The organism is Corynebacterium sp. 212_CJEI (assembly GCF_001055915.1).
GTDB lineage: Bacteria > Actinomycetota > Actinomycetes > Mycobacteriales > Mycobacteriaceae > Corynebacterium > Corynebacterium jeikeium_D.
On the sequence record NZ_JVPT01000054.1, the window covers coordinates 1 to 57,671 of the forward strand.

Consider the following 57,671-nt stretch of genomic DNA (forward strand, 5'->3'; position numbering starts at 1 on the left):
TCGAGTGTGGTGATACGGGTCAGTTTCAACGCCAGGGCGTAGATGGCTTTGCCGGCGTCGGTGCGTGGTCGTGATGTGGTGTAGCGGCGGATGACGCGTTGCGCATGGACGAGGCATCGTTGGATTATCGCGTTCGGCCAGCAGGCTTTAATCGCAGTAAGTGCGCCTTGTCCGCCGTCGAGGACGACGCAGAGCGGCTCAGCGATTTTGCGGAGTAGCTGCGTGTAGGCGTGGGCGGTTTCGTGTTTGGTCCAGTGCCATGCGATGACGTGGTCGTGGCTGGCTGCGACGAGCAAGCATCCGGCGGCGGTGTAGGTACCGTCGATGAAGATCTGGTCGTAGATGCGCTGTGGGTCACCGTCGTTGGGGATGTCGATGAGCCAGAACGGTTTGAATCGGCGGTCAAGTGTCCAACGGCTTACCCCTTGTTGCTGGGCGAGTTCAGACAACGTTGCTGTGGAGGTGGCATAAGAGACGAAGGCTTTAAAGTCGCGGGTCTGCGTGCGGTCGGTGCGGGTTCGTGTCGTGGAACTGCCGCAGTTCGGGTCCTTGCATCGCCACCTGGTTGTGCCTTTAGAAGTGGTTCCGTTTTTCTTCATTTGCCCAGCGCATATCGGGCATCGTGGTCTGTTTTTACTCACCCGGAAAGCACACCAACCCCCGATTAGCACATGCGGGTGCCATTCCGGTGGATTGAACACTAATCGGGCGGATATAAGGTCTTGATGCTTATATCCGCCCGATTTACCCAGCCTAATCAGCAGTAATGCTGAAAGTCAGACACACTTTTTGCTACTTAACCCCCAGACACCGCAGCCACAAAAGCAGACGCCCCCTTCCCGGCACCGAAACTACCGGGGAGGGGGCGTCGCTGTGATCGTCGTAAAGCGAAGGCCTACTTCGGAGTCACGCCCAGGCCGAGCGACTTGCCTGCGAGCGACTCGCGACGAACAACCAGCTTGTCAGCGATGGCGTTCAGGGCCTCGCCCGCGCCCGAATCCGGCTTGGACAGGACAATCGGGGTGCCCTTGTCGCCGCCTTCGCGTAGCTCTGTGTCCAGCGGCACCTGGCCGAGCAGCTCGACCTTTCCGCCGGTGATCTGGGTAAGACGACGGGCAACGGTCTCGCCGCCGCCTGTGCCGAAGACCTCCATCTTGGAGCCGTCGGGCATTTCCATCCAGCTCATGTTCTCGATGACACCGGCGATGCGCTGGCGGGTCTGCAGCGAAATGGTGCCGGCGCGCTCTGCGACCTCGGCGGCGGCCATCTGCGGGGTAGTAACAATCAGCAGCTCAGCGTTCGGCACGAGCTGCGCCACGGAGATGGCGATGTCGCCGGTTCCCGGGGGCAGGTCGAAAAGCAGGACGTCCAGGTCGCCCCAGAACACGTCCGCGAGGAACTGCTGGATAGCGCGGTGCAGCATTGGCCCACGCCAGACAACCGGTGCGTTGTCGTCGACGAAGTGTCCGATAGAAATCAGTGACACGCCGTGCGCCTGCGGAGGCATGATCATGTCGTCGACCTGGTGTGGCTTTTCCTCGGAGCCCATCATGTGCGGAATGGAGTGTCCGTAGACGTCGGCATCGAGGACACCGACAGACAGGCCCTTCGCGGCCAGCGCGGCGGCGAGGTTCACGGTCACGGAGGACTTACCGACGCCACCCTTACCGGAGGCGACGGCGAACACGCGGGTGCGGGAGTCCGGCTGGGCGAATGGGATCACCGGCTCGGAGGCGGTGCCGCGGACGGCGTTGCGGAACTCGCGGCGCTGCTCGTCATTCATCACATCGGTGGTGACGGTGACGTTGCCAACGCCCTCGATACCGTTCAGCGCCTCTTCGGTGCGCTCGATGATGGTGTTTTTCATGGGGCAACCGGCGATGGTGAGGTAAATCTCCACGGCCACGTCATTGTTGTCCGCCACCGAGATGGACTTGACCATGCCAATCTCGGTAATCGGGCGACGTACCTCAGGATCTTCGACCTGCGCCAGGGCGGTGCGAACTTCAGCTTCAGTAATCGTAGACATTATGTAGTGAATCTTATCGTGAGACCCCGCAAGACAAAGAACTACTGACAAAATCAGTAGTTTGCCGCTTTACGACGGTCACAGCGACCAACCCTTCCGGCAAGAGCGGTGGCGGTGGAATGGGCGGCGGACCAGTCGGTGGAACAATTGCCAATCGTCTGACGTTGTCCTTGATAGAACGCCTTTTGGCGATAGTTTTAGCAATATTTTCAGCAACTGAGTCACCTTTTACTGTGACAACAACTGCAAGGGAACGGTGAGAGTACCGATGGCAAATGGGGAAGCGGGCAGCGGTTGGGGGAGCGGCCGGGAACAGAGCATGAAGTCCCGGTTGCCTCAGCGCCAGGTACCCGAGGGGTGGCCGGTGGGCAGTTTCACCAACTACTCCGACGCGCAGGCGGCGGTGGATTCGCTCAGTGATCGCGATGAGTTCCCGGTTTCCGACCTCACCATCGTCGGTGTTGACCTGATGCAGGTGGAGCGCGTGGTTGGCAGGCTGACCTGGCCGAAGGTGCTCGGCGGCGGCGCGCTGTACGGGCTGTGGATGGGCCTGTTCTTCGGCCTGATTCTGGGGCTTTTCCAGGAGGATTGGGTTAGTCCGCTGATTGTTGGCCTCGGTATGGGCGCCATCTTCGGCATCGTGCTGGCCGCAGTTCCGTACGCAATGCAAAACGGCAAGCGGGATTTCTCGAGCACAACGGAGATTGTTGCCCGTCGCTACGACGTCCTGTGCAATCCCCGCAATGCCGAGCGGGCCCGTGACCTGTTGGCGCAGCGGGCGCTCGGTGGGAATCGCGGGTAGGTTGCTGTATCCGTCGTAAAGCGATGCCTGCCAGAAGCAGTACCTACAGCCACTTGTTGCGGCGCAGGACCCACACCAAAAACGCCACGATGGCAAACATGATGGCGAGGACGATGAAGTAGCCGTACTCCCAGTGCAGCTCGGGCATGTGGTCAAAGTTCATGCCGTAGATGCCGGCCAGGGCGGTCGGGACGGCGAGAATAGCCGCGTACGCCGAGATGGTACGCATATCCTGGTTCTGCTGCAGCTGGATTTTCACGGCGGCGGCGTCGATGAGGGCGGAGAGTCGTTCGTCGAGTCCGGAGACGAGGTCCGCGGCGGCGAGCTGGTGGTCGAGCACATCGGAAAGGTAACGGCTGACGTCCTTAGGCATGATGTCTTCCCGCAGATTCATCAGGGAGCGCAGTGCCGGTGTCAGCGGATCGATCGCGTGGCGCATTTCCAGAATCTCTCGTTTGAGGATGTAAATGTCCTCAATATCCGAATCCAAGTTCGGCTCGAAGACTTCGTCTTCCATGATCTCCACGCGATCTTCCAGCTGCATAGCGATGCGCAGGTACGCATCGACGAGGTTGTCCGTCAGTGCCCACAGCACGCCCGCGGGGCCGTAGTCGATGGCGTCGGTGGTGTTCTCCACGCGTGCGCTAATGCGCTGCATATCCGAGCTAGGCATGCCCATGCGAATGGTGATGACGTACTCCGGGCCGATAACAATCATCAGCTGGCCGGAGCGAATAATCTCATTTTCGTCATCCGCGAGACCTTCCGGGGAGTAGTGAATCGAGCGAATAACAAAAACAACGTGATCATCGTGGATCTCAATCTTGGGGCGCTGGCGGTTAGTCAGTGCGTCCTCCACCGTCAGCTCATCCAGCCCGTAAAGCTCAGCGATGGCATCCATCTGTGTCGCGTTGGGGCGCGACAACGACAGCCACGTGAAGCCCTCGCCAAAATTCCGTACCTCGGACAGCCCGGAGAAGTGGTCGTAGGTGCCGGGCAACCGCTTGCCGCCGATGTAGACGCCGCAATCGCGCAGGGCATCGCGCACCGCCCTCGACTGTCCTGTTCCTGTGCTTGACGACGAGCCGTTGGTGCGCGTCACCTTCGAGACAGCCGACTTCGCTGCGGATTTAGCCGCATTCGTCGCCCGAGCGGTTTTACCGGGTTTTCCTGTGGCCGACGGTTTTTGGCTTTGACTGGCCGAGCTAGTTCGCGGATTGCGAGCCTTCGCCGAAGCGCTGATGTTGCGGCTTTTCTCTTCGCCCATTCTGGGTGACCTCACAATCCGTTCGTAGGTTACGCTGGTGTCGATGATTGATTTTAGACGTGCGAACGCCGGGTTCCACTTTCGCATCCGCTCAATGGGGTGCAAGGGTAGCTCCACGGCTACTGCGTGCACTTTTACCGCCCTGGCATTGGTCACTGGGGCGACGGGGTTCGGTCTTGCCGCATGTTCTGATTTGGATCCGCAGAAGCCCGTTCCTCCCGAGCAGGAGGCGGTGGTGACTGTCGGGGCAGACCTACGCAACCCTGAGCAAGCAGCTCTTGCGTACGTGTATGCGCAGAGCTTTGAGAGGATAGGGCGGCAAGCGGAGGTCGTCGGCATTCGCGATGCTGACGACCGGTTGCGGGCCGTACGCAATGAAGCGGTCCTGGTCTCCTTCGGATGCACAGGTGAGCTACTCGGCCTGAGCGACCCTGCGTCGGCGGCTTCACTGGCGGAGGAATACGCGGACGACTCCACCCCGGACAAGCAGTTCAGCGGCGAGTGGCGCGACCGTGTGTACGACGCATTTTCGCGGTCGCTGCCGGGTGAAGTTATGGCCACCGACGCGGGCATGGCACAGGGCTGCGCGGATGTGTCAGCTGACAATGCTGGGGCTGACTTGCCGCAATGGCTTGTGCCTTTCTACGTCAAGCCAGCGTTGGACCGAGATGATCGAGTCCGCGTGCTCAATGAGATTGCGGGTTCGCTGAGCACTGAGGACTTGAAGCTGATGACCCGGGCTGTGGCTGGTGGCGCCAGCCCTGAGTTGGTCGCTCAGGAGTGGCTGGACAAGGCGTAGTCGGGGCGGCGGGGGCTAGTTGTGGCGGTATCTGACGCGTATCTGCTGTTGGCTGCCGCCAAGTTTGTTGAATAACCCATGAATGCGGGCTGCAAATGTGAAACTGTGCGAGTTTATGACACTTTCATGCCATTTTTCGGGCCGTTTCTGTCATAAACGTAGTCAGTAACTCGCATTGAGGACTAAGTAGTAAATGGTGCCGACCCGGTGGCACGCCGACCGGACACGCTTTTTGCCTATTCGCCCTTGATGCCTGGCAACGATCGCCCAAGCAACAAGAAAGGGGCTCCAACCGAACGGTTGGAGCCCCTTAGCGTTTACATGCCAACTGGCGAAGACCAGTCAATGAGACCTACTTGAGAGCCTCTTCCAGCAGAGCCTTCTCCTCAATCTGGTGGACCTTAGCCACACCAGTTGCGGTGGAGGACTGTGCACGGCGGGAAACGCGGGTCAGCTTCGGCATATCCGGCAGAACCTCTGGGAGGTTCAGTGCCAGGAACGGCCATGGACCCTGGTTAGCCGGCTCATCCTGAACCCAGCGGACTTCCTCAAGATCCGGGTAGGACTCGAAGAGGTCGCGGAGGCGGTTGTGCGGCAGCGGGTGCAGCATCTCCAGGCGAGCGATTGCAAGATCGTCGCGCTTGTCCTTCTTGCGCTTCTTCTCCAGCTCCCAGTAGATCTTGCCGGAGCAGAGCAGCAGGGTCTTGATGCCGGACTTGTCCTTGGACTCGAAGCTCGGGTCATCGATGACCGAGCGGAACTTGTTCGGGTTGGTGAAGTCCTCGACAGCAGACGCTGCCATCTTGTTGCGCAGCATCGACTTCGGCGAGAACACAACCAGCGGACGGTGCAGGTCAGACAGGACGTGGCGACGCAGCAGGTGGAAGTAGTTAGCCGGCTCGGACGGCTGAGCAACGGTGTAGGAGCCCTCGGCTGCGAGCTGCAGGAAGCGCTCGATACGTGCCGAAGAGTGGTCCGGGCCCATGCCCTCGTAGCCATGCGGCAGCAGCAGGATCAGCTTGGAGGTCTGACCCCACTTGGCCTCGCCGGAGGAAACGTACTGGTCAATGGTGGTCTGAGCGCCGTTGGCGAAGTCACCGAACTGTGCTTCCCAGAACACTGCTGCGTCCGGGTTACCCAGGGTGTAGCCGTACTCGAAGCCCATGCCTGCGTACTCGGTCAGAGCCGAGTTGTAAATCATGAAGCGACCACCGTTCTTGGACTTACCGTAGGCGTCGATCGGGTTGTATTCCGAACCGTCCTCGGAGTCAATCAGAACTGCGTGGCGAGAGGTAAAGGTACCGCGGCGGACATCCTCACCTGCGAAGCGGACGTCGATGCCAGCACCGGTGAAGGAGCCGATTGCCAGCAGCTCGGCCATACCCCAGTCGATGCCACCTTCCTGAGTCATCTCCGCGCGCTTCTTAGCGACCGGCGCAACACGCGGGTGAATCTTGAAGCCCTCAGGGAGGTTGACGTAAGACTGACCAATCTCGACGATTTCAGCCTTCTCGATGCCGGTCTTCAGACCATGCGGCAGCGGCTGAGAGCCTGCAATACCGGACTGTTCGCCCGGCTTTGCGTCCTGTGCTGCGCGGACCTCGTTGAAGACAGCTTCCATCTGGTCGTGGAAGTCTCGGCGAACTGCCTCGTACTCTTCCTCGGAAATGTCACCGCGACCAATCAGGTCCTCGGTGTACTGAGCGCGGACGCTTTCCTTTTCGTCGATGACCTTGTACATCAGCGGCTGAGTCATGGACGGGTCATCGGCCTCGTTGTGGCCGCGCTTGCGGTAGCAAACCAGGTCGATGAAGACGTCCTTGCCGTAGCGGTTACGGTACTCAACAGCCAGCTGGCCGACCCAGACGACAGCCTCCGGGTCGTCACCGTTGACGTGGAAGACCGGGCAGCCGTATGCCTTGGCGATGTCGGTTGCGTAGTAGGAGGAGCGACCGGAGTCCGGCGAAGTGGTGAAGCCAATCTGATTGTTCACCACGATGTGGACGGTACCGCCGACCTTGTAACCACGCAGGGACATGAGGTTCAGGGTCTCCTGGACAATGCCCAGGCCGGCGAAGGATGCGTCACCGTGCAGCAGCAGCGGCATGACGGAGTAGCCCTCTTCGCCCTTGTTGATCTTGTCCTGGCGTGCACGAGCAAGACCCTCAACGACCGGGTTGACGGCCTCGAGGTGGGACGGGTTCGCAGTCAGGGTGACGTCAATCTCGCCCTCGCCGAACATCTGGATGTGACGGCCAGTAGTACCCAGGTGGTACTTGACGTCACCAGAACCGCCGACCTGTGCCGGGTCGATGTTGCCTTCGAACTCGGTGAAGATCTGGCGCAGTGGCTTGCCGACGATGTTTGCGAGCACATTCAGTCGACCGCGGTGTGGCATACCGATGACGACCTCATCCAGGCCAGCACCAGCAGCGGTGTCAATGGCGGAGTCCATCAGCGGAATCAGCGACTCTGCGCCCTCAAGGGAGAAGCGCTTCTGGCCGACGTACTTGGTCTGCAGGAAGTTCTCGAATGCCTCAGCGGCGTTCAGCTTCTGCAGAATGTACTTCTGCTCAGCGTGGGACGGCTTTGGCTGGCCGCCCTCAATGCGCTCTTCCAGCCACTCGCGCTCTTCGCGGTCGAGGATGTGAGCGTACTCGGAACCGACCTTGAGGCAGTATGCGTTCTGCAGGCGCGAGAGAACTTCGCGCAGCGTCATCGTCTCCTTGCCGCCGAAACCACCGACGTTGAAGGTACGGTCCAGATCCCACAGGGTCAGACCGTGCTCCTCAATATCGAGGTCAGCGTGGTTCGGAGCGGAATCATTCGGCTGGTCAGAACGCAGCGGGTCGATATCAGCCAGCAAGTGACCGCGGGAGCGGTAGGCCTCAATCAGACGCATAACGCGGGTGTTCTTGTCGATACCCGTGTTCGGCAGATCCTGTGCCCAACGGATTGGGGTGTAGGGGACGCGCATGGTCTGGAAGATGTGGTCCCAGAACTTGTCGTCGACGAGCAGGTTGCTCATCGTGCGCAGGAACTCACCGGACTCTGCACCCTGGATGATGCGGTGATCGTAAGTAGAGGTGATGGTCACCAGCTTGCCGATGCCCATCTCTGCCAGACGGTCCGCGGAAGCACCGGCGAACTCAGCCGGGTAATCCATGGAGCCGACACCGATAATCGCGCCCTGCCCCTTGGTAAGGCGCGGGACGGAGTGGCGAGTACCGATACCGCCCGGGTTGGTCAGGGAAATGGTGACGCCCTGGAAGTCCTTACCGGTCAGCTTGCCGTGGCGAGCACGAACGACGATGTCCTCGTAGGCGTCGACGAACTGCTTGAAGGTCAGGGTTTCACACTCGCGGATAGCAGCAACTACGAGCGAACGAGAGCCGTCCTTAGCTGGCATATCAATGGCCAGGCCGAGGTTAATGTGCTCCGGGGTAACCAGAACTGGCTTGCCGTCAACCACCTTGTAGTTGTTGTTCATGTCCGGGTGGAGCATGACAGCCTTCACCATGGCGTAACCAATGATGTGGGTGAAGGAGATCTTGCCGCCGCGGGCGCGTGCCAGATGATTGTTAACCAGGGTGCGGTTTTCAAACATCAGACGTGCCGGCATATCGCGAACCGACGTAGCGGTCGGCATCTCCAGGGAGACATCCATGTTCTTAGCGATAGCCCGTGCGACGCCCTTCAGAGGCTCCTCGCCGGATTCAACAGCCGAAACCTTGGCTGCTGCATCCATTGGGGACTTCTTTGGCTTCGGGGACGCCGGCTTGTTCGGGGTCTTAGTGGGTTCGACCCCCTTGGATTCACGACGTCCGGTTGCCTTAGCTTCCTCCTTCGTGGCTGCTGCTGGCTTTGCCATATTGGAAAGGTCCTCGCCCTTTTGGGACGGGGTGTGGGTTGCGAAGAATTCGCGCCATTCCTGACCCACAGACTGTGGATCCTTCTGGAATTGCTGGTACATCTCGTCGACCAGCCATTCGTTCTGGCCGAAGCTCATGTCGCTGCTCACGGCAGGTACTCGCCTCTTTTCGTCTTAGTTTTACTAACTCACGTTTATTCTAATTAGCGCAAGCGTCAAAGTGTCATTCAAGGATAACGAAAATTCTGAATTACTACACCGTCGCGCTCCCCATATGGTACTTGCTCCAGAGCTCTGCGTATTGGCCACCCGCCGCTAGAAGCTCATCATGGGAGCCGTCTTCGACAATACGCCCGTGGTCAAGTACCAAAATCCGGTTGGCCCGAGCCGCTGTAGCCAGGCGGTGGGCCACAATAATTGCCGAGCGTTGACGCGACGCACGGTCAGTGGCTTCAAGGATTGCCGACTCTGTTGCAGGGTCGAGTGTCGCGGTGGCTTCGTCGAGAAGCAGCAGTTCAGGACGCATCATTTCGGCACGAGCGAGTGCGATGAGCTGACGCTGTCCGGAGGAGAGCCCTCGGCCATCTGGGCCGACGGGGTGGTGGAAGCCACCGGGCAGGCTGGCAATGGTGCTGAGGGCACCGACGTTTTTCGCGGCCTGCTGAATTTCAGCATGACTGCTGTCCGGTAGACCGTAGGAAATATTTGTTGCTACTGTCCCCGAAAACAGGTGTGATTCTTGGGGGACATAGCCGAGGGTGCGTCGCCAATCGTTAAGAGGGAAGTCGCGGATGTCAGTTTCGGAGGCTCGCACCACACCGTCAACTGGATCGTAGAAACGGGCAAACAACTTAATGATTGTCGATTTTCCGGCGCCGGTGGATCCGACAATTGCGACTGTTTCTCCGGCAGGAATCTGCAAATCGAGAGCATCGAGAACCTGCGGGCGTTCGTGCTCAGAGTTCGAGGCAGGGTAGGAGAAAGCTACCTTGTCTAAGCGGAGGTCGCCAGCAGCTGCGCGGGACGCGCCGTCAGTAGTGCCGTGATCTGGCATGGGGGCGGTCTGTAGGAGATCACCAATGCGATTGAGGCCGACCTTCGCCTGCTGGTAGCCGTCGAAAACATGGGACAGCTGCTGAATCGGGCCAAAGAGCATTCCCAGGTACAGCGTGAAGGCGACAAGTACGCCGGGCGTCGTGGTTCCCGAAGCAACCTGTTGGGCACCGACAGCCAATACCGCGGCTGTTGCCAACTCAGAGACGAAGTTGATGCCGGGGAAGAATAGAGCCACGGCCAGCTGTGCTCGCTGACGAATTGCGCGGTACTTGTTGGATTCCTCGGCAAAGGAAGATTCGATATCGGCGACGCGGTGGTACATCTGAATCTCGCGAAGCCCACCAATAGTCTCCTGAAAATCAGCGTTGACCAAGGAGAGTTGCTCGCGTGCAGCCTTGTATAGGCGCGAGGAGATCCGGCGGAATACCAGAGTGGACACCACAATGATGGGAAGCGATGCCAACGCCACCGCGGCGAGTGACACCTGTGTGGCAAGCAACAGCGCCGTGACACCGAGCAGAGTAAACGCGGCGATTGCCCCCTCTGCCAGTCCCGTTTGCAGGAAAGAGGAGAGCGCATCGATGTCGGTTGTCATCCTCGTCATGATGGCGCCCGAGCGATTGGCCTCGAAGTAGTTAATGCCAAGCGACTGCAGGTGACGGTAGCAGCGCACACGCAGGGCATAGAGCAGCCGCTCACCAGTGCGCGCAGTAATAACAGCATTTGTGGCTACGGCAATCCAACTGATGAGGACTGTCGCCAAGCCACCTGCGGCGCAGCCCCACAGCACGGCCTCATTGTGCTCACTGATGCCGTGGTCAATGGCGTAGCGCACGAGCATGGGGAACGCCAGATCGGCAACGGCAATGAGGGCGAGCAGCGCAATGACACTTATAAATAGGCCGCGGACATAGGAGAGCAGTCGGCGCAGAGAGAAAGTCTCGGAGTTGTCGAGTGCCGCAGCGGGCACACGCGGTTTTTCGGTAGCGGGTGGGAGGTTTCGCACGCGCTCGAGTAGCTCCGGCGTCGCAGGCGCATTGGCGAGAGCCGCCCCCATGCCACCACGACCGCCGCCGCGGCCGCCTGGACCGCCTCCGGCTCGGCCGACCCCGCGGCTCATTTGAGAAGTTGCACCTCCGGGAAGCCGCGCAGCGGTGTCTGACGTGGAGTCGTCGGCGGTTGGAGCGGTTTCGTCGGGCCAGAGTTCCTCGGGGCTGGGGTCTTCGCTGTCGATGGGGTCGAGAACAAGGTTTTCGATTTCGGGGTAGGCGCTCTGGTCGATGTCCATCAGCTCGGTGAAGCGCGGATGAGAAGTAATCAGTTCGGCCTTGGTGCCAATGCCGGTGATGGCACCGTCTTCGAAAATGGCGATGTGGTCCGCCTGCTCGAGAGTGGAAGATCGATGCGCCACGATGACGATAGTCGTATCCGCCAGCTGTGAGGTCAGCGCGTTGAAGATTTCCAACTCTGTCGCGGCATCGATTGCTGAGGTCGCGTCATCGAGAACCAAAACCCGAGGACGGGCGAGGAATGCCCGTGCTAACGCCACGCGTTGAGCTTGTCCGCCGGAGAGATTATGCCCGCGCTCACCGATGGCTGTGTCCCACCCCTGAGGCAGGTCGTCGACGAAGTTGACCTGGGCGGCGGTCGCTGCGGCGTTAATCTCTTCCTGGGACGCCGCGGGATTGGCGAATGCGATGTTCTCACGCAACGTGCCCGCAAATAGATAAGGAGTGTCCGGAACGACAGTTATAGCGTCATATACGTCGCTGGAGAGAATGCGCGCCGTATCTGTGGATGTGCTGTGGCTGGGCGCATCGATAGTGATAGTTCCCGAATCCGGCAGATAGTGACGGCCGAGTAACTCCGTGGCGATAGTCTTTCCGGACCCCGGTGGGCCAATCAACGCTAAGGTCGCCCCTGGCGCGACGGAGAATGAGACATCGTCGATAAGCGTGCGTCCGCCACGGCTGTGGGTGACGTGGTTGAAGCTGATGCCAACAGGACCGTTGGGGAGGGGGAGCGCGTCGGTGGGTTCGGGGTTGTCTGGTCGGGCGTCGATGACATCGGAAATGCGGTCGATGCTTGCCGACGTCAGCTGTATCGAGATGACCATGTTGGAGACCAGACGCGACAGGGCAGTCAGGCTGGTGAGATACGTGGCAAACGCCACGAACGTGCCTAGGGTGATGTGTCCGTTAATCGCGAGCCAGCCACCGACTGCGATATTTCCGACGAGGGACAGTTGCGGCAACGACTGCAGCGCCGGTTGGAATCGAGCGCTGAGTTTTGCCGCTCGCAGGCGTAGGGAATAGAGCAGCGACGAGTTACGCTCCATCCTCGCAACTTCGTTGTCACCCTGCGCAAACGCCTTGACAACGCGAATGCCGGAAACGGTTTCCTCGACTTGTCCGGCGATCTCGCCTGCTTGCTGTTGGGCAGCCCAGGTTGCGGCATGGAGTTTGTCACGCGAATTCACCGCAATGTAGACAATCGCTGGCACGACGGCGAGGCCGACCAGTGTCAGGGGCAGCGAGAGGGCGAGCATGATGCCGATAGTGATGAACAGCTTGACGACGGATCCCAGTGTCAACGGCAACATCGCCAGTAGTCCGGACACTGCCTGGAGGTCGGAAATTGACCGTGACACGACCTGGCCGGTGTTGACTCGGTCTTGTGCTGGACCATCGAGGTTTTGTAGGGAGCGAAGGATCTTTAGTCGCAGGTCGTGCTGAACATCAATGGAGAGTTTGCCGGAGAAGAATCTGCGCCCCACCTGGGCGACGAAGCGTACTAACGCGATGGCCAGAAAGACGGAAATGACTGCCTGCAGGGGAGTTAGGGAAGGCAGTAGGCGCGCGGGGACACCGCCATCGGAAGAGCCCGTTGCCACATCAATGGCATCTCTAGTGAGAAGCGGAAGTACGGACTCTAGCCCGACAACGATTAGCGCTACAACAATGACACCATAGAGCGGTAGTGGCCTGTGAAGAGACTGTTTCCACAAGAACTTCATGGGAGAGGTTCTGAGGGGTTTGCTCTGGGCCATGGTGGGTACCGCTCTTCCATTGAAAAACGTTGCTGAAGGGTAATCGGGGTAAGAGGAACTACTTATTCTTCTTTTTCTTCGGCCACTTCAGCGCCGAGGGAATAGAGAACCTCGATGACTTTGAGTCCTTCTTCGAGTCCTCCGAGGTGTTGGATTTAGCCGGTAGCTTTCGTTCAAAGTCCGACCAATCCTGGGGAAGCGGGCCCAGAGATGCGCGAGTGGAGCTGATAAGAATGCCACCGAGCTTGCGGTTGGCGGAGGCCCCAACCACGGCGCCAATTCCAAATGGCAAAATCTTACCGATGATGGCCAGGCGAGCGTTCTTCATCAAGCGCTTGCGTGCCTCGCGAATCAGCAGGCGGTTTGCTGCACCCAGCTGCGGAACGCCAAGCCGTGGCAGTAGAGAATTTACGGAAGTTTTGGTCTGCTTCCGCAGCGATTCCTCGCCAAGCAGAGAGGCCATAATAGCTGTCCCCTCAGAACCACTCATGGCCGCAAGAATCAGCGTGCGACGGCGTTGCGGATCGGTGATGTCAATATTGCGCAGGGTTGCTGAGGCCAGTGTGTACCAGGCTGATGCTTCCAGGAACAGCAGCGATTCACCGGTAACCGCAGCCAAGCCCGTAATCATGCCGACGCCGGGAAGAACCGCACTGCCGCCAGCGGCACCACCGGTGCCGGTGACCAGGTTGAGGTAGTGGGAATCAATACGTTCCTGTACCTGCGCCGGAGTTTCATCTTTTTTGCGCTTGTGTAGGGAACTGACGTACCCGGTGATGGCAGACGACTGCCAGCTCATGGTCTTATCCAGGGTTTGGATAAGAAGGGTTCCCAGTTTTCCGGCATCACGTTCGATCGCTTCGGGGGTTGAGTTCACCGCATCAGTTACTGTGCGAGTTGAATCCTTCTTCGTCTTTTGGAACAAAGTAGTAGACCTCCTAAACGGGTCCGTTGAGAGCCATATGCCCATATAAACACTACTGAGCTGTGGGGAAATTCCGTAGTCGGTGGAAAAATAGACAGGTGTACGGCGATTAACACAGTCGATAGAAGGATGAGACTGGTGAACGATGTCACGCGGGGTGCCGCATTGCCTCCCGAGTACTCCCAGCTTTTGGCGGACTTTCCTCGGTTTTCCGCAGATGTCACGCCTCACGACGGCGCTGCGGAGTGGCACCTTTCTACCGAAGCTGTAGCCGCCGGAATTGAGGCTGGGAGAAAGCTGTTTCCCATGCCCGAGGTTGAGGTGGATACCCGTTTCCAGGCCCAGTTGTGGTGGTGGTCCATGTGCGGAGCATTGGTAGGGCCATCGCTGGCATGCGTGTTGGTGTCCAATCGAGTTCCGGTGTGGCAGTGGTCTTCTTGGCTCACATTTCTTCGAGATGACTATTGGGTTGGGTTCCAAGCTCAACAGTTTGAAAGCATTTCCGCTGAGGATGCGGATGAGCTGAAGGATTCCGGCGAAGCACTGGCTCATTTCTTGGAGCCGTTGGCTCAGGTTGTTGGAGAAGTCGGGGAAATCAAGCCTGCCCCTCTTTGGGCCGTGGCTGCCGATGCCGTAGCTAACGCCGCAATATCCGCCGGTAATGAGCTGATGGAGCCCTGGCGTGGAGCGCTTATTGGCAAACATGTCGTTGAGGGAATACAGCGAGTACATCGGGTCCCTCTTCCTCGTTTCATGGATTCCTGCGGAGGCGAGGTGCGCCCCTGGGATGAAGCCGCTGCTGAATCGGGAGAAGAACCGGACTTCGATGTAGTTACTCACCTGGAGAGAGCTACTTGCTGCATGATTTATCACAGCCCAGATGCCGATCTGTGTGTCTCCTGTCCAAAACGTTCTCGTGAGGAACGCCATCAACTCTGGGCACGCTACTGAGCGCTCTGTTTTCGAGAATCGACAGCTGGTGGCCTGCTCCTCAACCGACCGCGTTGGCGGCTTTGCAGCAGCACGGACGCTGCCGGCGTGATCTTTCGCAGCAATTGCCGGGGGCATGAGCCACCCCATGATTGCGCGTTTGTCGCTACGATTGGCTGCGGGTAGAGGCCAATTATCTTTCAAGGGAGGATTCCACCCATGAGCTTTTTCGAGCAGATTGCTGCGGCACTGGACCGCGAGGGCATTGAAAGCCGTGTCAACGATGACACCCTCTTCGTTCCCATTACCTCTGACCTGGAGGTTCAGTTCGTCACCATTGATGAGGACATCCCGGCTGCCGAAGTTTACGTAGCCGCTGCCGATGTGGATGATGAGGACGACGAGTTCGAAGCTGTTCTGGTCTCCGCTGTATTCTCCGTCGAAGACGCCGTCGCGGCAGTCGCCCACCATGTAGCTACTGACCAGGTTGTTGGCCTGCTGCGCACTCTGCTCGATGGTGATGATGACCGCATTGCTGACCTGGAGTTTGAACAGGACCCCGAAGAGGCAACCTTGGTCACCTCCGAAGTTGGTACCTCCTCGTTGGTTCAGGTTTTGGTAACTGCCCACAACAACGAGCCCAGCGCACACGTCCGCTTCATCTCTCAGGACGCGAACTTGGACGACATTGTCGACCAGGCCATCGCAGAGTTTTGGGACTCGGACACCGAAACGGTTCTCACCGATGATGACCGTCGCAAGATGTTCGCTGACCTCTACTCTGACATCCAGACCTTGCGCAATGAGGTTCTGACGCTGGGCACCTTCAAGGACTTTGACAAGCTGATGGATGTCCTTGCGCTCGTGGTAGACCGCGCAGAGGAATGGGAAGATCAGCTGGCACCCGTCGATGACGGGTACGCGGAGTATATCTACTCTGATCACGTTGCCTCCTTGGACGGGGATGATGATGACGATGACGACGATGATGACCTCTATGACGATGGCGACTATGACGACGAGGACGACGAAGAAGGCGACGACAGCGAGTAGCCGTACTGTGGCAGCACTGTGAACAGTGCTAAGCCGCTGATGGGCGAGAAGAAAAGAGCTCGTTAGGACACGGCAGTGGCCGCGCGTCCCTGGTGCCAATCCAGCTATAACGGCGCCCGGGGAGTGCGAGGTCAGTGCCGTTTTCGTGTATCTTGCTGCAGTCCTGCGCACGATGGAGTGCCTCAGCCACAGCCCGAGTACGTCGGCGGTTTTCTTCCCGCGTCCGATTCGAACCGCCAATTCCGCGGAGGACTACCTCCGATGAGGATTCCACCTTGACGGAAACGGAGTACATGAACATGGGCTCATCCTTCAGGATGAAGTATTCCGCGTGCACGTCGGCAAGCTGAGAGACCAGTGCGCGAGGAAGCGCTATCCGTGACGCGCGGACGGTGACCACAGGCCCGTCGGGAAGCGAGAAGGTGTGATCTAGCGCGCCGGGCGAATGCCTACGGCCGATGGTGGGGTGGCAGAGGATTGTGCGGATGAGGTCGAGGTCTTCGAAACATTCTGCACGGTAGGTAGCGGATAGTGGGGGAAGAGCTAGGCGGCGATGAATGGGAAACTCGTCTGCTGTGTTCATGGCTCACAAGTTATCGAACAACCCGGACTCGCATTTTCGAACATATAGAACTAATGTTCGAGATATGTTTAGCATCAATTGGCTACCCAAGTGGGGGTAGTCAATTGGCTAGGTGCCTGGTGTTATTGCAGGGACATGTGGGGTTGTGGAAACGATTCGATAACGACTTTTGTAAAAGTCCAAGAGTCTGAGAAAACGCTATTTCTGGGGGTGGGGTGGTGGATTAGTGTGGGGGATGGTCCTAAAGGAAAACTAAAAATTTGAAAGATTCGTCTCAATGAAGCACGCAAGAAGTCGAATGGCGGTATCGGCTTTCGCAGCACTTTTGTCCTTAGCAGCCCCGGTCGCGGCACATGCTGTCGTGGTTGGTCCGGGTGACCCGATTCGAACTCCCATGGAGGGAAGCCCGTGGGATGGGCACCGAAATGTCAACTCGCCGATGTGTTCGGCGGGTGTTCCGGGAACGGTGACGGACCGCAATGGGGAAAAGCATCGGGTCATGTTGACCGCAGGGCACTGTGTGAATGATGCTCCGGATGTGGGTCTGCCAATCGTTACCGGTGAGGTGTATGTGCCAACCACCGAAGGCGATAAGCGCATTGGTACGACAGGTGCTCACCGTTGGGAAGTGCCGCAGGAAGATGCCGGACTGGAGTCGTTGCCGGCGGCCTTTAATGGTGCAGACTATGGAGTAATCAACCTTGATCCAGACGTAGAAACTACCGGCGCAAGTTACTCCATCGATGAAAATGGTCAGAGCTACGGGGAGCCTGTAGCGATGACTGGCATTCAAGACAATGAAGATCTGCCGCGTGGCGAGGTCTCCTTCGATAATTTTGGCAAACCTATCTGTAAGGACGGCATGCGTACCGGACGTGCCTGTGGCTATCAGGTATTCCGGGCTCGAAACGGCATTTGGACGGTTGGTATCGGCGTTGACCACGGTGACTCGGGCGGAAATGCCTACGATCCGACCACAAATGAAGTTATTGGCGTGAATTCGATGACCTTCGGTCCGGTCTCGCGTGTGATGCCCGCGGATATTGCCATCCAGGAGGCCTACGGCATTCCCGACGGTCAAGTGAACGACCACTTCGAGGTATCGGATTCCACGGCTCAGCGCGACTCCACCTATCGCACCCTCAACGAGGATATGGCGGCGGATCAGGGGTACGCCCGGACGCAGAATTCGCAGGATTCTCAGGAAGGTTCTGTACCGCAGTTAACTGATCTTGTGGACCAGTTGCCGCAGTCGCCGCAACTGCCTGAGCTGCCACAATCGCCCCAATTGCCACAATCGTCACAGCCGTTTGAGCTGCCTCAGTTGGCAGAAATTCAGCTTCCAAGCTTTGAGGGCTAGCACCAGTCTGAGAATCTGACAAAAATCACCCCCGAACCGTTAAGAGAGCCAGAATCATCCAAGGCGGATGGTTCTGGCTCTTGCATTGCTGTTGAACAAACTTTTTGATGCGTAATGCGCGTGCCGTGAAGGCGATTGAACGGTTCCACGACTGAGAATTTCACCCTAGGTTTCATTTTTTGGAGAGCTTTGTAAAGGTGTCCCTAATACACTGAGTGGGACAAGTTTTCTGTACAGAAATGGAGTAGCGCACACTATGGCCAGTTCGAAGAAGGTCGCCACACTTACGGCTGCACTGTCGGTAGCTGCAGGTGGCTTTGTGCCCGGAATCGCGGTAGCTGAGGCTGCACCGGCAAACTCGGATGTTGTCATCGGCCCGGGCTCGCCGTTGCGAATGCCGTTCCCGAGCAGCAAGAACATCGATGGACGTCATGTTCAGTCCCCGATGTGCTCTCTGGGAGTTCCTGGCACCGTTGTGGATCAGAATGGCGTTTCGCATCGTGTCATCATGACTGCCGGCCACTGTGTTGTGGCGAAGGATACTGAAACCGGCGAAGAGGTCACCGGCCAGTTCTTCATCCCAACCAAGGATGGCGACAAGCTGGTCAACAAGGACTACATGGGCACCGATGTCATGCCGGAAGAGGGTGACTTCGATGAAAACACCACTATGCCGGAGTTCTTCAACGAGCTCTTCAATAGCGGTGACTACGGCATCATTGAGGTTCAGGACGACATCAAGACCACCTCTATGTCCCACTCTGTGGATGAGTTCGGCAACGTCCACGGCGAGCCGGTTCAGATCGTCGGTATCGAGGACAAGCGCACTCTCGAGCCGATGGAGATTTCCTTCGACAACCTCGGTGAGCCCGTGTGCACCGACGGTTCCCGTACTGGCCGCGGCTGCGGCTTCCAGGTCTTCCGTGTCCGCAACGGTGTCTGGGCCATCGCTCCGATTGACCACGGCGATTCGGGCGGAAACGCTTACAACCCGGAGACTCGCGAGGCCATCGGCGTTAACTCCATGGGCATCGGCCCGCTGAGCCGCTTCCAGCCGATTGACGTTGCTCTTGAAGAGCAGTACGACATTCCGGACGGCCAGGTCAACGAGCGCTTCAAGGTGGAGACCTCCACCGAACCGCAGTCCGAGTTCCGCACGATTGACGAGGACTCCCAGTACACCAAGCAGCACGTCCCACAGGAAGAGCCGGATTTGGGTCCGATTGGCGAGCTGCTTCCAGAGGGCGTCGAGGTCCCGCCGGAGATTGCCGACATTATCTCGGAGAGCCCATCTCTCCCGGAGCTGCCGATTCCGGAGCTGTCTGGTGCGACCGCTCAGGCAACGCAGGCAGCCAGCAACATTTCCTCGCAGGCGAACCTGCCGAGCCTGTTCTAATCAGGTCACCGCAGTCTCGTAGATAGGGCGTTCGCTTTACGACGCTCCGTCCAACCCCCTATTCCGCCACAGTGGCGGGGTAGGGGTTTTGGCTTTCGTTAGTCAATCGGCTTTGCGTGAAGGTACTCGAAGAATGTGTCGGGAACGGGATGTTCAAGGTGAAGCTTCATTGTGACAACATTCGAGTCTTTCCCTTTAACCCCCTTCATTTTTGCTTGCTGGGGATCACTTGGAGTGGCTTCGCCAAGGTAGGTGAATCCTTCATCTGGTAAATCATCCCTGCGTACAAACAAATGGATAGGGAATTTATGTTGGATGATGCTCTGGACTTCCTGACTCTTTAGCGTCCTATTTGAACGTGTAAACCAACGCATCGTCGAATGGTCAATGAATTCATCCTCGTATGCGATGCGAGGAGCAAGCCCTTTGTGCTTTCGGTAGTTTACAAAGATTGGAATCGTTTGCGAGTGGGAATCAATCTTGTAGCCATTTAGCGTGCCTGATTGATCCGACCGAAGCCTCAAAAGACGAGAAACATCCTTTCTGGAATAGCGTTGATTGCGGCGAAGCACACCCGCGAAATAATCATTTTCGCGGGACAGGAAAAGACCGGTTTGAATGATGTCATCCACATGCTCTCGAAAGCTGTTTGGATATGACGAATCTCACTTGTTGTACAAAGTCAAAAATTCCTCAGTCAGACTGTAACGTGAGGTTTCGTCATCGTACCGAACCAATCTAATTTCTTCGTAGGCCCGCTTCGGGTAAAACTCGAGGTTGAGCACTCGTTCGACTACAGAGAGATCCAGCTCGCTGTGAGAAACAGCCCTTGTGTCGAGTAAATCTGAAAACTCTTCACGTGTGATGGAACCATGCTTAATAAGCTGGTCAAGTAGAAGTAACTCTTGGGGTTGCTTTCCTGGAAGTAGCTCGCGGGACAAAAACTTCAAGTATTCACTCTGCTTATCCGTTGGTCCTGTTGCTGCTTTGTCCACCTGGTGCAGGAGTTCCCAATAATTCTTGGTACGCCTGGTCGAGATCACTGTAGGGTCAACGAGGTTGAATCGAGCAAAATCCATTAGTCGTGGTACACGATTCAGTCGGTACTGGAGAAGTTGAATATCCTTTTTAAATTCAGCAATCGTGTCCACCGAGGCTGTATCGATGGCTTTAAGGATCTTCTCCTTGGCAATTTCATCAAAGCTCACAGTGGAGCCCGATGGGATATTGGAGGGATCAACGACTTTGCCCTTGAGCTTCGACTTATTTCTAGATGAATCTCCGAAAAGAGCCATCGGGATCATGTAATTGTTCTTGTAGTTTCCAATGAAATCAATTACTCGGAGATGGTCTTTTCCTGGGGCTTTGCGAAGGCCACGGCCCAGCTGCTGGGTAAAAATGATGTTTGATTCGGTGCCGCGCAGCATCACTACTTGATTTACTGCCGGAATGTCGATGCCCTCGTTGAAAATATCAACGGTGATGATGTAGTCGAGTTCGCCTGCAGATAACTCCGTAACGACAGCATTTCGTGTCGAGATTGAGTCTTCACCTAGAAGCACCTTCGTCCGTAGCTGCCGGCCAAAGAGCTGCTTTTGGTTGAGCTGCTCCGATAGCGCTTTTGCTTCGTCTTTCCGACTACAAAACATGAGCCCCTTAACTCTCTCAGGAAACCCGTAGACACGGAGCTTCTCCAGGAGATAGTCGATACGATCTTCAGCGACGAGAGCATCGATGGAAGCAGTCTTATCACCGATCGCTCGAACTCCATCATCAAAATCGGTGACACCGAAATAATGGAATGGTGCGAGCATGTCGGCTTCAAGAGCGGCTTGCAGTCGGATTTCGTAAGGAACGTTGAAATCAAAGAGGCGAAAGATGTCCCCTGAATCTGGACGTTCGGGAGTTGCGGTCAAGCCGAGGACAAACTCACTGTTGAAGTATTCAAAAACTGGCTTGTAGGAATTAGCAGCGCCACGATGAACCTCATCAATAATGATGAAGTCAAAGGCATCTGGAGAAAAGGTTTTGTAAGTCGATTGGGAATACAAGGATTGAACTGAGGCAAAAAGGTATCGTGCATCAGTTTCTTTTTTCCCACCAACCAAGAGTCCAAAGTCGGCGTCCGTAAGCTCAGAACCGGAGTAGGCAAGTACCTTTTGGAACTCGCTCTTAGTCTTTTCCAAAATCTGTTCCCGGTGGGCAACGAACAAGACGCGCTTGGCCTGTGCTTCTTTAACTGCTAGTGCAGCAAGGATCGTCTTCCCCGTGCCGGTAGCGGAAATTATGAGGCCTTTCCGCTCGCCTGACTGCCTCAAGTCAGCGATATTCGACAGCGCTACCTGCTGCATTTGATTAGCGATAACTGGGCCCTCGGGCAGCAACTTTGTGTGCGTGTTTTTCGAAACTGGAGGTACGCGGTTCTGTTCGTACTCATCGACCCATTGATGAGTTAGTGGGATGCAACGGTTACGTTGCATATCAATGGCCGTCTCAATTTGGAATGTGATATCACCATTCTGGTGACTGGAAAAGTGCAGATTCCACTCTTCGTTTTCCTGGAGCGCCTTTTGCGTCAAGTTTGCGCTGCCGACGATGGCTGAAAGCTCAACCTCTTTGTAAAAGAGGTATCCCTTTGGATGAAAACCCCGGTGATGATCCTCGGGGTAGATGTAGACGTTCAGTCCCTCAACTTCGAGTAGTTCTCTGAACATCGATGGCGAATTGAAATCAAGGTAGTTCGACGTGATGATCGTCATTGGGCCAGAAAACTGAAGGAGATCCTCCTTCAGCATGGCAAGGGCGGCCGGAGAAATAAATGCTACTGAAAATATGAAACTCGTAGCGGTGCGTAGCTCCTCGCGGAGCGCATTGTACATAGTGGCGGACTCATCATTTCGGATGAGCCGAGGATTGTATTTTTTGTCGGCAACGAATTTTTTATCGATGAAGCCGTAGCGTAGGTCTCCGACCAGGGAATTCATCATTGTTTTAGCATACTAAATGCACCCTGCGTCGCTTGTATTGATTACTGTTCGTTTACAAGAATGTCGACTGTAGGGATGTCCGCTGGCGCCCAATCAACGGAATAAAGCTCGGCCGGTTCTAACCAACGATATTCAGTGTGCTCCGTTAGCTTGATTTCGGGAGAAGAAACGGAACAAAAGTATGTCGCAAGTGAGATAACGGCGAAGTCATACTCATGGTCGACAGTGAGAATGTGGTTCCCAATCTCAGCGTCAAGTTTTAGCTCTTCTCTTAGTTCACGGGCTAGAGCCTCACGAGGGGACTCGCCTTCTTCGATCTTTCCACCGGGAAATTCCCAATAGTTTTCCATCGAGCGACCTGGGCCGCGTTGGGCGGCGAAGATTTTTCCTTCGTAGGTAAGAACGGCACCTACAACTTCGATTCGTTTTTTCATCTCAACTCCGCGTTCTGTCATTGCGCCTCATTCTAGTAATCGTCACTGTTTGCAGATCGGGCTATGGTGAACTCTTGGGCTTCTTATTTTCGCTTTTGCACAGTAGAAAGGACCGTTACCTTGTCAGCTTCCCGTTCGCGCGACCTGCTTCGTCGTAAAGCAAAGTGCGAATCTCAGCCGGATATCGCATCGGAGGTGGGAAGCAAACCACAAGGTCGGGATCCTTGGCAGGGTGAATTAGACGGGACTAAACAGCCGATTCCGCGAGAGATTTGGATTCTGGTCAGCGCTGCGTTCATCATCGCGCTGGGCTTCGGTCTGATTGCACCGATCTTGCCGCAGTACGCGCGCAGCTTCGATGTGGGGGTGTTCGCGGCCAGCTTCGTGGTCAGTTCGTTCTCCATTTTCCGGCTTATCTTCGCACCGGCATCGGGCTCACTGGTAGAGAAGCTCGGATATCGGCGCACGTACCTAACCGGCATCAGCATCGTCGCGCTCTCGACTTTGCTTGTCGGTGTTGCGCAGACATATTGGCAACTGCTGGCGTTTCGTGCGCTCGGAGGCATCGGTTCGACGATGTTTACGGTCTCGGCAATGGGGCTGATTGTGCGGATTTCACCGCCGGAGATCCGCGGTAAGAGCTCGGCTGCCTACGGCACAGCCTTCCTGTTGGGCAATGTCTTTGGACCAATCATTGGTGCTGCGATGGGCGCATGGGGCATGAGGGTGCCGTTTTTCATTTACGGTGGCGCGCTGATTGTGGCAACGATTGTGGTCGGTATGTCGCTGAGTGCAGAGCATCTTCGCCACGTAGTGCCCAAGCGCACAACCCCGGTGCTGAGGTTCTCCGAGGCAATCCGCGACTCGGCATATCGAAGCGCACTAGTCGGAGCTTTCGCCAACGGCTGGTCGAACTTCGGCGTGCGCGTCGCGATTGTCCCGTTGTTCGCCGCGGCAACGTTTTCCCATGTCGGCGCACCAGAACCGGGCAGCGATGGGGCAGTAGCCGCCACTGCCACAGCTGGTTTTGCGCTGACGGCCTTCGCACTCGGCAATGTTACGGCACTGCAGTTTTCCGGCCGTCTCTCCGACCGCATTGGCCGTCGCCCACTGCTCATCACAGGGCTGTTTATCAACGGCGTATTCACTGGCGCTATCGGATTTAGCAGCGGCGCCATTCCGCTACTGATTCTCTCCGTCCTCGCGGGTTTCGGCGCTGGCATGATCAATCCATCGCAGCAGGCTGTGCTTGCCGACGTCATCGGCGCCAACCGCCAAGGTGGAAAGGTGCTCGCCAATTTCCAGATGGCTCAGGACTTCGGAGCGATTTCCGGCCCGCTGATTGTCGGCGCAATCGTGGATGCCGCAGGGTTCAAGGCCGGTTTCTTTGTTTGCGGTGTCATTTCGCTGGTCGCAATGGTGGGCTGGATCTTCGGGCGCGAGACTCTACCAGCCCACTCGTCGAACAGCGGAGCCAAAGAAGCCGAAGCGAAAACAGCTTAAGCAGAGGCGGATTTGCTAGTTTCCTTGCCTTCATCGAGCTTTCGGCAAATAGCCACGTAGATAGCGCCAGTAATGTTATGCACCACAGCGGCCACCGCGCCGGGAAGCGCTGCCTCCGGGGTAAAGAACTTCGCTGCCATACCGGAGGACAGGCCAGCGGACTGTGTACCGACCTCCACGGCCACCGTGCGCTTGCCCGCAGTCGGCATCCCCACCAGCTGGCCTGCAAAGAAGCCGAGCACGTAGCCCAGGACGTTGTGGATGATCACAGCCACAAACACAATCAGGCCAATGTTCGCCAGGCTCTCAGCGTTCTTGGCCACGGCACCGAAGACCACGCCACCGATACCGAGAATGGAAATCCACGGCAGAATCGGCAGGATCTTATTAATAAACGAGTCGGCCACAACGCGAATAACCAGGCCACCAACCACAGGCAGGAGGACTGTCTGGCAGAGGCTCCAGGCCATCCCGAGGCCGTCGACATCCGTGTGCGCGTCGGCAAGCACGAGCATGAGAAACGGCGTCATGATTGGCGAAACTAGCGTCGACACGCTGGTCATAGCGACGGACAGCGCGACATCGCCACGCGACAGGTATGCGATGACATTCGACGAAGTGCCGCCCGGAACAGAGCCCAGCATGAGCAGACCAACAGCGAGTGCCGGGTTGAGTCCGAGGACTTTAGCCACGGCAATCGCCAGCAGCGGCATGATGACAAACTGCGCAATAACGCCGAAGAGAATCGCCAACGGGCGCTTAGCGACCTGCTTAAAGTCCGGGATGGTCAGGGTGAGGCCCATCGCGAACATGATGATCATCAGGAAGTACGTGATGTAATCCGTCAGCGGAGTAAACGGGGCGGGGAAGAAGAATGCCAGCGCCGAACCCGCCAAAATAAAGCCCGGAAACCCGAGAACTTCAATCATTGCCGAGAGCTTCGACGGTGCCTTATTTTCCTGCCTGCCATTCCCAGAAATCTCCTCGGGAGAATGTGGTTTTAGCGGGGACTGCCGGGGCGAAGACGGCTGCGTTTCTGGTGCGTTGTTATAGCTGGACATTCTCTAGCGACCTTGGGCTTATGCGTTGCGAAATTGCAAAAATCCGCCGAACGGTGGGTGTTCCACGGCGGAAAATAGCTGATATGTGTACAAACTTGTAGGGAAAATGTTAGCCAGCTCACCCTAGGAAATTACAAAGTAGGCACCCCGAAGTGGGTGCAATGCGCTCGCTTGACGACGGCCCCAGCGCCGGGCCTCGTCCAAGAAATCGTCCGTCTAGTGTCGTGACCTTGCGGACAGGAAATGGTTTTTTGACCGACGGTGGCGTAGTCTGGGCAATCGGTGTGAAATCCTGACGACAATGTCGCAGAGAATCTGGCAGCGGTATAAATTCGCTGGTGAAACGCTTGAAAGTGCATAGTGCATGATGGGCGCCCCTCCTCGGAAGTAAAAGCTGAATTGGGTTTGGGCGCAATTTTTCGAAGTATGTGCAAGAGAAGCGATGTCATCGCAATTCCGACGTGAGAGCACTGAAAAACAAGAACGTAAATTGGGCGGGTCATGTATGTGCGACCCAACTGTGAGTAATCAACTGTTGAATATTGAGTGTGCGGGCGAAAAGGCCCAGGAAGAGCCCCAAATGGCTAATAATGAAATGAATGGCAGCGTCGAGGAAAACCGCGAGGATCAGCGCGAAAACCGCGAGGACGCAATTGTGAAGGCCGAGGATGTAGTGGCCGAGGAAGCACCGGTGGTCGAAGAGAAGGCCGCTGAGGAAAAGACCGAAAAGGCTGAGGTCAAGGAAAAGGCCGAGAAGAAGGCCGAAAAGAACAAAGACGACAACGGCGACGACACCGTCGGCTTCGATGAGCTTGAGCTGCCGGATGACATTGTCAATGCAGTTCGCAAGGTTGGGTTTGAGACTCCGTCCCCAATTCAGGCTGCAACTATCCCGACTCTGATGAGCGGCCGCGACGTCGTCGGCCTGGCTCAGACTGGTACCGGTAAGACCGCGGCGTTTGCGCTGCCGATTCTGGCTCGCATTGATCGCTCCGTCCGTGCACCACAGGCTCTGGTGCTTGCTCCGACCCGTGAGCTGGCGCTGCAGGTTGCGGACTCCTTCCAGTCGTTTGCTGATCACCTGGGCAAGATTCAGGTCCTGCCAATCTACGGTGGTCAGTCCTATGGAGTGCAGCTGTCGGGTCTGCGCCGAGGTGCGCAGATTATCGTCGGCACGCCTGGTCGTGTCATCGACCACCTGGAGAAGGGCTCGCTGGACATTTCCGACCTGCGTTTCCTGGTGCTGGACGAGGCCGATGAGATGCTGCAGATGGGCTTCCAGGAGGATGTCGAGCGCATTCTTGCCGACACCCCGGATGACAAGCAGGTCGCGCTGTTCTCGGCTACCATGCCGGCTGCGATTCGTCGCCTGTCCAAGCAGTACCTGACGGAGCCGGAAGAGATTACCGTCAAGTCCCAGACTCGCACTGCGGACAACATTCGCCAGCGCTTCCTGATGGTCAGCCACCGCAACAAGCTGGACGCGCTGACCCGCATCCTCGAAGTCGAGGAATTCGAAGCGATGATCATGTTCGTGCGCACCAAGCACGAGACCGAGGAGCTCGCCGAGAAGCTGCGTGCCCGCGGATTCTCCGCTGCTGCCATCAACGGCGACATCCCGCAGACTCTCCGTGAGCGCACGATTGATCAGCTCAAGGACGGCCGCCTGGACATCCTGGTGGCAACCGATGTGGCTGCTCGTGGCCTGGACGTTGACCGCATTTCCCACGTGGTCAACTACGACATTCCGCACGACACCGAGTCCTACGTCCACCGCATCGGTCGTACCGGCCGCGCTGGCCGCTCCGGCGAGGCGCTGCTCTTTGTCACCCCGCGTGAGGGACGCCTGCTGCGCTCGATTGAGCGTGCAACCAAGTCGCAGCTGCACGAGATGAAGCTGCCGACCGTCGATGAGGTCAACGACTCTCGCAAGCAGAAGTTCGCTGATGACTTGACCGAGGCGCTTGCTGATTCGCAGGTTCCGGTCTTCCGTGAGCTCATCGAGGAGTACGCAGAAGAGCACGACACCCCACTGGTTGATATCGCCGCCGCTATCGCTGCGCAGGCACAGTCGGGCGACTTCCTAATGAAGGAACCGCCGCGTGGCCGTCGTAACGACCGTGACCGTGATCGTTTCGACCGCGACCGCAACCGTGGCCGCGATGGTCGCTCCCGCGGTGAGCGCGGTCAGGGCAAGCGCGCTGACCTGGTCGAATTCGACCGCGAGGGCACCGCAACCTACCGCATCAGCGTCGGTCGTCGCCAGCACGTCCGCCCGGGTGCCATCGTCGGCGCCATCGCCAACGAGGGTGGCCTGTCCTCCAAGGACTTCGGACACATCGACATCCGTGGCGACCACACACTGGTCGAACTGCCGGCCAACCTGCCGCAAGAAGTCATCAACAACCTCTCCGATACTCGCATCTCCGGCCAGCTCATTGGGCTGAAGCTTGACGACGGCACCTCGGTCGACGACAGCGATGACTACCGCGGTGGCCGTGGTGGCTACCGTGGCGATCGTCGTGATGGCGGCCGCGGTCGCGGAGGATACCGTGGTGGTCGCGGTCGCGATGACCGTCGTGGTGGTGGCCGTGGCCGTGGTGGCTACCGTGGAAACTTCGATGACGGTGACGATTTCGGTGGCCGTGGTCGCGGTCGCGATGACCGTCGTGGTGGCGGTCGCGGTCGCGGTGGCTACCGTGGTGGCCGTGATGACCGTCGCGGTGGTTACCGAGGCGGACGCCGCTAAACCTGCTAGGTGAGGTGAGCTGGGGGGGGGAGCGTCGTCAGGCGACAACCGACGACCGCCCTTGGCGCTGACCTAGAAAATAAAAAAACTGCCGGTGCGCATGTACTTCCAAGCCCTAAAAGTCGGGCCGAAACGTACAGGCGCACCGGCAGTTTTATTGTGTCTGAGCGTGAGCTCTAGATGAAGAACATCAGGATGCCGGCGACAACCCACAGCAGGGAGAAGATGCCGGAGAACATAGCCAGCTGGCCCTTCTGCTTGTCCCAGTCGAGCTCTTCAGCCTTCTTGCGACGCTCGATGAACTCCGGATCGTCAGCATCCTCGTCTTCGTCAGCGATGCCGAGGCCGGCCATCATCAGACGCTGACGCGGAATGACCAGGAAGAACAACAGTGCCCAGGCGATGATAGCCAGCAGAATTGCGGCGTGCATTGCCCCGGACTTCATGTAGGTCGACACATCGGTGAACATGACACCGAAGCCGAGCAGCGGCACGAGCAGCGACCACATGCCGTAGGTGCGCGAAATGGCGTGCATGGTGCGCGCGGCGCCGACCGTTCCAGCCTCTCCGCCGCGGGCTGCAAGCGCGAGCTTCGGGAACATCGAAATTGCGACAGTCACCGGTCCAAGCAGCAGAATTGCCGCCAGGACGTGAACCATAAGAACTACGTTTTGCACGTATTACCTTTCCACGACTGAATGTAGGCCTCGCGTTCAAGCGAGGAGTGGCCTGGATATTTCTTTATTAAGACCAGTCCTTAACTTAACGTGCTCGCACTATTTTCTCTATTTCGTGCCTTTCCTCGCGCGGATTCCACACGCAGTGGCCATCGCCTTCCAGTCTGCCGACGATACGGGCAGGTCCCATTTAATGGCCACCGCTAAGTAACGATGCGAATAGTCACACGCCTTCGTATCCTCAGGAAGCCATTCGGCCGGGCTGGCATCTCCTTTATCCCGGTTGACCGCGCTTCGCGTGGGTACGAGGTTGGTCTCGATATCGTTGCCAAATTGCCGACGCCGCTCGGCATCCCATGCGTAGGCTCCGAAATCCCACGCCGCTGCCAACGGATAAATGTGGTCGATATCGACCTCATGCGCACCAACCGGGTCACCCGTGTAAGGGTCGGGGATTTCGCGCGGGGAGCCGTCGTCAAGCGAACACGCAGAGCCCCCGAACCACGCCGCCAACACTTTATGGCGTGTATTGCAATCGGCAGAGCCTGCCCAGACGTCGAAGCGCTCGCGTTCGTACCCAGTGACGGTGGGGCGGTCGGCGACGACGCGCACGGTGCGCAGTTGCTTGACGACGGCTTCCGTCTCCGAGCCCGCGGGGGAGGAGGTGACGAGAACTCGCGTAAGCGCAAAGGATGAGACAAAGGCGGCAGTCAGGGAGGCGGCCAGGATGGCAAATAAAAAAGGGCGCATACCTAGTTGGGCGCGAAAAATACTTTTTCGGTTCCCTTGTAGGTATGCGCCGGGGCTAGCCTGCGGGGCTAGCGGAGGCCAAGCCTAGATCAAAGCGTTAGACCAAAGCCTGCTTTGCTGCGTGGTCGAACTCTTCCTTGATTTTCTCGTTCGGCTCCTTGGTAAGCAGCGTGACAATGATCATCACGACAGTTGCAGCGGCGAAGCCCGGGACGATCTCGTAGAGAGTGTCGCTGAGCGAGCTCATGCCCCATGCGAAGGAGACAACCGCACCGGTGATCATGCCGGCAGCAGCACCAGGGGTGTTCAGACGCGACCAGTAGAGGGCGGCCAGCAGCACCGGGCCGAATGCCGAGCCGAAGCCAGCCCACGCGAAGCCAACCAGATCCAGAATGGAGCTGTTCGGGTTAGCAGCGATGATTGCGGCGATGATGGCAATCAGCGCGACGGCGACGCGGGAGAGCGTCATGTAGGTCTTCGGACGCAGGGACTTGTTGACCGTTGCCTTGAACAGGTCCTCGATCAGCGCGGAGGAAGACACCAGCAGCTGCGAAGAAATGGTGGACATGATTGCTGCCAGCACTGCAGTCAGAATCAGGCCTGCAATCAGCGGGTGGAACAGGATGCGGGTCATGTCCAGGAAGATGGTCTCGTAGGAAGACGCATCAGTGACCGAAGCATCTGGGTTCGTAGCGAAGAAAACAGTTGCGGTCAGCGCCACGAGGACGGAGCCGAGCATGCACAGTGCCTGCCAGCCAACGCCCCAGCGGCGGCCCTCGGTTGCGTCCTTTGCACTACGCAGAGCCATGAAGCGAACGATAATGTGCGGCTGGCCGAAGTAGCCCAGACCCCAGCCGAGCAGACCGATAATCGTGATTAGCGGAATGCCAGCGAACGGATCGAAGAAGGCCTCAACCGGCTGTCCCTCGCTGCCCGGGTAGGGGTTGTTAGCAGCAAAGCTGAAGATGTCCGAGGCGGAGTTGCCATTGTTGATTAGGTAGATGATGCCGACAGTCGGAACCGCCAGCAGTGCGATGAACATAATGATGCCCTGCACCGTGTCTGTGTAAGACACCGCCAGGAAGCCACCGAACAGGGTGTACGCGACAGTGATAGCCGCTACCAACAGCATGCCGACGAGGTAGTTGCCACCGAACGTCGACTCCCAGTAACGGCCACCTGCCACCATGCCCGAGGAGACGTAGAAGGTGAAGAACAGCAAAATAATCAGGCCTGCGGCAACGCGCAGCACCTTCGACGTATCGTGCAGACGATTCTCCAGGAACGACGGCACGGTAATCGAGTTACGAGCAATCTTGGTGTAACTACGCAGGCGTGGTGCGGTGAACTTCCAGTTCAGCCATGCGCCTGCGACCAGGCCGATTGCAATCCAGGTCTGGTTCAGACCCGAAAGGTAAATCGCGCCGGGCAGACCCATCAGCAGCCAGCCGGACATGTCCGATGCACCCGCTGACAGTGCCGCGACGAACGGATGTAGGCCGCGGCCGCCAATCATGTATTCGTCATACTCTGCAGTCTTTTTCCATCCGGTCCAACCGATGTAGACCATCAACAGCAGATAAATGACTAGTGCGATGATGAACCATGTGTGTTGGTCCACAGGGCAACTCCTCATTATTTATTAGTCGTACAGTCGGACTCGCGCACTACCTAGCGCACCAAAAAGCATTTTCGGCGCACAACTCAGTTTCGCTTAATCAAGTCTGCTTGACGACGTTCACAGCGCCGCGGCAGCATCGAGCCAAAAAGTGGCCGACGTCCACGGTGGAACCTGCGGTTCGCGATTCAGCACAGCTTCAGCTTCCGGACTATCTTCGACAGTCAGCGGAGCCTACTGGCACATGCGAACCATGGCAGAACTATTGCACGAGTCACACATTTTTAATTCTTGTGGCCTATACGACGTTTTCATGTGATGCGCTGCATTGCAAGATAAGAAGCGTTGAAAAAGCTTTTAAAAATCGGTTAAGTGCGACAAATTACCTGGGAAAAGGGGTATTTGGGTAGAGGAGGAGTAATTTTTGCAAGATACATAATTCGAACATGCGTGCTAATGTTGTGGTGTGGTGGAAAAGCTGATCCGGGGTGCGTGGCAGAATCTTCATTGAACAAATATCTGGTGGCGAAGTCGCCGGGTGATTAGACGGTGATGACTGAGCAAGCAGTGGGGAGGAAGTAATGGACCAAGTTGCTAAGTCAGCGGTGCCGTTGCTGCTGCACGCGGTCTGGAAAGATGATTCGGGTCTTCACCTATGGGTGGAGCGGCCAGAGGGGCACCGGATTATTGCGGACGTGGATTTGCTGGAAGTCCCGGCGCATCAGCGTCGGCTTTTTGCAGTGCTGGACCAGGGGAGTCGAGCGCAACTGACGCTAAAACTGCGCACACCGAAGGGGCGGGCAGTAGAGAAAGCGGTACCCACATGGGTGTTCCCGCCATGGGCTGCGGTGACGGCACTGGTGCAATTGCAGGAGGAAGTTTCCTCGGCGGCGATGGCACCGGATCTTCGGTTCTTTGTGGATGTTGTACAGGGATTGGATGCTTTCGCACGCTCTGGGCGGGCATTGGTGGCGCTGACGTGGGAAGACAATGAGTGGTGGCCGACGTGGCGGATGTCGGAGGGGCTGAGTGAGATTGCTTGGCAGAGTCAGGTCATTTCTCGTACACCACCGGTATTGATTGATAACGGAGGCGCCACGGTGGCTGAGGATTTCATCAATCGGATGTTTCATTGGGTCACCAACGCGCTTCTGGCCGATCTGGATGAACCGGCAGAACAGCGGCAGAGTTTCGTGCGGTCGTTGTTGCAGTCTCAGTCCCTGGGGCGTGCGACGCCGGGGGTGGCGCAGTCACTGGCAAAGTGGAGGCTGTCGGCCGATGGTGAGGATGTTCGTCTGCAGCTAATGGTGCAGGAACCTGTTGGTTTTGAAGGCCAGCTGGAAGACTTGCCGGATGTGGATCTTCCGCAGCTGTTGGAGTTGCGGAATCGAGCGGATGAAGAAGGCGGCTCAGTAACTCGCTTCAATCCTCGTTCAGCTGCGGTGGAACATGAGACTCTATGGCCATTGCGGATGTACTACCGCATCGGCGTCGCAGCTCCGGAGCGCCTGAATCCAGAAATGTGTCGCCGGTCCGTGCTGTCGCTGCTTCGCCCGCAGCTATTGGCGGCACAGGAGGCATTCCCAACGCTCAAATATGCGAAAGCAGCGGGACACCCGGGCTTGGATCTGCTGCTGACCTCAGAGCAGCTGATAGAGCTTATGACTGATGGCATCTCGCAGCTGGCAAAGGTTGATATCGATGTGATGCTGCCGCCGAACTGGAAGTCAGTGGAGACCACCCTGCAGTTGCACACTGAAGTCGTCCAGTTAGATCCGACGGGGCCTGCTGGGCGCCGTTCGGAACCGAAACTCGGATTTGACCAACTGGTTGATTACGAGTGGAAGCTGGCCGTGGGGGATGCCGTACTGACGGAAGCGGAAATGCGTGAGCTCGCTGCATCGAGTACGGGGCTAGTGCATCTGCGAGACCATTGGGTGCACGCGAACCCAGAGGTAGCTAGGGAAGCCCTGAAGTTTTTGGTGGAGCAGACCAAGGCCGGGGAGGAAACCGGTAAGGGGCAAGCGACCCTGAAAGAGCTGGTCTTCGACGGTGGCTTAGAGTCGCAAGCTCCAGCAGCAGTGCCAGTCGCCCCCAGGGACCCCTCTTGGCTCAAGGCGTTGGTGTCGAAGTACTCAGACGGTTCCACGGCCCTCGCAGAGTCGGTCGAGGTGCCACCGAGTTTTGTCGGTGAGCTGCGGGAGTATCAACAGCGCGGTGTGGAGTGGCTGGCGGATATGTCCAACCGCGGCTTTGGTGTCATTCTCGCGGATGACATGGGGCTCGGTAAGACTGTGCAAATTCTGGCGCTGTTGGAGTATGAGCGCTGCCGTCGGAAAGCAGATGCTACGGCTCAAGGGCACAAGACTTCGCTGCTGGTGGTTCCGACAGGTGTGTTGCGCAACTGGGCAGCAGAAGCGGCAAAGTTCACTCCAGAGCTTAAGGTTGGGCTGCTGCATGGTTCAAACCGCCCTCATGGTGGGGAACTACAAGAATTTATCGGAAAACACGATGTTGTTGTGACGACCTATGGTGTTGCTACCCGCGATGTGAACGAACTCGCCCAAGTGCAGTGGGATCATGTGATTGCTGACGAAGCACAGGCAATTAAGAACCCCAACGCACAGGTATCCAGAGCGCTGCGGAGCCTGGGCTCGCGACACAACATCGCCATGACTGGTACTCCGGTGGAAAATGACTTGGGCGAACTGCGCACCATCATGGATTTCTGTAATCCAGGCATGCTGGGCTCGGCGAATGCATTTCGCAACAAGTTTGCGATTCCCATCGAGCGTGATGGGAATGCGGAAATGCTGCTGCAATTACAGTCGATTACAGCACCTTTTATCCTGCGCCGACTCAAGTCGGATCCAGCTATCGCGCCGGACCTGCCCAAGAAGAATGAGCAGGTGGAGATGGTTCCTCTCACGACGGAGCAGGCTTTCTTGTATCAGGAGGCCGTGAAGGATATCGAGGACAAGCTTAAGCGCTCGAAGCGGAATCGTTCTGGCAGCTTCGGGCGAAAGAGCATCATCCTCGGCGGCATCATGAAGTTGAAGCAGATTTGCAACCACCCAGCGCACTACCAGCACGACGGCTCGGGGCTGCTTAATCATGGGCAGCATCGCTCGGGCAAGGTCGCACGGTTGGAAGAGCTCGTCGATGAGATTGTGCAAAACGGTGAACACGCGCTTGTGTTCACGCAGTTCGTGGAGTTTGGCAAGATGCTTGCCCCTCATTTCAGCAAGCGCTTGGGCGTGGACATTCCGTTTATTCAAGGGGCAATGACTCCGGCACAGCGCGAAAAAGTAGTGGCAGAGTTTAATGCCCCGGACGGTCCGCCAATCATTTTGCTGTCGACTCTCGCGGCAGGTGTCGGCATCAACCTAGTTGCCGCCAACCACGTCATTCACATTGACAGGTGGTGGAATCCAGCGGTTGAAAACCAGGCCACGGACCGTTCCTACCGCATCGGTCAGCGTAAAGACGTCCATGTGCACAAGCTGGTCAGTGTTGGAACGCTTGAAGAACGCATCGACGAGCTGATTTTTGAAAAAGCAGAATTGGCGGATGCAGTTGTGCGCGCTGGTGAAACCAAGCTGACGGAGATGGACTTTCACCGTTTGCGGTCACTGTGGCAATTGGACAAGGACAAGATTCAGTCACTGCGTGAATCGATGGACGCAGCGGAGTCAAAGTCCGGTGGGACGGTGACCGATGGGGTGACCCCGGAGGCCACGGCATTGGATTCCGCAACCTCGGATGACGATTCGATTCCCAACAATGTGACACCGTTTAGAGTCCAGAAGAGGTGGTACTAATGGCCGGTGACGGAGACGTGACATGGGGCGACAATGTCATCTTTGCCGAGTTTGGCAAGGGCCCCTCTGGAAAGCGCGGTCGTAAAAGGACTACGGCGCGAAGCGCACCAGCAACCAGCTCGACGATTGAAAAGCTCCTGGCCACCCAGGACTGGGCTGGTGCATTTACCGGGCAGCAGCGACGTGGAACCTCAGCGCGTGTGGCGGTCGAGCCACGTACTACTTTTGCCCGGTGGGTGTGGGAGTTCATCATCCGTGGTGCCGATTCGGGTCGTATTCACAGAGGCGAGAAGTACAGGTTCGACGGCAATGTGCTCGGGCTTCGAATCGCGGATGGTTACATCATCGGGGAAGTGCAGGGTAGCCAGCCGGAACCATTCTCAGTCTTTATTCGGTTCCCACGGCGGGAGCAGAAACAAACTGACGACGTACTGCGGTGGTTGGTGAACAATCCGTCGGCCTTCACAGAGTTTGAGCACGGCGAGTTGCCGTATGAGCAGATGGAAATGCTGTTGTGCGATGGTGAAGAGCACATTTATAGCGAATGCACCTGCCCGGACCCGGCACCTGTGTGTAAGCACACCGTTGCAGTCGCCGCTCAACTTGTCGCTGATATTGACCGTGATCCGCTGTCGCTAATGCAGCTGCGCGATTATCCGCAGCGCGAATTGCAACGCCGACTTCAGGAACTAACACAGCTGCGAAACCGGACTGCGCCAAAGCGCCTCGGGCTTGGCGGCGCGGTTCGGGAGGATCCCAATAAAATCGCCCAGAAGGCGGATGGCGCTGGTGGAAATGATGGCGGTGACAACGAGCAGAAAAAGGTTGCCGAGCTTTTCGCGGTCGAAGCCGACTACTGGGGCAATGATTTGGAACGAGTCAGTGTTCCTTCGCTCGAGGTTATTGCCCCACTAACAGTTACCGACCGCAGTTTGCTGCATGAAGCATTGCAGCCAACCTGCGTAATTTCGAGAGAGACCATTCGTGCAGTCGCCGATTTGGAAGATTGTTGGCAACATCTGCAGGAATCGCTGAGCCTGGGACAAAAGGAGCGCTAGTCATGAAATTCATTCACACCTCAGATTGGCAACTGGGAATGACTCGGTGGTTCCTAGAGCTCGACGGCGGTGAAGCCCAAGCTAGGTTCCACGAAAGTCGCCTCAACGCCATCGATCGCATCGGCGAGTTGGCGACCAGCGAAGGCGCTGAGTTCATTGTCGTCGCTGGAGACGTGTTCGATTCCAACACATTGCCGGACAAGGTGTTCTTGCGGGCTCTTGAGCGAATCGCCAAGCTACCCGTGCCGGTGTATCTCCTACCCGGCAACCATGATGCGCTTGATGCTTCTTCCATTTATCGACGTAGTGCTTTCGAATCTTTGGAAGACCGAGGAGTTTACGTAATTCGCGACAGCGCGCCCATTGCCATCCGTGACGGGGTGGAACTCATCGGCGTGCCAGTGCGCGGCAAGTATTCGGCAGACGACATCGTGGCGGAAATAGCCACGGAGCTTGAGCCCGCCGATGGAATCCGAGTGATGGTCGCACACGGCCAAGTAGAAGGCTTTGGTGCTGATGCAGGAGCCACCATTGATCTGACCAGCTTGGAACAAGCTATTGAGCGCGGGGCGTTGCACTATGTGGCGCTGGGGGATTCCCACTCCACGAGCCAACTCGACCATGCTGGCAGAGTTTATTTCTCCGGCGCACACGAAACCACAGCGTATGACGACAAAGAACGGGATTCCGGCAATGCGCTAGTCGTCGACATTGTAGAGAGCGGCCCCGAAAAGGGCTCAGTTACCGTGGCCTCCCACCGAGTGGGGCAGTGGGCTTTTCATGCCATTGACATGGATATCACTGGCGCGGAAGACCTCGATGAGTTCTTTGCTGAACTGGACGGTATCGAGGCGAAGACAGACACAGCGGTGAAGTATTCATTGCGAGGAACCGTGACACTGTCGGAGTCGACTACCTTTGAAAATCGACTTGAGCAGTATCAACAGCTTTTCGCTGCACTTTATCGCCGGGAAAGTGGTTCCGATTTGACGGTGGTTCCGTCCGAGGGGGATATCTCTAATCTCAATCTCACCGGTTATCCGCTCATAGCTGCAGAAAAACTAACGGTCTTGAGCAAAGGGCGAACCGAGAGCGGCAGCCCGCTATCAGAATCTGAAACCACCGCAGCAGCCGATGCGCTTCGCTTGCTGGCGCGCCTGGCCGGAGAGAAGGAATAAATCATGCGTTTTCACGACATCGAATTACACAATGTACGTGCGATTGATTCACTCTCAATCACAGGGCTAGCCGAGCGGGGCGTGGTAGTGATTTCCGGTGAAAACGAGTCGGGTAAGACGACAATCGCCAAAGCTATTCACGTTGCGCTGACGACAAAATGGAAGTCCAGGTCAAGCGAAGCGCTTAGTCTGAACAGCCACTCCAGCCAGGAAAAGCCGCAGGTTAAGCTCCGGCTGGAGCTTGACGGCTACGAATTTACGCTGGACAAGATCTTTGGTAGCACCAAGGACACCGGCACAATCGTCACCGTCCACTCTCCGACAGCCGAGGTTCTTAAAGATGACCAGGCGGAAGAGTGGCTGGCCGCACGAATGCACAATGCGGACACCAAGAACCTGTGGCAGGTTTTCGTTGCTGAACAGGGGCAAGCACAAAAGACACTCTCCTTGGGCGGGTATGCGCAGGTCACGAGCGCATTGCAGTCGGCATCGGGACAGCGCGCCGAAACCGCAGAAGAGGTAGGTCTGTTTGAAGCCGTTGAAGCTGAATACGGCAACTATTTCCAAAAAAATGGCAAAGAGCGCAAGCAGCTTACCGACGTAGACAAGGAGCTGGCGGAAGCCCAGCAGGTGCGCGACGAAGCGGCGAAAAAGGTCCGGGAATTCGAAGCGCTCAATGAGGAAGCTGCTCGTAATGAAGAAAGCCAACACACGCAGCGGGCATCGTTGCCAGAAGCCAAAAACGAAGTCGAGCATTGGGCGCAGGCACTCGAAGAACTCGAAAAGTTCAGGGTTGCCGTGTCCCAGGCACAGGAGGTCTCTGCAGCGGCGAAGCAGCAGCTGGACTTAGCTAAACAGGCGCAGCAAGAGCGGGAAACCTTCATTCAGCAGGCACAAGATGCCAAGGACCAGCATTCCGTCGCAGAGAAGAGAGTTGCTGAACTTAAGGAAGCGTTCGATAAGGAGGTCGCAGCTTTAAAGAAGGCGCAGGAGGATCGCGATGCGGTTGTGACCGCGTACCGCGAAGCTCGAAAAGCAGAAGAGCTGGCTGCAGCTGAAGTCGCATTGGGGGAGAAGCGCGGCTTGGTTGAAGCCTTGTCGAAGCGAGTGGAGAAGCTCGATGCGCTCCGCGCGCAATTGGCAGAGCAAAAGGAGGTAATTGCTCGGAATTCCGTTACCGAGGAGGTAATGGAAAAACTGTTGACCTGCGAACGCGAAGTTGCAACAGCCACCGCTGTGCTGGAGGCGTCGAGCCCGAGTGTGCAGCTCTCGGCTAGTAGTGCGCAGGAGGTCACAGTCGACGGCGAGAAAGTGGGGCTAGCTCCGGAGGCTGAGACAGTTCAACGTGCGGTTACTAAGCCGTTGGCCATCGAAGTTGGCGACGTCACGGTTGCTATCCAGCCCGGAGACGGCTCAGATTCGCAGCAGCGCAAGCTAGAAAAAGCAGAGATATCGCTCAAGGAACAGCTTGAGGCGGCAGGCGCTGATTCCGTCGCGGAAGCACAAGAGGCACACACACGACGTCGTGAAGCGGAAAAAGCAAAATTCCAGGTGGAGACATCCATAACTGCGGTGTCCGACGGCGTGGAGTATCACCAGCTCACAGCAGAGTTGGACGATGCGAAGGAAGAAGCACGAGTACACGGCGAGCGGTATCGGGAACTTGCGGGCGAGGAAGCGCCGACGGAGATTGACTTGGTATCGGCAAAGTCCCGGCTGGAAGAAGCTGCAGTGGGGCGTAGGGATGCCGAGTCGGAGCGCGACAGTGCTGATATGCGCTTGTCGAAGCTGGAGAAGCGTCCTGCATACGCCAACTATACGAAGGCCAGCAGCGAGCTTGAAGGGGCTCGGTCCGTTCTGAAGGTCCGCGAAGATTCGCTCACGGCGACGCGAGAAAAAGCCTCGGACGCCGAGATCTTTGCTGCGGTGGAAAACCGAGGCAAGGACTATGAGGCGGCAGAAGAGCAACTGGCTGCGGCTCTGAAAGAGCTGGCGCAGCGGGATGCCGACGACGTGGAAGCATCGCTCGCGGGCGCTAAGCAGCGACGGGATGCAGTTGAGAATCGCCTGGCTGAGCTGGAAAAGCGCCGGCAAGAGATTCGGGTGCACTTGGACTACTTCGACAGCGCGAATGAGAAGCTGGCAGCTGCTGAGGGGGTAGTGGAGCGAACACAGCGAGATCGGGACTCGATGCGTCGCCGTGCAGCCGCCGCCAAGACTCTTATGGAGGTAATGACACAGGCACGTGCGGCATCGCGGAATGCGCTGGCTGACCCCTTGCTGCGCAAGCTCGAAGAGTACGGTGGCGGTGTGTTCGGTGCGGGAACTCAGTTCACGATGAATGAGGACTTGCAGATTGAGTCACGGTCCAATGCCGATGGCAAGTTCGATGTCGATGAGCTATCTGGTGGAGCGCAGGAGCAGCTGGACATTCTGCTGCGCTTGGCCGTTGCCGGTGTCATGGAGGGCGGGCAAGGCGCTCCGGTGATTATTGATGATGCATTAGGTTATTCAGACGAACACCGTTTGCGGCGGATGAATAATGCTCTTGCCAAAGCGGGGCGCGATATGCAGGTATTAGTCCTGACGTGCGATGAAGCCCGCTTTGATCGTGTGACAGGAGCGGAGTTTATGAAAATTCAGGATTTGGTTTCAAGATAGTAGGCTCTGTACATATGCAAGATGTTCCGTGGTTAAGTGATGAAGAGCAGCGGTTATGGCGCTCAATTCTGAACGCTAAACGGGCCGTTGACAGGTCAATCGACCTTCAGCTGCAAGATTCTCTCGATATTTCCACTGCAGATTTTTCGGTTCTGGTTGTTCTCTCCGAGGCTGAAGACAATGTAGTGCGCATGCGCACCCTGTGTGAATCCCTGGAGTGGGACCGCAGCCGAATGTCACACCAAATTACTCGTATGGAGCGACGCGGGCTAGTAACTAAGGAACGCTGCGCCTGCGATAACCGTGGTATCGATGTCACGCTTACTGAACACGGTCGAACTGTGATTGAGAAAGCGGCGCCGAACCATGTGAAGCTTGTGCGCCATGTTTTGTTTGATGTGCTCGGTGAAAATATCGACTATCAGGGGATTTCCGCTGTGCTCGATAAGATTGCAGAGACCGCCAATGCTACGGTCACCGATTCAGTCGACGGACAAGCAGAGTAGCCAAAAGTTTTTGTGAGTGTTTTCTCATTTGTCTCCGCTACGAGGCTCTCACCATTAGCCTAGAGCAGTATGAACTCATTTGAATGGCTGAGTGATGATGAACAGCTCTTTTGGCAGTCGATGGTAGCTGCTTTTCGCGAGGTAGAGCGCAATATCGAGCGGAGCCTACGCACTCGAACCGGGCTGACGTTCGCGGACTTTACCCTGCTCATCGCTCTGCATGAGGTAGAGGAGGGGATTCTGCATGTTGACAAGATTTGTGATCGACTGAAGTGGAACCATCCCCGCGCGCTGCTACATACCAACAGGTTGGAAAAGCGCGGATTTATTCACACCGAAGACCACGGCGAAGACCCGGATTCGGATTATGTCGTCGTCTTAACAGGCGTTGGTCGGCACGTGTTTGCCGAGGCGGCGCCGGATTATGTAGACACTGTTCGCCAGGAAGTTATTTCACCACTTGCTGATGAAGACCGCGAAGTGATGCTGAGGTGCTTCCAGTCGGTTCTCGAAAGGAAATAAGACTTCCAAGTCCTGCTAGTAAAACAATCACTAGCAGGGCGCTTTTTTCTCTACGTTTCAAGTTGTAAAGTAAGGCGTGCCTAAAGCAAAGGGGTGAGTGCTCACTTCTCTTTGTGCACCCTAAGTACCAAAAACTACGCAGAAATAAACAAGGCAGAAACTGAAACGCATGAGAGTCAATATTTTCGCCAAGGCTAAAACCGCGCCAAAGACCAAAACTCTGGCCGCAATCGGGTGTGCAGCGCTGAGCTTCGTCGCTACAGCATGCGGTGCGGACGCAGAGTCGAACGAGGCTGCCGACAACAAAGGAGAACTCACTGTCACTGATGTCGCAGGTCGCACTGTGACCTTCGACAAGCAGCCAGAACGAGTCGTGCTCGGTGAAGGCCGCGCCATGTTTGTCACCGCGATGCTTGACCACGAAAACCCGGGTGACCACGTTGTCGCCATGGGCAGCGATTTGCATTCGGGCGCGCCGTCGTTTGAAACCAAGCTTTTCGAGACGAACCCCGAGCTGAAAGACATGCCGACCATCGGCAATATCGCCAAGGGCGATGTCACAGTTGAAAACCTCATCTCCCACGACCCAGACGTGGTCGTCATGACCCTTGACCACAAGAAGGCCGCGGAGCAGTCCGGTTTCCTCACCAAGCTCGATCAGGCAGGTCTGAAGTACGTATTCACCGACTTCCGGCAAAAGCCCCTGGAGAATACCGCCAAGTCCGTCGAGCTCCTCGGCCAGATCGTCGATGAGCAGGACAATGCCAAGAAGTTCACCGACTTCTACACAAAGCGCGTCAACGAGATCACCGAACGTGCCGCCAAGCTCGAAGACAAGCCAAAGACCTTCGTCTGGCGAGCAGCCGGTCTCAAGGATTGCTGCTCGACCGTCAACAAGTCCAACCTCGGTGACCTTGTCACAGCAGCCGGCGGTGAGAACCTCGGAGACAGCCTCCTCGACACCGAATCGGGCGACGTGACCGCAGAGAAGGTCCTGTCCGTCCAGCCGGAGAAGATCATCGCCACCGGTGGTTCTTGGGCGCTCGATCCGAAGAAGCCGGAAGTGCTGCCACACGTCGAACTCGGCTACACCGCCACCCCAGAGACCGCACAGCGCACTCTGGAAGGCCTGCTGAAGACTCCGGGTTTTGACACCCTGACCGCGCCGAAGAAGGGTGATCTGTACGCCGCCTTCCACCAGTTCTACGACTCGCCGTACAACGTCTTCGCGCTCGAGCAATTCGCCAAGTGGATTCACCCAGAGGAGTTCGCTGACCTCGACCCGGTCGCTGACTTCGCCAAGTTCCACAAGGACTACCTGCCCTTCGAACTCAGCGGCACCTTCTTCACCGCGCTGGAGCCGACCAAGTAACCCATCTTCCACCATCGAAGAAGGAATCCGATGACTTACACCAATCTGCACGCTCCCGCGTCAGGGCTTGACGACGAACCCCGCGAGTCCACCTCCACCAACGGCAGTGGAGGTCAAGAGTCGCAGCCCGCCACCGAACAGCACGAGTGTCCGTCGTCAAGCACGACCTACGACTCTGCGCGACAGTACCGACGACGCTCGGCACGGAAAATCGCCATCATTGCGGTGCTGGTGGGGCTGGCCGTGTGCGCGTTTGTGGTGGCGACGATTGTGGGGCCGATGGCACTGAGCGTGGGGGACGTCGTCCGTGGCATCGTGAGCCCGAATGATGTGGACGAAACCACTCGTACGGTGCTGTGGAAGCTGCGTCTGCCTGCATCGGTGATGGCAGTGCTGATTGGTGCAGCGCTGTCGCTTGCCGGTGCACAGATGCAGACAATCCTCGATAACCCTCTGGCGGAGCCGTTTACGCTCGGTATCTCGGCTGCAGCGGCGTTCGGTGGGGCGGCATCGATTGTGCTGGGCTGGGTGATTATTCCGCATGCGCAGTTCAACCTGGCGGCCGTGGCCTGGGTATCATCCGTCGTCGCTGTGGCGATTGTGGCGGCGGCGTCGGTATGGCGCGGCTCGGGTAAGGAATCGATGATTCTGCTCGGCATTGGTCTGGTGTTTCTATTCCAAGCGCTGTTGGCGCTGTTGCAATACCGCGCGACTACCGAGGCGCTCCAGCAGATTGTGTTCTGGACGATGGGCTCGCTACAGCGCGCGAACTGGGTGGCCAACGGTATCATTGCGGCGGCGCTGCTAATCGCTATTCCGTTCACTATCCGCTATGCGTGGGCGCTGACGGTGTTGCGGCTTGGCGATGCCCGAGCAAAAGCCGTGGGCATCAATGTGGATAGGCTGCGCATTGCGACGCTGATTGTAGCCTCGCTGCTGGCAGCAACCGCAGTGGCCTTCGCCGGCATCATCGGCTTCATCGGACTGGTCGGTCCACACATTGCGCGCATGCTGGTCGGTGAAGAACAGCGCTTCTTTGCCCCGGCATCGATGGCGGCAGGCGCGGCGCTGCTTGCGGCAGCTCATGCGGTATCCATCACGGTGGTGCCGGGTGTGGCAGTGCCGATTGGCATCATTACCGCAATCGTCGGTGTCCCATTCTTTGTCGGTTTGGTTTTCCTGCGTAAGAGGACGGTGTGGAACTAATGGGCGTATTTCTCGATGTCAACGAAGTAGCTGCAGGCTATGGCAAGCGGAAGGTGCTGCGCGGGGCGTCGATGCGCACGCTGAAGCCGGGTACGGTGACGGGTTTGCTCGGGCCAAACGCTGCGGGTAAGTCCACACTGATGACCACCCTGGCGGGGATTCGAAAGCCCATGTCCGGGGAGATTGTGCTGACCCGTGACACTGAGCGGGTTGTCGGCTCCGAACTGCGCGATGTGGTGGGCTACGTGCCCCAGGATCTGCCAGCAAGTGCCTCGCTGACCGCATTTGAATCGGTGTTGGTCTCTGGCCGGCGCGCCGGGCGTCTGCGCGTGCGCGGCTCCGAGATTGAGCACACTGCGGCGGTTCTCCGGAAGGTTGGTATTGAGCACCTTGCCGACCGCTTCGTCGGCGAGCTCTCCGGCGGTCAGCGTCAGCTCGTCGCCGTCGCGCAGATGTTTGTCCGTGATCCCGAGGTCATGCTTCTCGACGAACCCACCTCCGCCCTCGACCTGCGCCACCAGGTGGAACTCCTACAGCTCGTCCGCGCGGAGGTCGCCTCACGGAGCTCCTTGGCGCTCGTCGCAATCCACGATCTCAATCTCGCAGCCCGCTACTGCGATGAGCTTGTCATGCTTCACGACGGCCACGTGGTTGCCCAGGGGAGTCCTGCTGACGTTCTCACACCGGATCTTTTGGCCCGCGTCTATGGAATTCGAGCCCGCGTGCTTAATGATGGAGGCGTTCCTGTGGTGTGTCCTATTGAGGAAGACCAGGTTTCTGAGGCCGCATAGTGCGGATTTGGCTGGGGTGCGGGGCATTTCGCTAATCGCCCCAGCCAAGTGGTAACATCTTTTCTCGTTGCACTTGTTGTGCTTGTGCCACACGCCCCCGTAGCTCAGTGGATAGAGCGCCGGTTTCCGGTACCGAAGGTCGGAGGTTCGACTCCTCTCGGGGGCACGTCTTATCCCTTAAGCGGTTAGGTTCGATTAGATTCGCCTGGTTGCTTGAGGGATTTTTGTTTCGGGTGTACCTGGCGGAAGCGGGCCAATCCGAGTTACTGACTGCGTTTATGACAAAAATGACCCAAAAAATGGCCTGAAAGTGTCATAAACTCACACAGTTTCACATGTGCAGCCCGTCGGGGGATCCCGGTTAATTGACCGGGCGACGAACCGTACCGTCCGGATAGCGGGCAAAGCGCCCCTCTTCAAAGGGTGCAACCGGATCGTTGGAATCAAACCGCCATGCGCCGAACTCGCCACGCTGGTAGGCATCGAATGCCTCAACGAGCTCTTCGCGGCTATTCGCGACAAACGGGCCATGCTGATACACGGGAGCGCCAATTGGTCGGCCTTGGAGGATGAGCGCGAAGGCCCCCTCGTCACCTGCAGAAATGTCCAGTGCCTCGGTTGAGCGCAGCACTGCGCCCTCTTGCACCAGCGTTTCGCCCTCGATAGTGAGCCTGCCGCGTAGAGAGTAGAGAGTCCGAATTGTCTCGGCATAATTGGTTGGTGGCAACGTTAGCTGTGCGCCCGGTTGCAGGCGCAGCACCCACACGGCTACATCGGAATCTGGTGCAGCGGCCCAGGATTCCGGTGGTGGAGCAAGCGGCTGAGTATCGCCGAATGCGCCCGCGATGACCTTTACGTCGTAGCCGTGGCCATTGTCATCAGTGCCGGTGACGTGCGGAGTGTCTTCTGTCCAGAACATCTGGAAGTGCGGCTTTGCCTCCTTGCCTTCGGGCGGCAGGTTCAGCCAAATCTGAAACATGTGGTGAGGATTGGGGCCGTCGTTATGCAGAAGCGGGAACATTTCAGCATGCGCAGTGCCTGCGCCGGTGGTCAGCCACTGAGTGTCGCCGTCGCCGTAACGAGCCTGTGCACCTTCGGAGTCGGTGTGGTCGACGTAACCTTCCTCGACAATCGAGATAGTTTCAAAGCCGCGGTGTGGGTGGGAGGGGAAGCCGGGGACGGTTGTGCCGTGGTACATGGACCAGCCGTCCTTGCCGGAAAAGTCCATGCCGATATTACGGCCGAGCAGCGAGGCATCTGGTGTCATGGTTGTGCCCTTGGCCTGCGGGTATAGGTCGTAATGGTGGACCGCGAACAGGAAGGGATCCATGCCGGGGAGCTGTGGGTTGTCGGCTACTGAGAACTTTTGAATGATTGCGCTCATGACAGGCTCCTTTGGCTAGCTAAATTCATCATCCACAACAAAATGTTGGCGTGTCAATCAAAATGCTAGCCAAGAACCGACCCGACTGTCTCTACTCAGCAATAATCACAATCAGCGTGCGCGGCCCGTGGACACCTTCGACTCGGGCAAGCTCGATGTCCGAGGTCGCAGAAGGCCCCGAAATCATAGTGATTGGAGCAGTGGGATCACTCTCGCGTAGACGGGAAAATGCCTCCGGAATGCCGTAGACGACCGTGGAAGCGGGCACAACGCAGATGTGAATATCCGGCACCAAGGTCAGCGCGCGGCGGCCAGAAGTGGCCGAACCGTCCAGGAAAATGGTGCCGGTCTCGGCGCAGGTGACAGCAGAGCTGGTGACAATCGCGTCGAGCTCGTCCAGCTCTTCGGCGGTGAAACCGGTGTCGACGCGAATCTCGGTGGTGGCCTTACCTCCACCAGACTCCAACCCCGCAACCCACTCGCGGTCCAGACCTTCGGGAATACCAATCAACGAGGCCCCGACATCAGCAATTGCCTTCTTCACAGCCTCATTGATGTCGGTTGCCGAGCTGCCACAGCGGCGCACGTCGGCTTTGTAATCGGCGATGCGCTCGTCGGCAAGCGAAATGATCTCTTTGGCCGTCAGGTCGGAGGAGCGCTCGTAGTCGCGGGGGATGTCGAAATGCGCGCCGGGCTCGCCAGGGATGATGCCCACGTCAGAGGCCAAGTCACGGCCTTCGAAGGCGATTTTCTGAGCATTACGGATACGCTCGAGGATTTCGCTCTTGGCAATGTTCGCGGATGCTGAGGAGTGGGACATAGCTAGGCCTCCTTGTTGGTCGCGTCAGACTTGCCGGATGTGTCGGACGAGTCAGATTGATCAGAACCCGATAGCCCATTAATCTTCGTCGGAACCTGATTGGCCGATTCGCGGGTCAGCTGCGCCGAGAAATCCTTCGAACCCCACAGTGAGCGGAACGGCTTCTTCGGCGGAACCGGGGTATCACGCGCATCCGACCACCCGCTGAGGAAGAGCGGCAGGGCGTGAATCTCGCCGTCCTTCAAACCGAGTACGCGGGCGAGGGAGGCCATCTTTGCGCTCATATTCCAGAGCTTCTGATTGCCCATGATGACCCCGAGCGTGGCAAACAGCTTGCCCTCCACCGGCGGGCGGTGTTCCGTGACCTTACGGTGGCGCAGCTCCAGCAGTGCCGCAGGGATGTCAATTCGCACCGGGCAGACCTCAAAGCAAGCCCCGCACAGCGAAGACGCATAGGGCAGCGAAGCATTCGGATCATCGTAGGAATCCATGCCAGTGAGCTGCGGGGACAAAATCGCACCAATCGGGCCCGGGTAGACCGAACCGTAAGCGTGCCCGCCCACGTGCTCATAAACAGGGCAGATATTCAGGCATGCCGAGCAGCGAATGCACTTCAGCGCTTCACGCCCAATCGGATCTGCAAGAGTGGCCGAGCGCCCATTGTCCAGCAACACAATGTGGAAATTCTTCGGGCCGTCGCCGTCGGTCGTTCCCGTCCACAGAGAGGTGTAGGGATTCATACGCTCGCCTGTCGACGACCGTGGCAGTAGCTGCAAGAAGACTTCCAGATCCTGGAAGGTGGGAAGCAGCTTCTCAATACCCATCACCGAAATCAGTGTTTCCGGCAGTGTGAGACACATACGGCCGTTGCCCTCAGATTCGACGACGGCTACCGTGCCGGTTTCGGCTACACCGAAGTTGGCGCCGGAAATCGCAACCTTGGCCTCCATAAACTGCTCGCGCAGGAACTTACGGGATGCCTCGGCCAGATCGGCCGGATTGGCTTTCAGGTCCGGGTCGACTCCGGGGATTCCATTGAGGAAGATCTCGCGGATGTCTTCGCGATTGCGGTGGATAGCAGGAACCAGGATGTGGCTCGGCATGTCGTCGGCAAGCTGAACGATGAGTTCCGCCAGGTCGGTTTCGCGGGCGGTGATGCCGGCGTCGGCAAGTGCTTCGTTCAAGCCGATTTCCTGCGTGGCCATCGACTTAATCTTGACGACCTTTTCTTCGCCGGTCTCTTTCACCAAGTCCGTGATGATGTGGTTTGCCTCGGCGGCATCGCGCGCCCAGTGGACGTGACCGCCGGCATTCGTAACTGACTCTTCAAACTGCTCCAGCAGTTCCGGCAGACGCGCCATAACATCGCGCTTGATGTGGCTGCCCGCGAGCCGCAGCTGCTCCCAGTCATTCTTCTCGGCTACGACATGCGCGCGCTTCTGACGAATCGAACGCGTGGCATGACCGACATTTTCGCGCATGCGAGTGTTCTTGAGCTCCTCGTGCGCTGCGGCCGTGAACCCGCGCGTACCGCGCAGATGCCCGACGTTGTGCGGCGCGCGGGGAGGAAGGGCTGGCATGCCGACGTTAATTGCGACCATTACTGTTCACCTCGCAGGGAAGCCTCTTGGCGGTTGTGCACATCAAACGGGGTCTCCTTGGTGGAGGCCAGAATCTCGGCCATATGGATGGCGTGCACGCCAGAGTCCTGGCGACGCAACGCGCCACCGATATTGAGCAAGCAGGAAGCATCGCCAGCGGTGACGAACTCCGCTTCCGTAGCGCGAATATTGGCTGTCTTGTCGGCAACCATTGCAGCGGAGGTCTCCGCATTCTTCACCGAGAAGGTGCCGCCAAAACCGCAGCACTCCGCCGCGCCAGGCAGCTCGCGCAGATCGATTCCATCGACTGCGCTGAGCAGCCGCCACGGACGGTCGCCCACCTTGAGTACCCGCAAGCTGTGGCAGGTGGAGTGGTAGGTCACTGAGTGGGGGAAGTAAGCACCGACGTCAGTCACGCCAGCGACATCGGTGATGAACTCGGAGAGATCCAGCGTCTTGTTCGCGCAGGCCTGTGCCGCGTGGACTTGGGCACGGGTACCGTAGCGGCCCGCGATCATCGGATGCTGGTGGCGAACGGCGCCGGCGCAGGAACCGGACGGGGCGACAACGTAGTCAATCGAGGAATCTGCAAAAGCATCAGCGTAGGTGTCCAGCTGAGGAAGGACTTCCTTTTGGTACCCGGTGTTGACGTGCATTTGGCCGCAGCAGGTTTGTTGTGGTGGAAAGACCACATCGCATCCTAGGCGCGTGAGAACTCTGGCGGTCGCACTCACTGCATCTGGAAACATCATGTCCCCGATGCAGGTCGCGAAAAGTGCTACTTTCACGGTCGCTCCAAAAAGGGTTGAGGGGTAAGGCAATAATTTCCTACCTGAATGCTACGCCTAGCCCCGGATTAAATCTGTTCTCAACCTGAATTCGGCTGGACCGTGAAAGCGGTGTAGGACAGCCGGACGCGGTGGCCTGCAGATACCCCTCAAATCAATCTTTTGGTGGCTGATGTTTCCACGACTGCGATTGACCTAATAGGATAGGCAATCGTGAATCCTGCTGATCTTGCTGTACTAGTCCGAAAAGTCACCGTCGAGGTTTTGACTGCCCACGATGCCGATGTCTCTATCGTGCCGGAAAACCCGACCGTCGAGCGTCCGCGTAACCCTGAGCACGGCGACTATGCAACCAATATCGCCATGCAGCTGGGCAAGCGCGTCGGCATGGTGCCGCGTGACTTGGCAACTGAAATTGCCACAGCGCTCGGCGCTTCTGAGGGCATCGATGAAGCAACCATCGCAGGCCCGGGCTTTATTAACATCCGCCTGGCCTCCGATGCCCAGGGCAAGATCGTCGAGGACGTCCTGGCAGCGGGGGAGAAGTGGGGTCATGCCGACTTCAACTCCAACCTCGACGTGAACCTGGAGTTCGTCTCCGCGAATCCGACCGGGCCGATCCACCTGGGCGGTACTCGCTGGGCAGCAGTCGGTGACGCTCTCGGTCGTGTCCTGTCCGCCACCGGTGCCAAGGTCACTCGCGAGTACTACTTCAATGACCACGGTCGCCAGATTGACCGCTTCTCCGACTCCTTGGTTGCAGCCGCTCGCAACGAGCCGACTCCGGAAGATGGCTACGGCGGAGAGTACATCCAGGACATCGCCGCTGCTGTGCTGGAGAAGAACCCGCAGGCACTCGAGGGCTCTGAGGAAGAGGTCCAGGAGCACTTCCGCGCCATCGGCGTGGACATGATGTTCGAGCACATCAAGAAGTCTCTGCACGAGTTCGGCACCGATTTCGACGTTTACTTCCACGAAAACTCGCTGTTCGAGTCCGGTCAGGTAGAAGCAGCTGTCAATTCCCTGAAGGAAAACGGCAAGCTCTACGAAGCTGACGGCGCATGGTGGCTGAAGTCCACCGATTACGGTGACGACAAGGACCGCGTGGTCATCAAGTCCGACGGCGACGCAGCCTACATCGCAGGTGACATCGCATACGTTAAGAACAAGTTCGACCGCGGCCACAACCTGTGCATCTACATGCTGGGTGCCGATCACCACGGCTACATCGCGCGTCTGCGCGCGGCCGCTGCAGCGCTCGGCTACAACGCCGATGGCGTCGAGGTGCTCATCGGTCAGATGGTCAACTTGCTTCGCGACGGCAAGGCTGTCCGGATGTCGAAGCGTGCGGGCACAGTGGTCACCTTGGACGACCTGGTTGAGGCAATCGGCGTCGATGCTGCTCGCTACTCGCTAATCCGTTCCTCTGTGGACTCCAGCCTGGATATCGACCNGGGGCTGTGGGCTTCGCAGTCCAGCGACAACCCGGTCTACTACGTCCAGTACGGCCACGCTCGTTTGTGCTCAATCGGCCGCCGTGCCGAAGAGGCCGGTGTGACCAGCGAAGGCGCTGACTTCTCCCTGCTGGTAGAGGACCGTGAAGGTGAGCTCATCCGCACTATCGGTGAGTTCCCGGCCATCATCAAGTCTGCTGCTGACCTGCGGGAACCACACCGCATTGCCCGTTACTCTGAGCAGCTCGCCGGTGTCTTCCACCGCTTCTACGACACCTGCCAGATTCTGCCAAAGGCAGACGAAGAGGTATCCGAGCTACACCGTGCTCGTCTCGGCCTGGCTGAGGCTACCCGCCAGACGCTGGCCAATGCTCTGCAGCTGCTCGGTGTTACCGCACCTGAGCGCATGTAGTCGAACGCGCCCGTAAAACTACACCCCGTTGCTCCGCCCGGGTAACGGAGAAAGAGAGCTGTTTCGTGCCTATCGACGGCAATGGTTTCGAACTGGGTGGCTACACTCGACCCGATTCCACCCAATTTAATGAACTACCAGCGCATGTCTGGCCAACTACCGCCCGTCGTCGGGGCGATGACGAAGATAACCCCGGCTCGGTGGAAATTGGCGGCGTGAGCCTGGTCGACATTGCCAAGGAATTTGGCACTCCGGTTTTTGTCGTCGATGAGCAGGACTTCCGCTCCCGCTGCCGCTCGATGGCCAAGGCCTTCCGCGGCGCGGAGAATGTCCACTACGCATCCAAGGCTTTCCTGTCGAAGACCATCGCCCGCTGGGTAATGGAGGAGGGGCTGCATCTCGATGTCGCCTCGGGCAACGAGATGGCTATCGCTCTGGCTGCGGGATTCCCAGCCAAGGACATGACCTTCCACGGCAACAACAAGTCCACCGCTGAGCTGCGTGATGCTATCTCCGCCGGCGTGGGCAAGATTGTGCTTGACTCCCGTTCGGAGCTACGTCGCCTGTCCGAGGTAGCGGCTGAAGCAGGCGTGGTGCAGGACGTGCTCGTTCGCGTGAAGCCCGGTGTGGAAGCGCACACCCACGAGTTCATTGCTACTGCGCATGAAGATCAAAAGTTCGGCTTTTCCCTCGCGTCCGGTTCGGCGCTGGAAGCTGCCAACCTCGTAGAAGAGGACGACAATCTGCGCCTGGTTGGTCTGCACTGCCACATCGGCTCCCAGATTGTCGATTCCGACGGTTTCATTCTCGCCGCCGAGCGCGTGTTCTCACTGGTGGAAAAGCTGGTCGAACGTCACGGCACTGAAATCTCGGAACACTTCAACACCCTCGACCTCGGTGGCGGTTTCGGAATCGCCTACACCGCAGGCGAGCAGCCCCTCGACGTTGCTCGGCTTGCCGACGAGATCCTCACTGCTGTGGACAAGCTTGCGCAGCATATCGGCATTGCGACTCCGGCAGTGGCTGTTGAACCAGGTCGTGCCATCGTTGGCCCGTCCATGGTCACGATGTACGAAGTGGGCACTTTGAAGGATGTGACCATCGATGATGGCATGACCCGTCGTTACGTATCGGTCGATGGCGGCATGAGTGACAATATTCGTCCGGCGCTTTACGGCTCGAACTATGATGGTCGCGTTGTTAATCGCGAGGTGTCCGGTTCCAGGATTCCCACCCGCGTCGTCGGAAAGCACTGTGAATCGGGAGACATTCTGATTAACGATGCGAACTACCCGAACGACATTGTCGAGGGTGATCTGTTCGCGCTCGCTGCTACTGGGGCATACTGTTACGCAATGGCCAGCCGCTACAACATGCTGACGCGACCACCAGTAGTGTCGGTATGCGATGGTCAAGTGACCCAAATATTAAGACGAGAAACCGTACAAGACTTACTAAGCCTGGAGTGTGAAACGCCACGATGACTGCCGCAACGAATAATCCTGGAAAGGGCGAGGGCCACAAAGTTGGTGTCGCTATTTTAGGTCTTGGCACAGTCGGTACTGAGGTTTACCGCCTGCTCAACGAGAAGGCTGAGGACTTCGAGCGCCGCATCGGTGGACCGGTCGAGGTCGTTGGTATTGCTGTGAGCGACAAGACCAAGCCGCGTCCGAATGTGGATCAGGATCTTCTTACCGACGATGCTTTTTCGCTGGTTCAGCGCGATGACGTTGACCTGGTAGTCGAGGTCATCGGCGGCATTGATTACCCACGTCGCGTTGTGCTGGAGGCACTGCGTGCCGGCAAGTCGGTCGTGACCGCCAACAAGGCACTCGTCGCCGCTCACGGCGAGGAGCTCTCTGAGGCTGCCGATTCCTCGGGTGTCGACCTTTTCTTCGAGGCAGCTGTGGCTGCAGCTATCCCGGTCGTCGGGCCGCTGCGCCGTTCGCTGGCCGGTGACACTGTCAATAAGGTCATGGGTATTGTCAACGGCACTACCAACTTCATCCTTGATGCGATGGACTCCACTGGTGCGGACTACGACGAGATGCTGGCAGAGGCCACCCGCCTGGGTTACGCCGAGGCCGACCCGACTGCAGACGTCGAGGGCCACGATGCCGCTTCCAAGGCAGCTATTCTGGCCAGCCTGGCATTCCACACCCGCGTGACTGCTGATGATGTTCACTGCGAGGGTATTACCGAGATCACCGCTGACGACATCGCAGCCGCCAAGAGCGCAGACTGCACCATTAAGCTGCTGGCTACCTGTGAGCGGGTTACGGACGAAAATGGCAAGGAGTCCATTTCCGCCCGCGTGTACCCAGCGCTGATTCCACGTCGTCACCCGCTGGCAACTGTGCGTGAGTCTTTCAACGCTGTCTTCATTGAGGCCGAGGCCGCTGGTCGCCTGATGTTCTACGGCAACGGCGCTGGTGGTAATCCGACCGCCTCCGCAGTGCTCGGTGACCTCGTTGCAGCTGCTCGCAACATTGTCCACGGTGGTCGCGCACCGGGAGATTCCACCTACGCTAACCTGCCGATTCTCGACTTCGGTGACGTTCGCACCCGCTACCACATCGACCTGCACGTCGACGATCGTGTCGGAGTGCTTGCCGATGTCGCTCGTACCTTCTCTGATCACAACATCTCCCTGCGCACCGTCCGCCAGGAAGAGGGCGCCAACGGCGCTCGCCTGGTCATCGTGACCCACAAGGCACTGGAGAAGGATTTGGAAGCAACGGTCGACGAATTGCGCGCCAACGACGCGGTTTTGGCCGTCAACAACGTCATTCGTATCGAAGGAATGGATATCTAAATGGCACAGGAGCTTTTCCCGGGTCAGAAGGTCACCGTCACGGTTGCAGGTTCGTCAGCGAACTTGGGCCCGGGCTTCGACACCCTGGGGTTGGCAGTTGCGCTCTACGACATCGTCGAGGTCGAGGTCATCGAGTCCGGTGTCGTCGTTGAAATTCACGGCGAGGGCGAAGTCGACCTGCCGCGCAACGAATCTAATCTGGTTTTGCGCGCGATTCGCGCGGGCCTTCGCGCCGCAGGTGTCGAGGCACCGGGGCTGAAGGTTATTTGCCACAACACCATTCCGCAGTCGCGCGGTCTAGGCTCTTCCGCAGCCGCCGCCGTTGCTGGTGTCGCTGCCGCTAACGGTCTGGCGGGCTTCCCGCTTACCGACGACCAGGTAATCCAAGAATCCTCGGTATTCGAAGGCCACCCGGATAACGCTGGTGCATCCGTCCTCGGCGGGGCAGTGGTCAGCTGGACCGACAAGCCTGTCGATGGTCGCACCGCGCCCCAGTACCGAGCAGTGAGCATTCCGGTGCATGAGTCCATTCAGGCGACCGCACTCGTACCGGCATTCCACGCCTCCACGAATGCAGTTCGTCAGGTGCTGCCGAGCGATGTTTCGCATGTCGACGCTCGTTTCAATGTCTCTCGTACTGCGGTTATGACCGCAGCGCTGCAGTCCCACCCGGAACTGCTGTGGGAGGGAACGCGAGATCGCCTGCACCAGCCGTACCGCTCCGACGTGCTGCCGGTGACCGCAGAGTGGGTCAACCGCCTGCGCAACCGTGGCTACGCGGCATTCCTCTCGGGTGCTGGTCCGACCTGTATGGTTCTGGGAACTACTGCAGTAGATGAGAAGATCTTGGACGATGCCCGCGAGGCTGGCATCAAGGTCATGGAGCTGGGAATCGGTGAGCCGGTTAAGGTCGTGGTCGACGGCTAAGCCGCAGCTGCGGCCAGGTGCCGGGCCAGTGGCTTAGCCTGCTACCTACTTTTCGCCCGGCCCCTTCAGTTTCACGATGCTGTACTGACCTGCGCTCAAGTGCGAGCGCAGGTCTTTCTTGTCGAACTTGCCCACTGAGGTCTTATCGATTGAGTCCACGAAGGCCCAGTACTCCGGCAGCATCCACTTTGGCAGCTTTGGCCGCAGTTCATCGCGGAGCATTTCAGCGGTCTCCTTGCTCTGTTCAACTTCCGGCATCAGCACCGTAATGGCCAGTGGGCGCTCACCCCACTTTTTATCTGGCATGCCGATAATCGCGCACTCGAGTACCTGTGGGCTTTCCATTACGAAGTTTTCCAGCTGAGCGGAGTAGATCCACTCGCCACCGGAACGAATGACATCGCGAGCACGGTCATGAATAGTCAGGTAGCCGTCGTGAGTAATCGAGCCGACATCGCCAGTGCGGAGCCACCCGTCCTCGGTGAACTGTTCGCTAGCCTCGTCGACCTCCGCACCGCGGAAGAAGTGCGCGGTGCCTCCATCTTGAGCCTCCGGAGAGCTGTAGTAGCCTCCGGTGACCGTGTTGCCGCGCACCTGCAGCTCACCCTGGTTGCGGTCATGCAGGTCGAGCACGCGGTCGTTGTCATCAACAATGCGGAACTGCATGATGTCCGGGAAACGTCCTTGGCTGACACGGTAGCGTTCGCGGGCCTCACCGGAGGCGCCGTACGGAGGTCGTGCCACGGTACCGATAGGCGAAGTCTCGGTCATGCCCCAGAAGTGGATGACATCGACACCGTAGCGCTCTTCCCATAGCCGAATCAATGCAGGTGGGACAGGAGAACCGCCCGAGAAAATCTCCTGCAGACTCATGCGCTTCGGAGGATTGCTGAGGTAGTGTGCCATGAGGTTAATCCACAGCGTCGGCACGCCCTGAGCTACGCGCGGCATTGAGGTTTCGATGATTTCTGCCAGACGCGGTGCGGACAGGTCCGCGCCGGGGAAGATTAGCGACGCCCCGCACATGAAGGAGGCCAGCGGCACGCCCCAGGACAGGACGTGATAAATGGGCACACAGCAAAGCCACGGGTTTCCATGCGAGATGGCAAAGGAGTCAGTGGTGCGCATATTCAGGCTGTGCAAGTACAGCGAACGGTGGCTGTAGACGACACCTTTAGGTGCGCCCTCGGTGCCCGTCGAATAGCACATGGCTGCACCGGAGTTTTCATCGAGCTCAGGCCAGTCGAAGCGGCTGGGGCGTCCGTCGATGAGCGATTCGTAGGAGTACCACGGGATACCATCCGGCAGTTGCTCAGCCACGTCAGACAGATCACCGATACCGATAATGATGACAGCGCGGACGCGCGGGCAGTGCGGAAGAACCTCGGCGAGTAGTTCGATCTCGGTCGGGTCCGCGATGATGACCTGGTCATCGGCGTGATTGATAATGTGCACAATCTGATCCGGCATGAGCTGCTTGTTCAGCGGCTGGAATACCGCGCCCATGGAGGCGACGCCGAGGAAGACCTCGAAGTGTTCGGCGCAGTTGTACATCAGGGTAGCGATGCGCTGATCCCCGTCGATGCCGAGCTCATCGCGAAGTGCATGTGCCAGCGCACTAGCGCGTGCGGCGATGGCGGCAAAAGTGGTGGTCTCGGGGCCGTCACTGTTCCAGGAGGTCACCGGAGTCCGACCGTGAATGGTGCGACCGTATTCCACAATCTGAGCGATATTGAGAGGAATATGAGGCATCGTACTGCGCATGAGCTCTACAGTACCGACTCACAGCCCCGCGACCTAGCGAAACGCAGGTGAGAACTAGTGTTGCTACCTGACTATTTGGTGACTATCCTTGGGCAATAGGTCGTTTTCAATACGCGGCTAGATACGTACTTCTTCATGTACTCCGCATGCCGTTGACCTTCGCAGTTGTTCACACAACGCGATGGCGCAACGTGACATTGAAAACACATAAATCAGTAGTGCGACTACATAGTCTTGCGGTGCTGTGGACCTAAAATTTCCTAACCATCTTCAGCCCGGACGCTCGGGTTTGAGATGCGGAAATAATGTAGGCAAGATGCCTCGGTTTAGTTTCAACGTCGAGGTCTTTTGCCTGGCTTTTTCGATAGTTTCCCGTCAGCTGCGGCTACTTTTCCGCACGTGGTAAAGGTTCGACGACGGAGCACACGCGGTGGCGGGCAGTAAGAGCGAAAAAGTGTCAATGACATAGCCCCCTGTAGAGAGTGACTGCAGGGAAGGTCGATGAAAGGACATCCGTGACCGATACGGACACCACTGCCACGGCAGGCGGCCCAGAGAATCTTGCGGCCCTCCGAATGGCAGAACTGCGTGAAATCGCTTCCAGCAAGGGCATTCGCGGCATCTCCGCCATGCGCAAGCATGAGCTGATTGAGGCCATTAAGAATGGTGCCCCGGCTGCTGGTTCCGCTCCAGCTCGGAAATCTCGCGCGAAGAAGGCTGCGGCTGGGGCTGCGGATACCGGCTCCAAGGCGAAGGATGCCAAGGAATCGCCGTCGGAAAGCGCGGATAAGGGTTCCAGTAAGAGCGCCGACAAGAGCGACAAGGGCAACGACAAGCGAGACGACGCCAACGCGGATGGTCGCGAGGAGATGTCCCGTTCTCAGCAGCGTCGAAATCGTCGTAACCGTGCTCGTCAGCGCGAGCAGGAGAATCAGGACGATCGCAGCAACGATAGCCGCGACGATTCCGATAACGGCAACGACCGCGGTGATCGCAACGACAATCGCAACGATCGTAATGATCGTAATGACCGCGGTGATCGCAACGACCGTAATAACCGCAACGATCGCAACAACCACGATCGAGACAACGACGATGAAGGCCGCGGCAACCGCAACAACCGCCGCGGTCGCAACAACAATCGCAATAACGACCGCAATAACCATGACGATGACGGTCGTGGCAACCGTAACCGCCGCAACCGTCGCAATCGCCGCGACCGTCGCGGACGCGATAACAACGGTGGGGGACACGGCGGTCAGGACGAGATCCGCGAGGATGACGTTCTCCAGCCGGTGGCTGGCATCGTCGATGTGCTAGATAACAAGACCGCATTCGTGCGCACGTCCGGATACCTGCCGGGCTCTAACGATGTGCTGGTGTCCGCGCAAATGGTTCGTAAATACGGTCTGCGCAAGGGCGACGCCGTCACTGGTCAGGTCCGCATGCCGCGTGAGAATGGCTCGGGCCAGGTCACTCATGGCAACGGCCGTAATCGCCGCAAGTACAACCCGCTGGTCAAGGTCGAAACTGTAAACGGCATCGATCCGGAGCAGGCAAAGCAGCGGCCGAACTTCGCTAAGCTCACCCCGCTGTACCCGAACCGTCGCCTGCGCCTGGAGACCGAGCAGAAGATTCTCACCACTCGCGTCATCGACCTGATTATGCCGATTGGTAAGGGTCAGCGTGCGC

Annotated in this window: 39 protein-coding genes, 1 tRNA gene and 1 pseudogene (1 of these 41 running past the window's edge); 23 read left to right on the plus strand and 18 right to left on the minus strand. The window is 57.8% G+C overall.

Annotated elements, in window-relative coordinates; translation table 11 throughout:
- On the minus strand, nt 1-641 hold a 641-nt coding region (locus ADB02_RS06085; protein ID WP_422647618.1), incomplete at its 3' end, for a transposase-like zinc-binding domain-containing protein.
- A 254-nt stretch (nt 642-895) separates the two neighbouring features.
- The gene (locus tag ADB02_RS06090) at nt 896-2,029 is read right to left on the minus strand and encodes an Mrp/NBP35 family ATP-binding protein (RefSeq protein WP_049190060.1); all 1,134 of its coding nucleotides are present in this window, start codon (nt 2,027-2,029) and stop codon (nt 896-898) included.
- 319 nt (nt 2,030-2,348) lie between these two features.
- On the opposite strand from ADB02_RS06090, the gene ADB02_RS06095 reads away from it, so the two are divergent.
- Nucleotides 2,349-2,831, plus strand: a complete 483-nt coding sequence (locus tag ADB02_RS06095; protein WP_042388577.1) for a general stress protein — start codon at nt 2,349-2,351, stop codon at nt 2,829-2,831.
- Nucleotides 2,832-2,874: 43 nt separating this feature from the next.
- On the opposite strand, the gene ADB02_RS06100 is transcribed toward ADB02_RS06095, so the two are convergent.
- Complete coding sequence (locus ADB02_RS06100; protein WP_049190061.1) at nt 2,875-4,098, minus strand: magnesium and cobalt transport protein CorA; 1,224 nt, start codon at nt 4,096-4,098, stop codon at nt 2,875-2,877.
- Nucleotides 4,099-4,141: 43 nt separating this feature from the next.
- Here ADB02_RS06100 and ADB02_RS06105 point away from each other — a divergent pair, with 43 nt between their 5' ends.
- Nucleotides 4,142-4,897: a hypothetical protein gene (locus ADB02_RS06105; RefSeq protein WP_049190062.1), complete on the plus strand. Its 756-nt coding sequence runs from the start codon at nt 4,142-4,144 to the stop codon at nt 4,895-4,897.
- A 352-nt stretch (nt 4,898-5,249) separates the two neighbouring features.
- Here ADB02_RS06105 and ADB02_RS06110 read toward each other — a convergent pair whose 3' ends face one another.
- From ADB02_RS06110 to ADB02_RS06120, 3 genes are all read right to left on the minus strand, one after another.
- Nucleotides 5,250-8,918 carry a multifunctional oxoglutarate decarboxylase/oxoglutarate dehydrogenase thiamine pyrophosphate-binding subunit/dihydrolipoyllysine-residue succinyltransferase subunit gene (locus tag ADB02_RS06110; protein WP_049190063.1) on the minus strand — a complete coding sequence of 1,223 codons (3,669 nt, stop codon included), beginning with the start codon at nt 8,916-8,918 and terminating at the stop codon, nt 5,250-5,252.
- Nucleotides 8,919-9,021: 103 nt separating this feature from the next.
- A complete protein-coding gene (locus tag ADB02_RS06115) occupies nt 9,022-12,840 on the minus strand; it encodes an ABC transporter ATP-binding protein (RefSeq protein WP_049190064.1) in 3,819 nt (1,272 codons plus the stop codon).
- Between the two features lie 91 nt (nt 12,841-12,931).
- Nucleotides 12,932-13,798 carry a hypothetical protein gene (locus ADB02_RS06120; RefSeq protein WP_038628387.1) on the minus strand — a complete coding sequence of 289 codons (867 nt, stop codon included), beginning with the start codon at nt 13,796-13,798 and terminating at the stop codon, nt 12,932-12,934.
- Nucleotides 13,799-13,927: 129 nt separating this feature from the next.
- Between ADB02_RS06120 and ADB02_RS06125 the strand changes: the two genes are divergently transcribed.
- Nucleotides 13,928-14,749 carry a (2Fe-2S)-binding protein gene (locus ADB02_RS06125; RefSeq protein WP_241482419.1) on the plus strand — a complete coding sequence of 274 codons (822 nt, stop codon included), beginning with the start codon at nt 13,928-13,930 and terminating at the stop codon, nt 14,747-14,749.
- Between the two features lie 198 nt (nt 14,750-14,947).
- Entirely contained in the window at nt 14,948-15,781 is an 834-nt protein-coding gene (locus ADB02_RS06130; RefSeq protein WP_048732832.1) for a hypothetical protein, read from the plus strand.
- Between the two features lie 28 nt (nt 15,782-15,809).
- Here ADB02_RS06130 and ADB02_RS06135 read toward each other — a convergent pair whose 3' ends face one another.
- Entirely contained in the window at nt 15,810-16,364 is a 555-nt protein-coding gene (locus ADB02_RS06135) for a hypothetical protein (RefSeq protein WP_049190066.1), read from the minus strand.
- A 298-nt stretch (nt 16,365-16,662) separates the two neighbouring features.
- Here ADB02_RS06135 and ADB02_RS06140 point away from each other — a divergent pair, with 298 nt between their 5' ends.
- Together ADB02_RS06140 and ADB02_RS06145 are read left to right on the plus strand one after the other, a co-directional pair.
- Nucleotides 16,663-17,724, plus strand: coding sequence for a hypothetical protein (locus ADB02_RS06140; RefSeq protein ID WP_049190067.1), 1,062 nt, complete (start codon nt 16,663-16,665; stop codon nt 17,722-17,724).
- Between the two features lie 256 nt (nt 17,725-17,980).
- Nucleotides 17,981-19,120, plus strand: coding sequence for a trypsin-like serine protease (locus tag ADB02_RS06145; RefSeq protein WP_048732829.1), 1,140 nt, complete (start codon nt 17,981-17,983; stop codon nt 19,118-19,120).
- A 98-nt stretch (nt 19,121-19,218) separates the two neighbouring features.
- Here the strand turns inward: ADB02_RS06145 and ADB02_RS06155 are convergent.
- Both ADB02_RS06155 and ADB02_RS06160 read right to left on the minus strand, forming a co-directional pair.
- Nucleotides 19,219-22,107 (minus strand): annotated as a pseudogene (locus tag ADB02_RS06155) (DEAD/DEAH box helicase).
- Nucleotides 22,108-22,148: 41 nt separating this feature from the next.
- On the minus strand, nt 22,149-22,541 hold the full coding sequence (locus tag ADB02_RS06160) for a (deoxy)nucleoside triphosphate pyrophosphohydrolase (protein ID WP_048732825.1): 393 nt from the start codon (nt 22,539-22,541) through the stop codon (nt 22,149-22,151).
- Nucleotides 22,542-22,661: 120 nt separating this feature from the next.
- Here ADB02_RS06160 and ADB02_RS06165 point away from each other — a divergent pair, with 120 nt between their 5' ends.
- Nucleotides 22,662-24,044: an MFS transporter gene (locus tag ADB02_RS06165; protein ID WP_049190071.1), complete on the plus strand. Its 1,383-nt coding sequence runs from the start codon at nt 22,662-22,664 to the stop codon at nt 24,042-24,044.
- Here ADB02_RS06165 and ADB02_RS06170 read toward each other — a convergent pair.
- Nucleotides 24,041-24,973 (minus strand): bile acid:sodium symporter family protein, encoded by a 933-nt coding sequence (locus ADB02_RS06170; RefSeq protein ID WP_049190072.1) that lies wholly within the window; start codon nt 24,971-24,973, stop codon nt 24,041-24,043. The genes ADB02_RS06165 and ADB02_RS06170 overlap by 4 nt on opposite strands.
- Nucleotides 24,974-25,685: 712 nt before the next feature.
- On the opposite strand from ADB02_RS06170, the gene ADB02_RS06175 reads away from it, so the two are divergent.
- Nucleotides 25,686-27,854: a DEAD/DEAH box helicase gene (locus ADB02_RS06175; protein WP_049190075.1), complete on the plus strand. Its 2,169-nt coding sequence runs from the start codon at nt 25,686-25,688 to the stop codon at nt 27,852-27,854.
- A 176-nt stretch (nt 27,855-28,030) separates the two neighbouring features.
- Here the strand turns inward: ADB02_RS06175 and ADB02_RS06180 are convergent, their stop codons facing one another.
- The 3 genes from ADB02_RS06180 to putP form a co-directional block, all read right to left on the minus strand.
- Complete coding sequence (locus ADB02_RS06180; protein WP_049172012.1) at nt 28,031-28,531, minus strand: hypothetical protein; 501 nt, start codon at nt 28,529-28,531, stop codon at nt 28,031-28,033.
- Between the two features lie 108 nt (nt 28,532-28,639).
- Nucleotides 28,640-29,281 carry an HNH endonuclease family protein gene (locus ADB02_RS06185; protein ID WP_049190077.1) on the minus strand — a complete coding sequence of 214 codons (642 nt, stop codon included), beginning with the start codon at nt 29,279-29,281 and terminating at the stop codon, nt 28,640-28,642.
- A gap of 97 nt (nt 29,282-29,378) precedes the next feature.
- The gene (gene putP, locus ADB02_RS06190; protein WP_053087282.1) at nt 29,379-30,902 is read right to left on the minus strand and encodes a sodium/proline symporter PutP; all 1,524 of its coding nucleotides are present in this window, start codon (nt 30,900-30,902) and stop codon (nt 29,379-29,381) included.
- Nucleotides 30,903-31,480: 578 nt separating this feature from the next.
- On the opposite strand from putP, the gene ADB02_RS06195 reads away from it, so the two are divergent.
- The 10 genes from ADB02_RS06195 (at nt 31,481) to ADB02_RS06240 (ending at nt 44,180) form a co-directional block, all read left to right on the plus strand.
- Entirely contained in the window at nt 31,481-34,720 is a 3,240-nt protein-coding gene (locus ADB02_RS06195; protein WP_049190079.1) for a DEAD/DEAH box helicase, read from the plus strand.
- Nucleotides 34,720-35,778 carry a hypothetical protein gene (locus tag ADB02_RS06200; RefSeq protein WP_049172019.1) on the plus strand — a complete coding sequence of 353 codons (1,059 nt, stop codon included), beginning with the start codon at nt 34,720-34,722 and terminating at the stop codon, nt 35,776-35,778. The genes ADB02_RS06195 and ADB02_RS06200 overlap by 1 nt, the downstream gene beginning before the upstream one ends.
- Before the next feature lie 2 nt (nt 35,779-35,780).
- Nucleotides 35,781-36,956: a metallophosphoesterase family protein gene (locus tag ADB02_RS06205; protein WP_049190081.1), complete on the plus strand. Its 1,176-nt coding sequence runs from the start codon at nt 35,781-35,783 to the stop codon at nt 36,954-36,956.
- A gap of 3 nt (nt 36,957-36,959) precedes the next feature.
- Nucleotides 36,960-39,617 (plus strand): ATP-binding protein, encoded by a 2,658-nt coding sequence (locus tag ADB02_RS06210; protein ID WP_049190082.1) that lies wholly within the window; start codon nt 36,960-36,962, stop codon nt 39,615-39,617.
- Between the two features lie 14 nt (nt 39,618-39,631).
- Entirely contained in the window at nt 39,632-40,123 is a 492-nt protein-coding gene (locus ADB02_RS06215) for a MarR family winged helix-turn-helix transcriptional regulator (RefSeq protein WP_038628431.1), read from the plus strand.
- Between the two features lie 69 nt (nt 40,124-40,192).
- On the plus strand, nt 40,193-40,645 hold the full coding sequence (locus ADB02_RS06220; RefSeq protein WP_038628433.1) for a MarR family winged helix-turn-helix transcriptional regulator: 453 nt from the start codon (nt 40,193-40,195) through the stop codon (nt 40,643-40,645).
- A 169-nt stretch (nt 40,646-40,814) separates the two neighbouring features.
- Entirely contained in the window at nt 40,815-42,017 is a 1,203-nt protein-coding gene (locus ADB02_RS06225; protein ID WP_038628435.1) for an ABC transporter substrate-binding protein, read from the plus strand.
- Between the two features lie 30 nt (nt 42,018-42,047).
- Nucleotides 42,048-43,223 (plus strand): FecCD family ABC transporter permease, encoded by a 1,176-nt coding sequence (locus ADB02_RS06230; protein ID WP_038628438.1) that lies wholly within the window; start codon nt 42,048-42,050, stop codon nt 43,221-43,223.
- Nucleotides 43,223-44,014, plus strand: a complete 792-nt coding sequence (locus tag ADB02_RS06235) for an ABC transporter ATP-binding protein (RefSeq protein WP_049190084.1) — start codon at nt 43,223-43,225, stop codon at nt 44,012-44,014. The genes ADB02_RS06230 and ADB02_RS06235 overlap by 1 nt, the downstream gene beginning before the upstream one ends.
- Nucleotides 44,015-44,107: 93 nt before the next feature.
- Nucleotides 44,108-44,180, plus strand: a tRNA-Arg gene (locus ADB02_RS06240).
- Between the two features lie 195 nt (nt 44,181-44,375).
- Here the strand turns inward: ADB02_RS06240 and ADB02_RS06245 are convergent.
- The 4 genes from ADB02_RS06245 to ADB02_RS06260 all read right to left on the minus strand — a co-directional run bounded on the left by ADB02_RS06245 (nt 44,376) and on the right by ADB02_RS06260 (nt 48,607).
- The gene (locus ADB02_RS06245; RefSeq protein ID WP_049190085.1) at nt 44,376-45,398 is read right to left on the minus strand and encodes a pirin family protein; all 1,023 of its coding nucleotides are present in this window, start codon (nt 45,396-45,398) and stop codon (nt 44,376-44,378) included.
- Between the two features lie 91 nt (nt 45,399-45,489).
- On the minus strand, nt 45,490-46,218 hold the full coding sequence (locus ADB02_RS06250) for a LutC/YkgG family protein (RefSeq protein ID WP_076771929.1): 729 nt from the start codon (nt 46,216-46,218) through the stop codon (nt 45,490-45,492).
- 2 nt (nt 46,219-46,220) lie between these two features.
- On the minus strand, nt 46,221-47,819 hold the full coding sequence (locus tag ADB02_RS06255; RefSeq protein ID WP_049190086.1) for a LutB/LldF family L-lactate oxidation iron-sulfur protein: 1,599 nt from the start codon (nt 47,817-47,819) through the stop codon (nt 46,221-46,223).
- Complete coding sequence (locus ADB02_RS06260; protein WP_042388597.1) at nt 47,819-48,607, minus strand: (Fe-S)-binding protein; 789 nt, start codon at nt 48,605-48,607, stop codon at nt 47,819-47,821. The genes ADB02_RS06255 and ADB02_RS06260 overlap by 1 nt, the downstream gene beginning before the upstream one ends.
- A 213-nt stretch (nt 48,608-48,820) precedes the next feature.
- On the opposite strand from ADB02_RS06260, the gene argS reads away from it, so the two are divergent.
- From argS to thrB, 4 genes are all read left to right on the plus strand, one after another.
- Nucleotides 48,821-50,473 carry an arginine--tRNA ligase gene (gene argS, locus ADB02_RS06265; protein WP_049190088.1) on the plus strand — a complete coding sequence of 551 codons (1,653 nt, stop codon included), beginning with the start codon at nt 48,821-48,823 and terminating at the stop codon, nt 50,471-50,473.
- A 65-nt stretch (nt 50,474-50,538) separates the two neighbouring features.
- On the plus strand, nt 50,539-51,957 hold the full coding sequence (lysA, locus tag ADB02_RS06270) for a diaminopimelate decarboxylase (RefSeq protein WP_049190090.1): 1,419 nt from the start codon (nt 50,539-50,541) through the stop codon (nt 51,955-51,957).
- Nucleotides 51,954-53,288: a homoserine dehydrogenase gene (locus ADB02_RS06275; RefSeq protein WP_016422448.1), complete on the plus strand. Its 1,335-nt coding sequence runs from the start codon at nt 51,954-51,956 to the stop codon at nt 53,286-53,288. Before lysA ends, ADB02_RS06275 begins: the two co-directional genes overlap by 4 nt.
- On the plus strand, nt 53,289-54,215 hold the full coding sequence (thrB, locus tag ADB02_RS06280; RefSeq protein WP_049190091.1) for a homoserine kinase: 927 nt from the start codon (nt 53,289-53,291) through the stop codon (nt 54,213-54,215).
- 45 nt (nt 54,216-54,260) lie between these two features.
- Here thrB and ADB02_RS06285 read toward each other — a convergent pair whose 3' ends face one another.
- Nucleotides 54,261-55,979: a long-chain fatty-acid--CoA ligase gene (locus ADB02_RS06285; protein ID WP_049172045.1), complete on the minus strand. Its 1,719-nt coding sequence runs from the start codon at nt 55,977-55,979 to the stop codon at nt 54,261-54,263.
- Between the two features lie 515 nt (nt 55,980-56,494).
- Here ADB02_RS06285 and rho point away from each other — a divergent pair.
- Nucleotides 56,495-57,671, plus strand: partial view of a transcription termination factor Rho gene (gene rho, locus ADB02_RS06290; protein WP_049172046.1) — the 5' portion only. It continues 776 nt past the right edge of the window; the window shows 1,177 of its 1,953 coding nt (coding positions 1-1,177); its start codon is at nt 56,495-56,497; its stop codon lies beyond the right edge, outside the window.

Bases quoted from the DNA above. Each gene is read 5' to 3' on its own strand.
- ADB02_RS06200 (WP_049172019.1), top strand. From the start codon at position 34,720: ATGGCCGGTGACGGAGACGTGACATGGGGCGACAATGTCATCTTTGCC.
- ADB02_RS06175 (WP_049190075.1), top strand. From the start codon at position 25,686: ATGGCTAATAATGAAATGAATGGCAGCGTCGAGGAAAACCGCGAGGAT.
- ADB02_RS06195 (WP_049190079.1), top strand. From the start codon at position 31,481: ATGGACCAAGTTGCTAAGTCAGCGGTGCCGTTGCTGCTGCACGCGGTC.
- ADB02_RS06160 (WP_048732825.1), bottom strand. From the start codon at position 22,541: ATGAAAAAACGAATCGAAGTTGTAGGTGCCGTTCTTACCTACGAAGGA.
- ADB02_RS06250 (WP_076771929.1), bottom strand. From the start codon at position 46,218: ATGTCCCACTCCTCAGCATCCGCGAACATTGCCAAGAGCGAAATCCTC.
- ADB02_RS06255 (WP_049190086.1), bottom strand. From the start codon at position 47,819: ATGGTCGCAATTAACGTCGGCATGCCAGCCCTTCCTCCCCGCGCGCCG.
- ADB02_RS06090 (WP_049190060.1), bottom strand. From the start codon at position 2,029: ATGTCTACGATTACTGAAGCTGAAGTTCGCACCGCCCTGGCGCAGGTC.
- ADB02_RS06170 (WP_049190072.1), bottom strand. From the start codon at position 24,973: ATGATTGAAGTTCTCGGGTTTCCGGGCTTTATTTTGGCGGGTTCGGCG.
- ADB02_RS06220 (WP_038628433.1), top strand. From the start codon at position 40,193: ATGAACTCATTTGAATGGCTGAGTGATGATGAACAGCTCTTTTGGCAG.
- ADB02_RS06105 (WP_049190062.1), top strand. From the start codon at position 4,142: ATGATTGATTTTAGACGTGCGAACGCCGGGTTCCACTTTCGCATCCGC.
- ADB02_RS06100 (WP_049190061.1), bottom strand. From the start codon at position 4,098: ATGGGCGAAGAGAAAAGCCGCAACATCAGCGCTTCGGCGAAGGCTCGC.
- ADB02_RS06185 (WP_049190077.1), bottom strand. From the start codon at position 29,281: ATGCGCCCTTTTTTATTTGCCATCCTGGCCGCCTCCCTGACTGCCGCC.
- ADB02_RS06210 (WP_049190082.1), top strand. From the start codon at position 36,960: ATGCGTTTTCACGACATCGAATTACACAATGTACGTGCGATTGATTCA.
- ADB02_RS06095 (WP_042388577.1), top strand. From the start codon at position 2,349: ATGAAGTCCCGGTTGCCTCAGCGCCAGGTACCCGAGGGGTGGCCGGTG.
- ADB02_RS06135 (WP_049190066.1), bottom strand. From the start codon at position 16,364: ATGAACACAGCAGACGAGTTTCCCATTCATCGCCGCCTAGCTCTTCCC.
- thrB (WP_049190091.1), top strand. From the start codon at position 53,289: ATGGCACAGGAGCTTTTCCCGGGTCAGAAGGTCACCGTCACGGTTGCA.
- ADB02_RS06225 (WP_038628435.1), top strand. From the start codon at position 40,815: ATGAGAGTCAATATTTTCGCCAAGGCTAAAACCGCGCCAAAGACCAAA.
- ADB02_RS06245 (WP_049190085.1), bottom strand. From the start codon at position 45,398: ATGAGCGCAATCATTCAAAAGTTCTCAGTAGCCGACAACCCACAGCTC.
- ADB02_RS06230 (WP_038628438.1), top strand. From the start codon at position 42,048: ATGACTTACACCAATCTGCACGCTCCCGCGTCAGGGCTTGACGACGAA.
- ADB02_RS06285 (WP_049172045.1), bottom strand. From the start codon at position 55,979: ATGCGCAGTACGATGCCTCATATTCCTCTCAATATCGCTCAGATTGTG.
- ADB02_RS06275 (WP_016422448.1), top strand. From the start codon at position 51,954: ATGACTGCCGCAACGAATAATCCTGGAAAGGGCGAGGGCCACAAAGTT.
- ADB02_RS06125 (WP_241482419.1), top strand. From the start codon at position 13,928: ATGAGACTGGTGAACGATGTCACGCGGGGTGCCGCATTGCCTCCCGAG.
- ADB02_RS06205 (WP_049190081.1), top strand. From the start codon at position 35,781: ATGAAATTCATTCACACCTCAGATTGGCAACTGGGAATGACTCGGTGG.
- ADB02_RS06235 (WP_049190084.1), top strand. From the start codon at position 43,223: ATGGGCGTATTTCTCGATGTCAACGAAGTAGCTGCAGGCTATGGCAAG.
- ADB02_RS06215 (WP_038628431.1), top strand. From the start codon at position 39,632: ATGCAAGATGTTCCGTGGTTAAGTGATGAAGAGCAGCGGTTATGGCGC.
- ADB02_RS06145 (WP_048732829.1), top strand. From the start codon at position 17,981: ATGGCCAGTTCGAAGAAGGTCGCCACACTTACGGCTGCACTGTCGGTA.
- ADB02_RS06115 (WP_049190064.1), bottom strand. From the start codon at position 12,840: ATGAAGTTCTTGTGGAAACAGTCTCTTCACAGGCCACTACCGCTCTAT.
- ADB02_RS06140 (WP_049190067.1), top strand. From the start codon at position 16,663: ATGGCGGTATCGGCTTTCGCAGCACTTTTGTCCTTAGCAGCCCCGGTC.
- ADB02_RS06130 (WP_048732832.1), top strand. From the start codon at position 14,948: ATGAGCTTTTTCGAGCAGATTGCTGCGGCACTGGACCGCGAGGGCATT.